At 51.8% G+C, this 57,671-nt stretch carries 45 protein-coding genes and 1 pseudogene (2 of these 46 running past the window's edge); 20 read left to right on the top strand and 26 right to left on the bottom strand.

All coding sequences use genetic code 11. The annotated features are described in order from the left end of the window. Positions 1-489: the 3' end of an aminobutyraldehyde dehydrogenase gene (gene patD / locus ABVN44_RS12405; RefSeq protein ID WP_024148515.1), read on the top strand. Its footprint begins 957 nt before the window's first position; the window shows 489 of its 1,446 coding nt (coding positions 958-1,446); its start codon lies beyond the left edge, outside the window; its stop codon occupies positions 487-489. 104 nt (positions 490-593) lie between these two features. Here patD and yncL read toward each other — a convergent pair whose 3' ends face one another. After that, positions 594-689, bottom strand: a complete 96-nt coding sequence (gene yncL, locus ABVN44_RS12400) for a stress response membrane protein YncL (protein WP_001103198.1) — start codon at positions 687-689, stop codon at positions 594-596. 198 nt (positions 690-887) lie between these two features. Between yncL and ABVN44_RS12395 the strand changes: the two genes are divergently transcribed. Then, positions 888-1,061, top strand: coding sequence for a GhoT/OrtT family toxin (locus tag ABVN44_RS12395; RefSeq protein ID WP_000171943.1), 174 nt, complete (start codon positions 888-890; stop codon positions 1,059-1,061). A gap of 44 nt (positions 1,062-1,105) precedes the next feature. Here ABVN44_RS12395 and srfC read toward each other — a convergent pair whose 3' ends face one another. From srfC to srfA, 3 genes are read right to left on the bottom strand one after another with little or no spacing between them, the layout of a single operon-like run. Then, entirely contained in the window at positions 1,106-3,250 is a 2,145-nt protein-coding gene (gene srfC, locus ABVN44_RS12390) for a virulence-associated effector SrfC (RefSeq protein ID WP_048348830.1), read from the bottom strand. After that, positions 3,247-6,228 (bottom strand): virulence factor SrfB, encoded by a 2,982-nt coding sequence (locus tag ABVN44_RS12385; protein ID WP_023232519.1) that lies wholly within the window; start codon positions 6,226-6,228, stop codon positions 3,247-3,249. Before ABVN44_RS12385 ends, srfC begins: the two co-directional genes overlap by 4 nt. Positions 6,229-6,232: 4 nt before the next feature. Next, positions 6,233-7,558, bottom strand: a complete 1,326-nt coding sequence (gene srfA, locus ABVN44_RS12380; protein ID WP_048348831.1) for a virulence-associated effector SrfA — start codon at positions 7,556-7,558, stop codon at positions 6,233-6,235. A gap of 223 nt (positions 7,559-7,781) precedes the next feature. On the opposite strand from srfA, the gene ABVN44_RS12375 reads away from it, so the two are divergent. Beyond that, positions 7,782-8,015 carry a YdcY family protein gene (locus ABVN44_RS12375; protein ID WP_000018720.1) on the top strand — a complete coding sequence of 78 codons (234 nt, stop codon included), beginning with the start codon at positions 7,782-7,784 and terminating at the stop codon, positions 8,013-8,015. Between the two features lie 4 nt (positions 8,016-8,019). Here ABVN44_RS12375 and ABVN44_RS12370 read toward each other — a convergent pair whose 3' ends face one another. Both ABVN44_RS12370 and mddA read right to left on the bottom strand, forming a co-directional pair. After that, complete coding sequence (locus tag ABVN44_RS12370) at positions 8,020-8,469, bottom strand: DMT family transporter (protein WP_001076571.1); 450 nt, start codon at positions 8,467-8,469, stop codon at positions 8,020-8,022. Next, positions 8,469-8,984, bottom strand: a complete 516-nt coding sequence (mddA, locus tag ABVN44_RS12365; protein ID WP_000155373.1) for an L-methionine sulfoximine/L-methionine sulfone acetyltransferase — start codon at positions 8,982-8,984, stop codon at positions 8,469-8,471. The genes ABVN44_RS12370 and mddA overlap by 1 nt, the downstream gene beginning before the upstream one ends. Before the next feature lie 211 nt (positions 8,985-9,195). Between mddA and ABVN44_RS12360 the strand changes: the two genes are divergently transcribed. Together ABVN44_RS12360 and mcbR are read left to right on the top strand one after the other, a co-directional pair. Beyond that, complete coding sequence (locus ABVN44_RS12360; protein WP_001517827.1) at positions 9,196-10,233, top strand: NADP-dependent oxidoreductase; 1,038 nt, start codon at positions 9,196-9,198, stop codon at positions 10,231-10,233. 333 nt (positions 10,234-10,566) lie between these two features. After that, the gene (gene mcbR / locus ABVN44_RS12355; RefSeq protein ID WP_023232330.1) at positions 10,567-11,232 is read left to right on the top strand and encodes a colanic acid/biofilm transcriptional regulator McbR; all 666 of its coding nucleotides are present in this window, start codon (positions 10,567-10,569) and stop codon (positions 11,230-11,232) included. Positions 11,233-11,298: 66 nt separating this feature from the next. On the opposite strand, the gene pqqU is transcribed toward mcbR, so the two are convergent. Further along, positions 11,299-13,419 (bottom strand): TonB-dependent receptor PqqU, encoded by a 2,121-nt coding sequence (gene pqqU, locus ABVN44_RS12350; RefSeq protein WP_023232331.1) that lies wholly within the window; start codon positions 13,417-13,419, stop codon positions 11,299-11,301. A gap of 263 nt (positions 13,420-13,682) precedes the next feature. Here pqqU and ABVN44_RS12345 point away from each other — a divergent pair, with 263 nt between their 5' ends. Together ABVN44_RS12345 and ABVN44_RS12340 are read left to right on the top strand one after the other, a co-directional pair. Further along, entirely contained in the window at positions 13,683-14,744 is a 1,062-nt protein-coding gene (locus ABVN44_RS12345; protein WP_000550636.1) for a YncE family protein, read from the top strand. A gap of 144 nt (positions 14,745-14,888) precedes the next feature. After that, positions 14,889-15,110, top strand: a complete 222-nt coding sequence (locus tag ABVN44_RS12340) for a YgdI/YgdR family lipoprotein (RefSeq protein WP_000732362.1) — start codon at positions 14,889-14,891, stop codon at positions 15,108-15,110. A 76-nt stretch (positions 15,111-15,186) separates the two neighbouring features. On the opposite strand, the gene ansP is transcribed toward ABVN44_RS12340, so the two are convergent. Then, the gene (gene ansP, locus ABVN44_RS12335; protein WP_000857112.1) at positions 15,187-16,680 is read right to left on the bottom strand and encodes an L-asparagine permease; all 1,494 of its coding nucleotides are present in this window, start codon (positions 16,678-16,680) and stop codon (positions 15,187-15,189) included. A gap of 512 nt (positions 16,681-17,192) precedes the next feature. On the opposite strand from ansP, the gene steA reads away from it, so the two are divergent. Both steA and nhoA read left to right on the top strand, forming a co-directional pair. Then, positions 17,193-17,825: a type III secretion system effector SteA gene (gene steA / locus ABVN44_RS12330; protein ID WP_023232332.1), complete on the top strand. Its 633-nt coding sequence runs from the start codon at positions 17,193-17,195 to the stop codon at positions 17,823-17,825. A gap of 283 nt (positions 17,826-18,108) precedes the next feature. Further along, positions 18,109-18,954: an N-hydroxyarylamine O-acetyltransferase gene (gene nhoA / locus ABVN44_RS12325; protein ID WP_023232333.1), complete on the top strand. Its 846-nt coding sequence runs from the start codon at positions 18,109-18,111 to the stop codon at positions 18,952-18,954. A gap of 35 nt (positions 18,955-18,989) precedes the next feature. On the opposite strand, the gene ABVN44_RS12320 is transcribed toward nhoA, so the two are convergent. From ABVN44_RS12320 to ABVN44_RS12290, 7 genes and pseudogenes are all read right to left on the bottom strand, one after another. Beyond that, the gene (locus ABVN44_RS12320) at positions 18,990-19,883 is read right to left on the bottom strand and encodes a PhzF family isomerase (RefSeq protein WP_000804297.1); all 894 of its coding nucleotides are present in this window, start codon (positions 19,881-19,883) and stop codon (positions 18,990-18,992) included. A gap of 105 nt (positions 19,884-19,988) precedes the next feature. Beyond that, complete coding sequence (gene narI / locus ABVN44_RS12315) at positions 19,989-20,669, bottom strand: respiratory nitrate reductase subunit gamma (protein WP_000617106.1); 681 nt, start codon at positions 20,667-20,669, stop codon at positions 19,989-19,991. Beyond that, positions 20,666-21,361, bottom strand: a complete 696-nt coding sequence (narW, locus tag ABVN44_RS12310; RefSeq protein WP_001166287.1) for a nitrate reductase molybdenum cofactor assembly chaperone — start codon at positions 21,359-21,361, stop codon at positions 20,666-20,668. Before narW ends, narI begins: the two co-directional genes overlap by 4 nt. After that, positions 21,361-22,905 carry a nitrate reductase subunit beta gene (narH, locus tag ABVN44_RS12305; protein ID WP_000702595.1) on the bottom strand — a complete coding sequence of 515 codons (1,545 nt, stop codon included), beginning with the start codon at positions 22,903-22,905 and terminating at the stop codon, positions 21,361-21,363. Before narH ends, narW begins: the two co-directional genes overlap by 1 nt. Further along, positions 22,902-26,642: pseudogene (locus ABVN44_RS12300) on the bottom strand (nitrate reductase subunit alpha). The gene narH and the pseudogene ABVN44_RS12300 overlap by 4 nt, the downstream one beginning before the upstream one ends. A 91-nt stretch (positions 26,643-26,733) precedes the next feature. Further along, positions 26,734-28,122 (bottom strand): NarK family nitrate/nitrite MFS transporter, encoded by a 1,389-nt coding sequence (locus tag ABVN44_RS12295; RefSeq protein ID WP_048348834.1) that lies wholly within the window; start codon positions 28,120-28,122, stop codon positions 26,734-26,736. Between the two features lie 213 nt (positions 28,123-28,335). Beyond that, entirely contained in the window at positions 28,336-28,914 is a 579-nt protein-coding gene (locus ABVN44_RS12290; RefSeq protein ID WP_023231475.1) for a TetR family transcriptional regulator, read from the bottom strand. A gap of 117 nt (positions 28,915-29,031) precedes the next feature. On the opposite strand from ABVN44_RS12290, the gene smvA reads away from it, so the two are divergent. Then, positions 29,032-30,519: a methyl viologen efflux MFS transporter SmvA gene (smvA, locus tag ABVN44_RS12285; RefSeq protein WP_000489736.1), complete on the top strand. Its 1,488-nt coding sequence runs from the start codon at positions 29,032-29,034 to the stop codon at positions 30,517-30,519. Positions 30,520-30,543: 24 nt separating this feature from the next. On the opposite strand, the gene ABVN44_RS12280 is transcribed toward smvA, so the two are convergent. From ABVN44_RS12280 to yddG, 3 genes are all read right to left on the bottom strand, one after another. Beyond that, a complete protein-coding gene (locus ABVN44_RS12280; protein ID WP_014343841.1) occupies positions 30,544-30,924 on the bottom strand; it encodes a GFA family protein in 381 nt (126 codons plus the stop codon). A 143-nt stretch (positions 30,925-31,067) separates the two neighbouring features. Then, positions 31,068-32,150: a porin OmpD gene (gene ompD / locus ABVN44_RS12275; RefSeq protein ID WP_000769043.1), complete on the bottom strand. Its 1,083-nt coding sequence runs from the start codon at positions 32,148-32,150 to the stop codon at positions 31,068-31,070. 522 nt (positions 32,151-32,672) lie between these two features. After that, positions 32,673-33,554 (bottom strand): aromatic amino acid efflux DMT transporter YddG, encoded by an 882-nt coding sequence (yddG, locus tag ABVN44_RS12270; RefSeq protein WP_001527674.1) that lies wholly within the window; start codon positions 33,552-33,554, stop codon positions 32,673-32,675. Positions 33,555-33,831: 277 nt separating this feature from the next. On the opposite strand from yddG, the gene fdnG reads away from it, so the two are divergent. Genes fdnG through fdnI form a run of 3 tightly spaced genes read left to right on the top strand, consistent with a single transcriptional unit; the run spans position 33,832 to position 38,426 of the window. Next, positions 33,832-36,879 (top strand): formate dehydrogenase-N subunit alpha, encoded by a 3,048-nt coding sequence (gene fdnG, locus ABVN44_RS12265; protein WP_077684034.1) that lies wholly within the window; start codon positions 33,832-33,834, stop codon positions 36,877-36,879. A 13-nt stretch (positions 36,880-36,892) separates the two neighbouring features. Beyond that, entirely contained in the window at positions 36,893-37,777 is an 885-nt protein-coding gene (gene fdxH / locus ABVN44_RS12260) for a formate dehydrogenase subunit beta (protein ID WP_000061599.1), read from the top strand. Then, entirely contained in the window at positions 37,770-38,426 is a 657-nt protein-coding gene (gene fdnI, locus ABVN44_RS12255) for a formate dehydrogenase-N subunit gamma (protein ID WP_000045658.1), read from the top strand. The genes fdxH and fdnI overlap by 8 nt, the downstream gene beginning before the upstream one ends. Positions 38,427-38,516: 90 nt before the next feature. Here the strand turns inward: fdnI and adhP are convergent, their stop codons facing one another. From adhP to bdm, 4 genes are all read right to left on the bottom strand, one after another. Then, the gene (gene adhP, locus ABVN44_RS12250) at positions 38,517-39,527 is read right to left on the bottom strand and encodes an alcohol dehydrogenase AdhP (RefSeq protein WP_000642447.1); all 1,011 of its coding nucleotides are present in this window, start codon (positions 39,525-39,527) and stop codon (positions 38,517-38,519) included. Positions 39,528-39,808: 281 nt separating this feature from the next. Further along, a complete protein-coding gene (locus tag ABVN44_RS12245; RefSeq protein WP_000450511.1) occupies positions 39,809-41,506 on the bottom strand; it encodes an NAD-dependent malic enzyme in 1,698 nt (565 codons plus the stop codon). A 176-nt stretch (positions 41,507-41,682) separates the two neighbouring features. Continuing rightward, positions 41,683-41,826 (bottom strand): stationary-phase-induced ribosome-associated protein, encoded by a 144-nt coding sequence (sra, locus tag ABVN44_RS12240; RefSeq protein ID WP_000841559.1) that lies wholly within the window; start codon positions 41,824-41,826, stop codon positions 41,683-41,685. 94 nt (positions 41,827-41,920) lie between these two features. Next, positions 41,921-42,136, bottom strand: coding sequence for a biofilm-dependent modulation protein (gene bdm, locus ABVN44_RS12235; protein WP_000495700.1), 216 nt, complete (start codon positions 42,134-42,136; stop codon positions 41,921-41,923). Between the two features lie 511 nt (positions 42,137-42,647). Between bdm and ABVN44_RS12230 the strand changes: the two genes are divergently transcribed. The 6 genes from ABVN44_RS12230 (at position 42,648) to glgX (ending at position 51,256) form a co-directional block, all read left to right on the top strand. Further along, on the top strand, positions 42,648-43,079 hold the full coding sequence (locus tag ABVN44_RS12230; protein ID WP_000152297.1) for an OsmC family protein: 432 nt from the start codon (positions 42,648-42,650) through the stop codon (positions 43,077-43,079). A 349-nt stretch (positions 43,080-43,428) separates the two neighbouring features. Further along, a complete protein-coding gene (gene hdeB, locus ABVN44_RS12225) occupies positions 43,429-43,758 on the top strand; it encodes an acid-activated periplasmic chaperone HdeB (RefSeq protein WP_001032161.1) in 330 nt (109 codons plus the stop codon). A gap of 142 nt (positions 43,759-43,900) precedes the next feature. Continuing rightward, positions 43,901-44,686, top strand: a complete 786-nt coding sequence (locus tag ABVN44_RS12220; RefSeq protein WP_000698598.1) for an OBAP family protein — start codon at positions 43,901-43,903, stop codon at positions 44,684-44,686. Positions 44,687-44,814: 128 nt separating this feature from the next. Then, positions 44,815-46,599: a malto-oligosyltrehalose trehalohydrolase gene (treZ, locus tag ABVN44_RS12215; RefSeq protein ID WP_048348835.1), complete on the top strand. Its 1,785-nt coding sequence runs from the start codon at positions 44,815-44,817 to the stop codon at positions 46,597-46,599. Beyond that, a complete protein-coding gene (gene treY, locus ABVN44_RS12210; RefSeq protein WP_129339455.1) occupies positions 46,596-49,124 on the top strand; it encodes a malto-oligosyltrehalose synthase in 2,529 nt (842 codons plus the stop codon). The genes treZ and treY overlap by 4 nt, the downstream gene beginning before the upstream one ends. Before the next feature lie 56 nt (positions 49,125-49,180). After that, positions 49,181-51,256 (top strand): glycogen debranching protein GlgX, encoded by a 2,076-nt coding sequence (gene glgX / locus ABVN44_RS12205; RefSeq protein WP_048348837.1) that lies wholly within the window; start codon positions 49,181-49,183, stop codon positions 51,254-51,256. Between the two features lie 113 nt (positions 51,257-51,369). Here glgX and ABVN44_RS12200 read toward each other — a convergent pair whose 3' ends face one another. The 3 genes from ABVN44_RS12200 to ABVN44_RS12190 form a co-directional block, all read right to left on the bottom strand. Continuing rightward, a complete protein-coding gene (locus tag ABVN44_RS12200; protein WP_048348838.1) occupies positions 51,370-52,572 on the bottom strand; it encodes a MalY/PatB family protein in 1,203 nt (400 codons plus the stop codon). 12 nt (positions 52,573-52,584) lie between these two features. Beyond that, positions 52,585-54,036, bottom strand: coding sequence for a Na+/H+ antiporter NhaC (nhaC, locus tag ABVN44_RS12195; protein ID WP_001276631.1), 1,452 nt, complete (start codon positions 54,034-54,036; stop codon positions 52,585-52,587). 143 nt (positions 54,037-54,179) lie between these two features. Beyond that, positions 54,180-55,187, bottom strand: coding sequence for a LacI family DNA-binding transcriptional regulator (locus ABVN44_RS12190; protein WP_000201071.1), 1,008 nt, complete (start codon positions 55,185-55,187; stop codon positions 54,180-54,182). 257 nt (positions 55,188-55,444) lie between these two features. Here ABVN44_RS12190 and ABVN44_RS12185 point away from each other — a divergent pair, with 257 nt between their 5' ends. After that, entirely contained in the window at positions 55,445-56,911 is a 1,467-nt protein-coding gene (locus ABVN44_RS12185; RefSeq protein WP_000987827.1) for a hypothetical protein, read from the top strand. A gap of 254 nt (positions 56,912-57,165) precedes the next feature. Here the strand turns inward: ABVN44_RS12185 and ABVN44_RS12180 are convergent, their stop codons facing one another. Next, positions 57,166-57,671, bottom strand: the 3' portion of a protein-coding gene (locus ABVN44_RS12180) for a nitronate monooxygenase family protein (protein ID WP_023138151.1). 475 nt of this gene lie beyond the right edge of the window; 506 of the gene's 981 nt are visible here — the last part of the coding sequence; the start codon falls outside the window, past its right edge — the gene reads right to left on this strand; it ends in the stop codon at positions 57,166-57,168.

Below are 57,671 nucleotides of genomic sequence, written 5' to 3'. Positions count from 1 at the left end.
GAGGATGAGTCGACAGAGCTGGGGCCGTTAAGTTCGCTGGCGCACCTGAAGCGCGTCACAGCGGCTGTAGAGGAGGCGAAGGCCCTCAGCCATATCCGTGTGATTACTGGTGGAAGTCAAACGGAAGGTAAAGGTTACTATTTCGCTCCGACGTTGTTGGCAGACGCAAAACAGGAAGATGCCATCGTGCAACGCGAGGTCTTCGGCCCGGTGGTCAGTATAACCGTCTTTGATGATGAAGATCAGGTTCTGAGGTGGGCCAACGATTCTCGCTATGGTCTGGCATCCTCCGTCTGGACTCAGGACGTCGGGCGGGCGCACCGGCTTAGCGCCAGATTGCAGTATGGCTGTACCTGGATTAATACCCATTTCATGTTGGTTAGCGAGATGCCGCATGGAGGGCAAAAACAGTCGGGATACGGCAAAGATATGTCATTGTATGGTCTGGAAGACTACACCCTTGTCCGCCACATCATGGTTAAGCATTAAGGATCATTTACTGTTCAGAAAAATCGTGAAAAAATAGGCGGGTGTCGGCGGAGAGGGGGACCTCCCCGCCAACATGCGCAGCAAGTACTCAAAGGTTGAACACCTCAAGCAAACCAGCCGAATCTCAACGAGATCAGACCCAAAAGTCCTGCAGCAGCAAAGACATTAATCAGCACGACGGTTTTACTGGAAACATTCATTTTCGCCACCTTTCATCATAACCCCTATGGGTATAGTACGGGTTGGCGAGATCCGCAATAATACGTAAACAGGATATTCTGTGAGCGGAGCCGTGCATTGAGAACGTTTTGCTGTCAAGGCTGATAAACCTTGATGTGTGTCAAATAAAAAGAGCATATTGCGCGCGTTTTTTCCTCTGGTTGGCGCGGATGCCTGATATGACCCTCTTTCAAAAGATATTAATTTTTTACGCCGTCATGGCGGTGATATCATCCCTGATCACCTGGTTTTTGACTCATGACAAAAAACGAATTCGTTTCCTGAGCGCCTTTTTGGTTGGCGCGACATGGCCGATAAGTTTCCCCGTCGCATTGCTGTTTTCGCTTTTCTGACCTCAAGCCCGATACAGGTTACCGGGCATGGTTTTTCCGCAAGGTCAGGCTATCAGGGCAATTAATTGCGCTCTGTCTACGTCGGTAACGTCCTGCGGATGCCGATATCCTGCGTTCTCATTGGCCAGGGTATACAGCGCAACAAGCCAGTCATAGACATAGCGGCTGGCGGCGTGAACGGGCTGTTCGTCAAGCTTTGTTAGACGCAACATTGTCGAACGCGGCGTTGCGGCGAAAATGGCTGCGCCTTTCTGAACGCGGCTGGCCGGGCGTTGGGCCTCCTCGATATTGGCGTAGCCGAGCCAGGCGATGAAGTTACCAATGATGGCATGAAGCTGCGCGCCGCTCACCTCCTCGCGCTGCATGGTTTTCTGTAACTGCTGAGGTAAACCGAGGCGATAGCTGGCGGTAATTAAAATCTCCGCCACGGCGTTGAGCATCTGCGGTTCCAGTCCCAGACGCTGCGCATTATCCCGGCAATGGGCCCACTGGCGCAGATGATTGATCCACATTTTGTGCGCCTGGTAGCCTGTTTCATGACCTTCTGACGCTGAAGCGCGCGTTGGTTCGTCGGCAAAGAGATCGATCGCGTCATTAAATAAACCGCTGACCTGTTCTTCTCGCGACTGTCGGGTGCGCAGCAACGCTTCGAAGTTCTGTACCGGCGGTAACAGCCCGGCCAGCAGGTCGCCATGTCTGGCTGCCTGGGCCTGAAGACGCCGGATCACGGTTTCAACCGGTAGCCGCGCGTCATCAAACATCGGTAACAGATCGCGCACGCGGCCTCGCAGTTGTTCGCGTAACGCCTGTAAGCGCGCCTGTCGCTGTGGTGCCGATGTCGCCTGCGATAACCACTCCACCAAACGCTGCATACTGTGTTTATCCAGCGCCTGCAACGTTCCCCAGTGCACGCCAGGTTTACCCATCAACTGCTGGACGGCTTCATCCAGATTTTGCTGGGTGGCAAAACGGGCATCCTGTGGAGTAATAGCCCAGACGACGCCGGGTAACGCTGATTCATGCTGCGGCTGCGTGGCGTTAACCCACTCCAGTAAGTGACGGGCGGCAGTGGACGTTTGCGAGCGAGATGCCAGAGCATTGCAAATCACCAGAACATCGGGCTGTACCTGCTGACGGTAATGGGCCAGCATCCAGCCTAATTTCGCCCGCCATAACGGATGAGGATGACTGTCTGGCGCGACCGGAATATCCAGTAAATCAACGTTATCCAGTACGCTATTTTCAACGGTTAGCACCAGTTCGCGGGTAAGCAGCGCCAGAGAATCAAGCGAAAGGCTGACCGCATTGAGCAGTCGGCCTTCCTTAACCGGATGCACCACCACATCGCTTTGCGTATCGCTGGCGGTTAGCGCCATTTGCGTCAGGAAGTTTTCCGCCGGTAAGCCAAAATGATCGACCAGCAGGCTGAGCGGCGCCGCCAGTTCCCCGGCATGGCCGGTTTGTTGCAACATATGCGCCAGCGCCAGCCATTGCTGGGTGATCTCCGGTTGCTCTCCCCACAGTAATGCCCAGGCGTGCGCCCGTGTCGTGAGATCCAGCGCAGGCAAGAGCGAGGCAAAGTGTTGCCATGTCGCATCATCAATATGTTGTCTGGCGGACGGCAGGCAAGAGCGCCAGAAACTCGCGATGGTCGCTACCTCTTCAGCGGTAACGCCGGGGACGGGCTGCGGTTGGCGAAGCGATTGCCATTTCTCCAGGCGTGATGTGATAATGGATTTTTCGACCTGGCGACAAACGGGGGACGAGCTGGTCCAGGCAATAAAGATCTGCACCAGTTCGGCTTCACTGATCAAGCGCAGGCGCAACGGCCAGCCGCTCTCGTTTGAAAAAATGTCGCGCGTAAAGCGAATAGCCATATTCGCTGGCGCATGACCCGGATTGATGTGGCTGAAATAATCATAGTCACGGTCCGGCGTGATAATTTCCAGCTTGCCATTCTCGTTACCGCATAGCGTCGTTAACAGATGCGCTTTTGCGGATTGCGCATACCCGTACAGACCAACGCAGCCATGTGATGCGCAGGCGGCGTTGAGCGCTGACTCATCCGCCGCGGCAAGCGTAAGTTGCGCCAGCAGAGCGTCGGCTTCGTCATCCAGCCGCGTTGCGTAACGGCGCGTGTTGTTAACCCACTCGATAACAGCCTGGGTGGCGTTTAACGGTTTTGTCATTTCAGGTATACACTCCCACTATCTATCCAGTAGTGGCTGCCGCTGTGGCGACGGTCAGCCAGCGTATTCAATTTTAATGTCAGCGCATCGGCGGCGACCGGCGTCCCGTCCTGGAGCCAGGCATCACTTAATATGAATGATTCCGGGGCGCTATCTTTGCTACTGCCGCGTAATTTCAGTCGCACATTCAGTACGCCGTCGCCAGCGATGGTTTTCGCCAGTTCGGCGGAATTAATGCTCAGGCAATAGAGTGGGGTTGCCGGCCAGCGACTGTTCGCCAGTTGACGGAAACCCAACGTCACGTTGCCGCGTAGCGGAAAATGCAGGCGTGCGTCCAGCGTTGCGCCGGGTTTATCCAAATCGATCTCGTGATACCAGATGTTTTCATCGCGAAGCGTATTAACGGTATTATCCAGTACGCCGAGATAACGCACAGTCGAATACGCGCCGATATCAGCCGCTTTAAAATTGAAACGCGGCAGACGTAAGTCCAGCGCCAGGCTGCATAACATCGCGCCCACCGCGGCAGTGGATTTTGGATTGCCGATACGCCCTTGTTGACTGAAGGGATACCATTCATGTACCTGATACTTATCCATCCACACAATGCGATTAACCGGCACCGGTTGTAAGTGCCGGATGAGCGCCTGTACGCCGGGTAAACAGGTCGGTCTCCCCGTCACCAGCAAGATATCGCAGTGATAGTGGGATATCGCTTCGCAGACCGCATGAAGCGGCGTTGTCAGCGTAAACTGACCGGCCAGCAGAGCCTCCTGAAGCTGGCTAAACTGGATTTGCAACGGCACATTGAATATATCAAATGTCGGCGAACCAGACGGTAAGGCATGATCGATCGCCTGCTGGATATAGTTCATCACGTTGCTCGTTGGGCGGCGGATCAGCAGATCGCCAAATGTCGCGTGTAAACCGGCAAACGGATCGTTAATGTCGCTTTGCTCCCAGGCGGAAAGTACCGCGTGGCCCAGCGGCATAAATAATTGCAGCGCCGTTTGCTGGCGCAAAATGGCCTGAGTATCAATTCGTCCCGAATCGCCAAATAAGGTCGCCAGCAGGGCGGCGGCATCCGTAACGCCTGCCCGTTGCAACGCCGTTTGCAGGGAAGGGAGTACGCAACGCTGAATGATATCCAATAGCAGATCGTCCCCGGCGACTTTAAAACCTTCGCGAAACAGGAGATGAGGCGTAATTTTTACATTGGCCCCCACGCCGTCATCTAACTGATAGTGAACGATCGCCATATCCGTCGTGCCGCCACCGATATCAATCGATGCCACGCGCAACGCGCGTCCGGGGACGACGCCGGGTTCAGGCTGGCGATCCGGTCTGGCCAGCGCATTAAAAAAGGATTCGGTACGCCCGGCGTAATGCGAAATGGCTTCGTTATAAAGCCATACCAGTTGGCCGCAACTTGCTTCGTCCCATTCCATCTGTATTTCAGGTACCGGCACCACGCTTTTTTCACGCTGCTTAGGCGTGGTGAAATCCTCATCCTGCGGATGCCAGCCCATGGCTTTCCAGACCAGCGCCAGCGCTTCAAACATTCGCTGGCGGAAAATTTCTCGCTCCTGTTTCGGCATGGCGGAAGGCAGCGTTAAAATCAGGGTACGTAGCTGGCGCGGCGAGGCGGGAAAGCCGAGCCGCAGCCGGGTGGCGACGCTGTTAATTTGCCCCAGCGCCTGAGCCAGAATTTCGCACAACATATGCGTCATCAAGGTGCTACGACTGTATTGCGGCGAAAAAACCGGTAGCCTTTCTTCATGCGGCAGGCGGAATAACGGCTGTCCGTCGTCGTTCATCAGATTCATCAGCGGAAACGCGGTGGCAAGCGGTTCGCGCTGCGTTTTACCGTGGATCTGGCTAAAGCGCCAGTCCTGCAAGGCGGGGGTTTCATCCCACAGGTAGCGGCGCGGGCTGGAGATACCGCTGCTGCCTTCGGTGCCCACACGCTGCATAGCAAGGGCGCGAGCTTCGTCGCCCACACGCACAATGGAAGGCCAGACAAAGGCGTCGTCTCGTCCGCTTTCGACAGAAAAGTGTTGCTTGCCAAAGCGCGCTTCTGAGAATTCCACCCGGCTGGTAAATAAAGGATCGTTCAGAAACTGCGGCTCGCTTAAAGAACGCACCTGAAGCTCTGCCGTCTGGCGTAACCCGTCATTCGCATCGCCATGATCCTCGATCAAGACGCCGCAGGTATGCGTATTGCCGACATCCAGAATCAGATCGACCGGGATTGCGGGCGTGCTTAACGTATGTGTCACAAACTTTACTTCCGGTACCGTAAGCTGTTCGCCTAACAGCGTCAGTAAATTCAACCAGTGCGCCTGATACTCAAAGCTACGCAGCGCTTGTTGTATGGCCTGTTCCGGACGGTTTTCCACTTGTGAGGCATACTGAAGAAACGACTCGCGCAGCCAGCCGTCAATCCATGTCTGGTCAAGAAAATCGGCAACTTCTTCATCGCGCCAGGCGAGCGCAAAACGTGTGCCATTGAGCAGATCGTTTTCGCAAGGCGCCAACGCCGCAGGCATATTTTTTGCCAGTTGACTGTCGAAGGCGAGGGTGATGCGGTGTGTGTTTCCGGCGCTATCTGGCTCGCTGAGTTTACGTACCTGAATGCGCGCCCAGTTATCCGGCCCATCAATAAAGGTACGCGGCGGATTAAAACGCAGGAACGGCAGGGGAAGCCAGATTCCGTCGAGTACATCCAGAGAATAGTGCAGCGTCTGAGTGCTTTCCGGTTTCACGACTTCGGGTTGGCCGCCAGCACGTCCTGGCAACGTGTAGCGCCCGCTGGTCAGATCAAAATCGAGGCGCAGTAGCGGGCCGTTTGCCGTTTTGCGCACAAAACGTCCGTAGTGGGCCGACTCTTGCGGCGTTAAGCCAAAATCAAGAAACTGGACGCCGCTGTTTGCAATGAGCGTGACGCTCTGTTTGTAATCACACAGATTGACCAACATAAAATCAGGCACCTATCTTTTTAAACGTCAACGGAATTGCCGCGTGGTCGCCATAACGGGCGGTACAGGTTGCGACGTCATTGACGCCAGCTTTACAGGTAATTTCCGGCATCGGATAACGTGAGCCGTCGGTGCAGCGCGCATTGCCGCGACTTTTAATCATCAGCTCGCCCGTTTGATGCAGACCAGAGAAAATTTCCGCCCGACAAACCACGTTATCGCCATGTACTACGCGCGCGATGCCTTTGTTATTTTGGATCTGATAACGCAGAGAGGGCGGCTTGCCGGAAATCGGATCTTTGACATCCACGCTGACGCGCCAGCTACCGTTTAAAAAGCGCGTGGTTCCAAGCTTCATCTGCGTATTGTCCATCACCAGCGCGTCTTTGGGGATAGCGGCAATGATAACAGGCGCTTCCGGCAACGGCGCCGCTTTGGGGGCGGGCGTCACCTCAGCGCGATGCAGCGGCAAATGCGCGGTGAGTTCAGGCAAGGGGGTAACGTCAGTTTTCGCGGTAGCGACAGGCGCGGCGCGAACAGGAGAGGCCCCGTCAACGGATGAAGATGGCCAGAAAAAAGGCGTGGCGACGGCGGCGATAACCACGGCAGCGACAGGTAAGCTCCACAGCGGTAGACGGCGAGCTCTTTTCGCCTCAGCGACCGGGATGGGAGTGGCCGACTTCGGCTCGCTAACGATAACGGGCGGCGCAACAGGTTCCTCCGGCATTTTCGGCGGCTCAATGACAGACGTTAACAAAGGTTCATCCGCCTGACTAAACGCCGCCTCTACCAGCGGCTTTTCTTCGGGCTCCGGCTCCGGCTCGACCAGAGGGATGTCGGGGATTGCCTCGGTTACCCGCAGGCAGTCCAGCACATCATCGCGTGTATTTTCGTTGAGATTAACGAATCCCCAGAAGGTGATAACCGGTTTGCCGTTAACCAGGAAAACATGATTTTCGCCGGGAAATTGCGTCGCTTTCTCAAGTAGCGAACCAAATAGCTGGAGCGCTGTTTTACCGGATTGCAGACTTTTGCGACTGAGTGCAGCCGCGCTTTCAAAAGTGCTGGCTAAATAACGTAAAGCCCGAGAACGTGTCTCTTCGTCAGCCGCTTTCCACGCTATCGCCTGACCTTCAATCGGCGAATACCAGTCAACCCGATCGCCATTATCGTTAAGTTGCGGAATCGCCAGACAGTCAACCATCGCCTGCTGTTTACGCAGACGAAGCGTTTCGCGAATTTGCAATGCTGATTCAAATACGGCCTGACCGCCGCCGCCCACGGCCTGATAATCATCCAGATTGCCGCTGCGCAAGAGAGATTTTGCCACGTTGTTATCCCTTAGACTTCTTCACGCGTCTACTTTACGGGGTCTATACGCAAGCAAACGGCGGAAGAAAGGCAAAAAGGCGCGAATTCTCGGTCTATTAAGCCCCGTGTTTTCACTTGACGTAAGTTAAATCAGGATGGCGGCGGCGAATGACCGCATCGGGCGACAATAACGCGTATAATAGGCGAATCATGCTATTACAGAATAAAGAGTTGGAGAGCTTATGTCGCACCTGGAGGAAGTGAGCGCCCGCGTGGATGCCGCCATCGCGGAGAGCGTAATTGCCCATATGAATGAATTGCTGATTGCCTTGAGCGATGACGCTGAATTACGTCGTGAAGATCGTTATGTGCAGCAGCAGCGTTTGCGCACGGCTATCGCGCATCACGGCAGACAATATCAAGAAGATCGGGACGCGCGCCGCGAGCAGCTCACCAAAGGCGGCACGATCCTGTAACCCATTAAAACTGGCGCTTCGCAATCAGCCATGCGCCAATGACCAGCAACAGCGCGCCAAACGCCGGCCCGACCATTGCGCGTAACGTGACGCCGTGGCTACGCGCAATATCCAGCGCCAGTCCGCCGATTAACTGGCTGGCGACCAGTACCGCGATAGTCGTCGCGGCGCCAACGTTCTGATACCCGCTAATGCTGGCAAATACAAAAAATGACCCCAGCAGACCGGGGATCAATGTCCACCAGCGCACGCTGGCGACCAGCTCGCCGAAGCCCGTGGCGCCTTGCTTAAACCACAATATCGTCACAAATAAAACGATCCCTACCAGCGAGTTCAACAGCATAGCGATCAGAATCGTCGATGATGTCTGCGTAATACGCACCATAATACTGTTTTGTACCACCAGCCCGACGCCGGCGGCGATCAAAAAGATAAGCGTCAGCGACTGGTTCATCAGCAGGCGTCCGGCGCGGCGTGTTCATCAAGCTGGAGCTGCATAAACGTAAGATCTAACCAACGGCCAAATTTTACGCCGACCTGCGGCATTTGCGCGGTGACGGTAAACCCCAGCGAATGATGCAGGCGTATCGAGGCGGCATTCTGTGACTCAATACCGGCCACCATCACATGCTTGCCGCAGCGTCGGGCTTCGTCGATCAGTCTGCTGAGCAGTTTTCGCCCCAGTCCTTTCCCCTGGTGCGCCGGATGAACATAAACCGAGTGCTCGACGGTATAGCGAAAACCGTCGAAACTGCGCCAGTCGCCAAATGATGCATAGCCAGTCACCACGCCATTTTCTTCGCTTACCAGCACCGGATAGCCCAGTAATTGACGGGCCTCATACCAGGCAAGGCGATTATCCGTATCGACCGTCCGATCGTTCCAGATGGCCGCAGTATGTAATACCGCATGGTTATAGATTTCGGTAATCGCGGCGCAGTCTGCTTTATCGGCAAAGCGAATCGTCATAGGGAACCCCAGGGAATGTTTACGATAGTGTTAGAAATACTATTGAAGGCGGCATAAATCAACGAATTAGCGCAAGAATTCATATTTAGCGAGAGGGGGGAGAAAGTCGTTCATAAAAGCGCACAGCCTGATATCTGAGAGTGTTTAACTCCCTCAGAAAGCTAATGTTCGACTATTATTGATGGATTATGCCAGGCATGAGGAGAATAGAATGAAGCAACAGACCAACCGAAATCGTCGTTGGGTTTTGGCCTCGCGTCCCCACGGCGCGCCGCAGATGGATAACTTCCGCCTCGAAGAAGATGACGTCGCGACGCCCGGTGAAGGGCAGGTGCTATTGCGTACCGTTTTTTTATCACTCGACCCTTATATGCGTGGCCGCATGAGCGATGAACCCTCTTATGCGCCGCCTGTTGAACCTGGCTGCGTTATGGTTGGCGGTACGGTCAGTCGCGTTGTCGCGTCAAACCATCCTGATTACCGACCAGACGAATGGGTGTTGAGTTACAATGGTTGGCAGGATTATGACATTTCAGATGGCGAAGGGTTGGTAAAGCTGGGTGATAATCCGCAACATCCTTCCTGGTCGCTGGGGATTTTAGGAATGCCGGGGTTTACCGCCTATATGGGGTTACTGGATATCGGCCAGCCGAAAGAGGGCGAAACGCTGGTTGTCGCCGCCGCCACCGGCCCCGTAGGCGCAACGGTTGGGCAAATTGGCAAGCTGAAGGGCTGCCGGGTCGTGGGTATTGCTGGCGGCGCGGAAAAATGCCGTCATGCGACAGACGTTTTGGGATTTGATCTGTGCCTTGATCATCACGCTGATAATTTCCCACAACAGCTTGCGCAGGCCTGCCCGCAGGGTATCGATATCTATTATGAGAATGTCGGTGGTAAAGTCTTTGACGCCGTCTTACCGCTACTGAATACGTCGGCGCGGATTCCGCTCTGCGGTCTGGTCAGCGGCTACAATGCGACAGCGTTGCCGGACGGTCCAGACAGACTGCCTCTGCTGATGGCAACATTACTTAAAAAGCGTATTCGCCTGCAAGGTTTTATCATCAACCAGGACTATGGTCACCGGATACATGAGTTTCAGCAAGAAATGGGGCGTTGGATCAAAGAAGGGAAAATACATTACCGGGAGCAGATTACTGATGGGCTGGAAAATGCGCCAGAAGCGTTTATGGGGCTGCTGGCGGGGAAGAACTTTGGCAAAGTCGTGATACGTTTGGCGGACGATGCGTAAAGAAAAAATGGCGGCATTATGTCGCCATAAAAATGTGCAAATTTTAAAATTCCGGCTTTACTTATATTCATCATTCAGATCGCGGTGGGGCAGCTTATCTCCCTCAGCGGCCTGAACCGGTCAAAAATCTCGATACATGAAGGAATGACGGAGATAAAACGGTTGCCATAAAGAAACCTGTATTGTTGTAAAAGATGAGAATATCACGCAAGTAAATTATCACTTTTATTTATTTGGCCGTTCAGGCCTGGATTATCTTTTTTACAATTAAGTTCCGAAACTTCTTCGGGACTCGATTGCGATGTTGTTCTGCCAAGAGGTGAAGGAAGGAAAATGCCGGGTACGGAAAAAACACAACATATAAGCCTGACCACACAGGTTGAAAATCGGTTAAAGCATCAATTGTCTATTGGCGCATTAAAACCAGGCGCAAGGCTTATCACTAAAAATATCGCTCAAGAGTTAGGCGTCAGTATTACGCCAGTGCGTGAGGCCCTGTTAAGGCTGGTCTCTTCCAGTGCTTTGGCGGTGGCGCCAGCACAGGCGTTTATGGTGCCGGAGATCTCGCTGGAAAGTTTGCTGGAAATTAATACGATTCGTACTGCCCTGGAGGAGATGGCGGTGGTCGCCGCTGCGGGTAAGATTACCCCGGATCGTGAGCAGACGCTGAATGCGCTATTAGATGAATTTCAACAGGCGCTGGAAAGTGGCGTTATGGAGAAAATTCTTTTGGCCAACCGCGCATTCCGCTTTGAGATCTACCACTACGCGGATATGCCAACCCTGTATGCCATGATCGAGCAATTATGGGTACGCCTGGGGCCAAGCCTGCATTTTTTATATGATAATTTTAAACTTGATGATTATCAAAACGGCGTTAATCTGTACAGAAAATTGCTTAATGCGTTAGTGACTGATGATAAAGAAGCCAGTCGCCACTGCCTACAGAATGTTTTGCAACAAAACGTAGCGACGATTAAAAATCAGTACTTCATGTAACCTTCATGTAACTATGGCTTATCAATAGCGGGGATTCCCCGCTATTGCCGGATATTTGCCGGATATTTATTCAAATTGCCATGCCAGATTAATCCCCACGCCATAGTTACGCCCTGGCGCTGGCTCATAATATCGGCCATTAGATTCATTAACGATCACCGAACCGATATATTCTTTATCAAATAGATTATCTACCCGCCCAAAAATATCGACGGTAAGCTGACTGTAATTAAATTTATACCCTGTATTTAGTCCAACAACGGTATACGAAGGCGCTTTGGCGGTATTTTCATCATTGGCCATGATATCGCCCATATACCGAACGTCTGTTCCGGCGTACCACCCCTCATCCGGGATAAAACCTAATGAGGCGAATCCCATATTACGGGCGATGCCGGGCATCCGGTTTCCATCACAGTTTTGCCCCTGACAAACGTTACTGCGATAGGTCGCATCCAGCCAGGTCCATGATGCTTTCACCCGCCAGTCGCCAGCGAAGCGCTGGTCCAACGCGAGCTCTGCGCCCTGGCGGCGCGTTTTGCCCGCGTTTTTGTAGGTAGTGCGTCCTCCCATACTACTGGCGACGACAATTTCATCATCGGTATCGGTTTGAAATAACGCGGCGGTCAACAAGCCATTGCCAATCCGCGTTTTACTGCCGACTTCCACCGTATCATTGGTCGACGGTTTGAGGTCAAAGTTGAACCCGCTTTGGCCGTCAGCGCGATAAGAAAGCTCATTGATAGTGGGAGTTTCAAATCCGCGACCGGCAGCAAGATAGAGATTCCAGGCGTCAGTTAACGCATATTTTAGCGATCCGGCGGGTAGCCAGTGGTGATAGCTGGCGTCGCCGCTGTCATCGCCATTGCCGGGCGCGATATAGTGATCGTTAGAATCGAACCACACGGAACTGTAGCGCACGCCAGCATCCAGCGAGAGTTTTTGCGTAAGCTGCCACTGGGTTTGCAGATAAGGATCGACATTCCACATCAGGTTACGCTCATCCCGCCGTAAATCGCCTTTATGCCCAAACTCAGGGGTGCCGTTGTTGAGACGGAAATTATTGTAACCCTTGCGGTTTTCGCTCATATTTTCATAGTTTACTCCGCCAGTGAAGGTGACCGGCACACCTAATTCTCCCCGGTGAGTCCAGCGGGAATCAATGCCCTGATAGTGGCGTTGCAGTGTAATTACGCCGCCAGCCTGAGCAGGTTTTAGCTGTGCCACCAGGGGAATAGACTGGTATTGCGTGGTTTCCCGCTCTCCGGCGTAGGCCATCACGCTGATATCATCCTGCGCGCTGAGCTGACGTTCATAACGCAATCCTGCCTGAGTTTGTTTGATGGTTTTACGCGTATTGTACTGTTCAGCGCGGGGCGCCTGTTGCGGATCGGCTTTCCATTCAGATTCGGTAAGTCCGCCGGGATCGTCCGCCTTAATGTCCACACTATTAAAAATCAGCGAGAGTTTACTGACATCGTCAAGGCGCACGCCCAGTTTGGCATTAGCCAGATTTTTTCGCGCGCCGCTGTGATCGCGGTAGCCGTGGGTGGTGAAACGGGTAGTCGATACCGTGTAATCCACGTCGCCTGGCTGTGTGCCGTCACCCATCGCGCCCGTGGCTTTTAGCCCATAGCGCCAGCTTCCATAACTGCCGTAGTAGCTGCTGGCCTCAAGGGTGGGCGGCTGTCTCCCGGTTTCGGTGGTGACATTTATTACGCCGCCGGAAGCATTGCCGTATAGCGCTGAGAAGGGGCCGCGTAACACTTCAACGTCTTGTATGCTGTTAATATCAATATTCGAAATCTGGCCTTGTCCATCCGGCATGGTGGCGGGAATGCCATCAACATACAGACGAATGCCGCGCACGCCAAAGGCGGAACGCGAGCCAAATCCACGGATAGAGATTTGCAGATCCTGCGCGTAGTTCTGCCGGTTCTGCACCTGCAATCCCGGGACGCTGGTTAAAGTCTCAGATAAATTAACGCGCGGCGTCGCCAGACGCATGTCTTCTCCCTCAATGACGCTAACGGCGGCAGGTGTATCCAGTTCGGATACGGTTTGCGGCGTTGCGGTGACTATCATGGTTTGTTCATTGGACGCGCTGGCGGCCTGAAGGACCGGGGAGAAGGTCAGAGGCAATAAGAGGGCGGGATAAAGTCGCTGTCTAACGGAAATAATTTTCATGAAAATGCCGGATAATTGTAAGCGTATCAACGGAAAACGTGACATTAAGGGTAGTCAATATGTAAAGTTTTGAAATTTTAATCGCACATTAAGTTAAGAAAATGTGCGTTATTTAAGAGCCATGACATTCGCAGGCGAGGAAAAGCTCCACTTTCTGATAAATAATGATTATTATTCTCAACTTATAATAAGTGCGGAACGAAGATCCCGCGCAGTGAAGTAGTGTGAAGCAGCTATACACGTTTTTATCAAAGGGAGTCGTCATGCACTTACGTCATCTTTTTTCGCCGCGCCTGCGTGGTTCTTTATTGTTAGGTTCGCTCCTCGTCGCATCCTCATTTAGCACGCTGGCGGCGGAAGACATGCTGCGTAAAGCGGTAGGCAAAGGCGCTTATGAGATGGCCTGGAGTCAGCAAGAAAACGCGCTCTGGCTGGCTACATCGCAAAGCCGTAAACTGGATAAAGGCGGCGTAGTTTATCGTCTCGACCCGGTGACGCTGGAAATCACGCAAGCGATTCATAACGATCTCAAGCCGTTCGGCGCCACCATCAATGCCGCGACCCAAACGCTGTGGTTTGGCAATACCATTAACAGCGCAGTTACCGCGATTGATGCCAAAACGGGTGATGTAAAAGGTCGTCTGGTACTTGATGCGCGCAAACGTACTGAAGAGGTTCGTCCGTTACAGCCCCGTGAGCTGGTTGCCGATGCGGCGACCAACACGATCTACATTAGCGGTGTTGGTAAAGAGAGTGCTATTTGGGTAGTGGATGGCGAAACCATCAAACTGAAAACGACGATCGAAAATACCGGCAAAATGAGTACGGGTCTGGCGCTCGACAGTAAAGCGCAACGCCTGTACACCACCAATGCGGATGGCGAATTTATCACCATCGATACCGCCAGCAATAAAATTCTCAGTCGTAAGAAGTTGCTGGATGACGGTAAAGAACACTTCTTTATTAACCTGAGTCTCGATACCGCAGGTCATCGCGCGTTTATCACCGACTCGAAGGCGACTGAAGTCCTGGTTGTCGATACCCGTAATGGCAATATTCTTGCCAAAATCGCGGCGCCTGCTTCTTTGGCCGTCCTGTTTAACCCGACACGTAACGAGGCGTATGTGACACATCGTCAGGCAGGTCAGGTCAGCGTGATCGATGCGAAGACCTATAACGTTGTTAAAACGTTCGATACGCCGACGTACCCGAATAGCCTGGCGCTATCGGCAGACGGTAAAACGCTCTACGTCAGCGTGAAGCAGAAATCGACACGTGAACAGGAAGCGACGCAGCCGGATGATGTTATTCGCATTGCTCTGTAAATAGGGTATGGAGGGGGAAACCCCTCCAGTCATCTCTTTAAACGCACCGATACGCCTCGTTACACCCCGCCGATAGCCTGATGATTCTGTGAGAATTACACTGCCTTTTTGCTGTAGTTAACTCATTATATTCACGAGGAAAATATGAAAAAGTTATTTATATGCTCAGGTTTGGGCATGATGTTTTTTATGCTTGCGGGTTGCACAACCAACTATGTGATGACGACGAAGAATGGGCAAACGATCGTAACTCAGGGTAAGCCGCAGTTAGATAAAGAGACGGGGATGACCAGTTATACCGATCAGGAAGGCAACCAGCGGGAAATTAACAGCAATGATGTGGCGCAGTTGATTAAGGCTGACTAAGCATTGGGCGCGATGCGGTGTTGGCGGCAATGCGCATTAAACCCGGCAGGCCTGGGGCTGCCGGGGAAGGGGAATGTTATGTCGCTGCTTCTTCTTTCAATACGACACTCTCTGTCGAATCCGCCGTCACTGGCGCAGTGCGATGGATCTCCGCCACGCGACGTCGCACGCCAAACCAGCCGGCGACCAGCAGAATGGCGATCAGCGGCAACGAGGCGATAGTGTAAGTTCCATTCGGGTAGTCAAACGCCATAAGTACCAGCACGCTTAGTAAAAACAGCAGCGTTAGCCAGGAGGTAAAAGGCGCGCCGGGCAGTTTAAAACTGACGTCTGCAGCTTTGCCTTCTTTTATCGCCTGGCGTAAACGCATCTGGCACACCATGATAAACGCCCACGATGCGATAATGCCGAGCGAGGCAAAATTAAGAACGATCTCAAACACGCGGGAGGGGACCAGGTAATTCAGGAATACGCCGACCACGTAAACCACCAGAGTCGCCAGAATACCCGCATAGGGCACATGCTGACGGCTCATTTTCGCCATGAATTTCGGCGCGGAACCCCCCATCGACATTGAACGTAAAATTCTCCCCGTACAGTAAAGCCCGGAGTTCAGGCTGGAAAGCGCGGCGGTTAACACCACGATATTCATAATACTGCCGATATAAGGCACGCCAAGTTTAGAAAAGAAGGTGACAAACGGACTTTGCCCCGCCTGGTAGGCGTTCCACGGCAGCAGTAAAACCAGCAATACGACCGATCCTACATAGAAAAGACCAATACGCCAGATCACGCTATTGATGGCTTTTGGCACCATCGTCTGTGGATCTTTGCACTCCCCAGCGGCGGTACCGACCAGTTCAATCGACGCAAAAGCGAACACCACGCCCTGAATCAGTACCAGCGCGGGCAACAGGCCGTGCGGGAAAAAGCCGCCATTATCTGTAATCAGGTGAAAACCGGTGGCATTACCCTCAAGCGGTTGACCGGTACCGAGAAAAATCGTGCCTACCACCAGGAAGATAACAATGGCGAGTACTTTTATCAGCGCGAACCAGAACTCCATTTCGGCAAACCATTTTACGCCGATCATGTTCATGGTACCGACAATGGTTAACGCGCCGAGCGCAAACACCCATTGCGGAACGTCGCCAAATGCGCCCCAGTAGTGCATGTATAACGCCACTGCGGTGATATCGACGATCCCGGTCATCGCCCAGTTAATAAAGTACATCCAGCCTGCGACGTAGGCCGCTTTTTCACCCAAAAATTCACGGGCGTAGGAGACGAAGCTCCCGCTGGAAGGGCGATGCAATACCAGTTCGCCCAGCGCGCGTAAAATGAAAAAAGAAAAAATGCCGCATATCAGATAGACCAGCGCCAGTGCCGGTCCGGCCATTTGCAATCGGGCGCCTGCACCTAAAAATAAACCGGTGCCAATCGCGCCGCCGATAGCAATCATCTGAACCTGACGATTCCCCATCGCTTTGTGATACCCCTCTTCATGGGCGTTCAGCCAGCGTCGTTTCGCCGCATGTTGTTCTGCGGCGTGCGTAGTCTGTGTTTTCATTACGTTACCTGTTATAGCCTGTCCTGACAGAAAAATTCCTTATGCCGCGACGGGCGCTCACCAATCGATTGCCTGCAATGGCGAATGCCGCTTTTCCCTGATTCTGTGACAGGGATAAAACCGCCGGCGGAGCATCCTACCTGCAATTGTTAAATGACGCAAAACATACGGAAAGAACAAAATGAGGATGTCGTGTTTATTTGTGCGGTCAGATGTGGTGCGGTGTGGTCACGATTCAGCCAGATAAGCTTTCAGCACAAATCCGCAGTGATTGCGCTGCGCAATAATTAATCAGGGTTAATCCCTGCAGGGATTTATGGTCATAGATATGACCTCGAACGATAAACCACCTGACGATATTGAAGCAGCATAAGATAAGGCCGTTGCGTCTGTTATTCTCATTTTCTCCTGAAAATGTATGCCTTTGAGCAATTTTGTTGATTAACATATCGTCATAATGAGAGAGGAGTAGGACATATAAAGCTATTGAGCAAAATTTGAAGGAGTAGGATATGCCACATACATCAGTTTCTACCTATGGCAGAGCTTTATCAGGAAATAAGCTACCTCATGTTGCTGCAGGAGATTATGAAAATAAATTATCAACAAAAATCATGAAAGGCATCTTGTATGTGCTTACCGCAGGACTGGCCTACGGATTTACGCGAGTAATTGAACATTATTGCAATGTTACGCCTAAAGTTGAGGAGTTCTGTGCCAATGCAGGGAATATCCATGATCACCTTGCTGATGCTGTATGTGATGGACTGTATGCTATAGATGTCGAGCTTTCTGATGGTCGGAGGTTAATATTCGAACAACTCTCGCTGATAGCTGGAGGTAAGCCAATCGTCAGGATATCGGATGGCGAACATTCCGTTGAGGTTGAGGGAACCTTTGAAGATATTTGTATGAGACTGGAAGAGGGCTTTTTAGAAGCGCCAGCGTACTATCATTATGATATTGATAAAGACCATAAAACCGTCAGAGAACGAATAGCAGCATATAATGCCTTACCTCAGGCATTAGGCGCCATTCCGAGTTTAGAACATTATATCGCTCGGGCCAACAGCATGGGCGAGGCGAAAGCGCAACGGGCGGCCGACATAAAAGATCGTTACCATAACTATTTGGACAATTATTAAAAGGCGTTTATGTTTAGCCAGTTTTGTTAGAAATCAGACTCGCTGAGCTGGCGTTAAAAATTTTAACACGCCGCTATTTTGGCGGCGTGTCGCAAAGAGATTCTCAGAACCCGATTTCCGTTTGTACGCCAAAATCCCACGTACCTCCGGCGCTGTAGCCGGCCTGTCTTATTTTTTTCAAAAGTATCCAACGCTATTCCACGGATAGGGTATCCTGTTGCGCAGCGATATCCGCCTCAGCCTGTGTGCCGAACGCAAGCATTAATGTTAATGGAAGCCTCAGATGACCCCTTTTTTACATGCTTATTTTACGCGATTACATTGTCAGCCGTTGGGGGTTCCTACGGTTGAAGCGCTCAGAACGCTTCACTTAGCGCACAACTGCGCGATTCCTTTTGAAAATCTGGATGTGCTACTGCCTCGTGAAATACAGCTCGATGAGACGGCATTAGAGGAGAAACTGCTTTATGCCCGACGCGGTGGATACTGTTTTGAACTGAATGGCCTGTTTGAACGTGCGTTACGCGACATCGGTTTTAACGTCCGAAGCTTATTGGGGCGGGTCATTCTGTCTCATCCCGCCAGTTTACCGCCGCGCACGCACCGTTTGCTGCTGGTTGATGTTGAGGATGAACAGTGGATCGCGGACGTGGGGTTTGGCGGCCAAACGCTAACCGCGCCGCTTCGTCTGCAGACCGAAATTGCCCAGCAAACGCCGCATGGCGAATACCGCCTGATGCAAGAGGGAAGCACATGGATTTTACAATTCCGCCACCATGAGCACTGGCAGTCGATGTACTGTTTTGATCTGGGGGTGCAGCAGCAGAGCGATCATGTGATGGGCAATTTCTGGTCGGCTCACTGGCCGCAATCCCATTTTCGTCATCATTTGTTGATGTGCCGCCATTTGCCTGATGGCGGCAAGCTGACATTAACGAATTTCCACTTCACGCGTTACCACCAGGGACATGCCGTTGAACAGGTCAATGTACCGGATGTACCGTCGTTGTATCAGTTACTTCAGCAGCAGTTTGGTCTCGGCGTAAATGATGTAAAGCACGGTTTTACCGAGGCGGAGCTGGCCGCGGTAATGGCTGCATTTGATACCCATCCGGAGGCGGGAAAATAATTTTTTGCCGCGAGGATTTGCGGGCCTGACAAAGATTAAAAAGTAATGGCCCATTCGGCATGAAACAGAATGACCGCCTGGCCGGAGATGGTGACGTTGTCCGGCTGGTTATCGCGAATGGTGACGGTAACATCAACAGTACCCTCTTTGCCTAAAGCGCGCCCCTGATGGCCTTGAATCTGCAGCGTTTTACCGTCATGCGCCATCAGGCCATGATGGACGAGCCATGCACCCATCGGGCCATTGGCGTTTCCCGTTACCGGATCTTCCACAATTCCTATCGCCGGGGAAAACATTCGCCCATCGGTTTCGTTTTTTCCCGGACGAATCTGGAAAGGAAAAAAGCCGTTACAGCCAATTTGCTGGCTGATTGCCGTCAGGGCTGCCAGATTCGGAGAAAGGGCATCAATATCAACGTCTGGTTTGAGCAGGATCATCACTTTTGCATGTCCTGTTGAAGCCACCTGAATTGGCGCTCCCGGCACGATATCATCTTCAGTCAGGTTCAGTGCGGTGATGATGGCAGCCCGAATCTCTCCGACTAGCGGTGGTTCAAAAGAGGGCTGACCTTGTTCCAGCGTGATGCGATAGTCGTTGTGTTCGGCATGAATTTCAACGCGATGACGGCCCGCTAACGAGGTTTGCCAGACGGTGGTGTTTCCCAACCCCAGTACCGTTGCCCGAACATAATGCGCGGCCACGGTGGCATGACCACAGATGGGGACTTCTACTGTCGGTGTAAAATAGCGTATGCGCACATCACTCTCTTCGCTTTTTAGCAAAAAGGCGGTTTCCGAGTGACGAAGTTCACGGGCAATCAGCTGCATCTGCGCGTCGCTTAGCGTATCCGCATGTAAGACAACGCCAGCAGAGTTGCCGCGAAAGGGTTCGCTGGTGAAGGCGTCAACATGGTAAATCTGCGGTTTCATTGATGTTCTCCTTTGACTGAAGAATCATCATAGCCTGTGCGTTGCCGAATGACGACGCCCAGGCGTTTTTCTTTGCCCGGTAAGCGTACCCCCGGGCAAAGAGAATTAGCGGCGGGTACGAACAATCTGGTAGCGACGGGTGAAATACTCAAACGGCGCGCTCCAGACATGAACCAGACGGGTGAACGGGAAGAGCAGGAAAATAGTCATTCCCAGCACCAGATGAACGCGGAAAACAAACGCCACACCGCTCAGCATTTCCGAAGACCCGCCGCGGAAGGTGACAATACTTTGCGCCCAGCCCACCAACTTCATCATTTCGCTGCCATCCGGATATTGCGCCGAAAACGGAATGGTGCTCAGGCCAAGCAGGCACTGAATCAGCAAAATGCTCATGATGATAATATCAGGTGTAGTGGATGTCGCCCGCACACGCTGATTGGTCAGACGACGCCACAGTAATCCCGCGCCGCCGATCAACGTTAATACGCCGCACACGCCGCCGAGGATCATCGCCATCTGCTGTTTTACCGCAATCGGCAGGAACCAGGCATACATCCAGTGTGGCGTCAGCATTCCAAACAGATGGCCAAAAAAGATCCCCAGAATGCCAATATGGAACAGATTCGACCATATCACCATCCCGCGCTTATCCAGCATCTGGCTGGACGACGCGCGCCAGGTATATTGTCCATAGTCATAGCGCAGCCAACTGCCAAGGAAGAATACCGTGGCGCAAATATAGGGGTAGATGTCGTAAAAAAAGACGTTCAGGTACTGTATCATTTCGGGCCTCCCGCGCTGACGTCGACGTACTGCGGCGCCGCGTCCTGGCTAAAGCGTCGTTGATAATGGTGTAACGGTGAACTGTCACAGGTCGTGGCGTTATCTTCGATAAACTTCACCTGCTCTTCTTCCCAGACGGCGTCCAGTGCCTGACGGGTATCATCCCGCGATTCCTGAACAATCTGTTTGGTGACACTGTCACTTGTAAGCGTACTGCCCGCCAGCGTCAGCAGGGCGTCAAACAGTTGATACCACGGCGCTCCTCGCTGTTTCAGACGACCGCCCAGTAGCGCCAGAATAGGGGCAATATTCTGTAATCCCTCGCGCGCTTCCGCTTCCGGCAACACGCTTAAGTACTCCAGATAGAGCGGTAGGTGATCCGGCAGTTCGCGGCAGTTGAGCTGCAGGCCCACGGTTTCATACTGGCTTAACAAATCGACCATCGCCTGGCCGCGATCGCGGGACTCCGCATGAACATGCTCGAATAACAGCAATGAAGTGGCGCGCCCGCGGTCAAACACTTCGCACCATTCTGCTTGTTTATCCAGTAACGGCGCATAAAGCAGCTCGCGAGTGAAGTCGGCCAGCATTGGCGCATCGTGTTGGATAAGGGCAAGTGCTTCATCCCGACATTCCCACAACTCGTCGTCCGGATACTCCATCAACAGGCCAATCGCTTTGAGGATTTGCATTATTCCCCCTCCGCTTTATCACGTACTTCGGTGATATTGATGGCATCAATACGGCTACTGTTGAACAGGTTGAATTTGGTATCCGAGCCGTGACAACCGTCGCCAAAAGTAAAGCCGCAGCCGTTGCGCTCCGGAAAGGCGTCGCGCGCCATTTCCCGGTGGCTGGTGGGAATGACAAAACGATCTTCATAATTGGCAATCGCCAGGTAGCGATACATCTCTTCAACCTGTTGTACGCTCAGACCCACTTCGTCAATCGCGCGGGTATCCGTCACGCCTTCAACCGTCTGCGAGCGCATGTAGTGGCGCATCGCCATCATCCGCTTTAGAGCCCGAATGACCGGGCCGGTATCGCCCGCGCTGAGCATATTGGCCAGGTACTGGACCGGAATACGCAGCGTCTCCACCGCCGGCAGAATATTGCCATTGTGCGGCAACCCGCCCGCGTCAGCGTATGACTGGATGGGCGATAGCGGCGGTACGTACCAGACCATCGGCAGGGTACGGTATTCCGGGTGCAGCGGAAGCGCCAGCTTCCAGTCCATCGCCATTTTGTACACCGGCGACCGTTGGGCAGCGTCGATGACGTTTTGCGGGATGCCCTGTTTAAGCGCCTCTTCGATGACCGCCGGATCGTGCGGATTGAGAAACACATCGCACTGACGTTCATACAAATCTGTCTCGTGTTCGGTACTGGCCGCTTCTTCAATCCTGTCGGCGTCGTAGAGCAGAACGCCAAGATAACGGATGCGCCCGACGCAGGTTTCCGAACAAACGGTCGGCTGGCCGGATTCAATACGCGGATAGCAAAATATGCACTTCTCAGACTTGCCGCTCTTCCAGTTAAAGTAGATTTTTTTGTACGGGCAGCCGCTGATACACAAACGCCAGCCCCGGCATTTATCCTGGTCGATTAGCACGATGCCGTCTTCTTCACGCTTATAAATAGCGCCACTTGGGCAGGTGGCGACACAACTGGGGTTCAGGCAGTGTTCGCACAGGCGCGGCAGGTACATCATGAAGGTGTTTTCGAACTGACCGTACATCTCTTTTTGTATGTTGTCGAAGTTGCGGTCGCGGGCGCGTTTTTCAAACTCGCCGCCGAGCAGCTCTTCCCAGTTTGGCCCCCAGATCACCTTGTCCATCCGTTTTCCGTCAATCAGTGAACGAGGACGGGCAGTGGGCTGATGCTTACTCTCCGGCGCATTATGTAAATGCTGATAATCGAAGGTAAAGGGTTCATAGTAATCATCGATTTGCGGAATCACCGGGTTGGCGAAAATTTTGCTAATTACCCCCATTTTGCCGCCCAGACGGGGCCTTATCTTGCCATTAACATCACGAACCCAACCGCCTTGCCACTCCTGCTGGTCTTCCCAGTTTTTGGGATAGCCGATACCCGGTTTAGTTTCGACGTTATTGAACCATGCGTATTCCATCCCTTCACGTCCGGTCCAGACGTTTTTACAGGTGACGGAGCAGGTGTGACAGCCAATACATTTATCGAGATTCAGTACCATCCCAACCTGTGAGCGTATTTTCATTTTTTCGCCTCCTGTACCTGATCCCGGCCCTCATCATCCAGCCAGTTAATGTTTTTCATCTTCCTGATCATGATGAATTCATCGCGATTCGAACCCACGGTTCCGTAATAGTTGAAGCCGTAAGCCAGTTGCGCATAGCCGCCGATCATATGCGTCGGTTTTGGACAGACCCGGGTCACGGAGTTATGGATCCCGCCGCGCATCCCGGTCACTTCCGAGCCCGGAATATTCATAATTCGCTCCTGGGCGTGGTACATCATGGTCATACCCGGCGGAACGCGCTGGCTGACCACCGCACGAGCGGTAAGGGCGCCATTAGCGTTGAAGGCTTCAATCCAGTCGTTATCTTCAATACCCAATTCACGGGCATCGGCTTCGCTGATCCAGACAATCGGCCCGCCGCGCGACAAGGTCAGCATCAGCAGGTTTTCGCTGTAGGTGGAGTGAATTCCCCATTTCTGGTGCGGCGTCAGGAAGTTAAGCGCTTTTTCCGGGAAACCGTTGGGCGGAATTTCTCGCATTTCGCTGACGCTGCGGGTATCAATCGGCGGACGATATGCCACCAGGCTTTCGCCAAAAGCGCGCATCCACGCATGATCCTGATAGAGTTGTTGCCGCCCCGACAACGTGCGCCACGGGATCAGTTCATGTACGTTGGTATAGCCGGCGTTATAAGAGACATGCTCGCTTTCCAGTCCTGACCAGGTCGGGCTGGAGATAATTTTGCGCGGTTGCGCCTGGATATCACGAAAGCGAATTTTCTCATCTTCTTTATTGATGGCCAGATGGGTGTGCTCGCGCCCGGTCATCTCGCCCAACGCCTGCCAGGCTTTCACCGCCACCTGGCCGTTAGTTTCCGGCGCTAAGGCAAGAATCACTTCCGAGGCATCCAGCGCAGTGTCGATGCGCGGACGTCCTTTCGCCGGGCCATCGTGTTTGGTGTAATTGAGCTTACCGAGGAAATCGACTTCATCTTGCGTATTCCAGGCAATACCCTTACCGCCGTTGCCTAATTTATCCAGCAGGGGACCCAGCGAGGTAAAACGTTCATAGGTGGCCGGATAATCGCGTTCAACCACGACGATATTGGGGGCGGTTTTGCCCGGAATAAGTTCGCACTCGCCTTTACGCCATTCGAGAATATCAAATGGCTGCGCCAGTTCCGCCGGGGAATCATGCTGGAGCGGGTGTAACACCACATCGGTTTCCTGTCCGAGATGTCCGACACACACCTCAGAAAAGGCGCTAGCGATGCCTTTGTAGATCTCCCAGTCGCTTTTGGATTCCCAGGCAGGATCGACCGCGGCGGAAAGGGGGTGGATAAACGGATGCATATCCGAGGTATTCATATCGTCTTTTTCATACCAGGTGGCGGTCGGCAAGACGATATCGGAAAACAGACAGGTACTGGACATACGGAAATCAAGCGTGACCAACAGATCGAGCTTGCCCTCAATCGCGGCGGACTGCCATTCCACCTCTTCAGGCTTAATTCCTTCGCTGGAACCCAGCGCTTCGCCCTAGATACCGCTGTCGGTGCCCAGCAGATATTTGAGCATGTACTCATGACCTTTCCCGGAGGAGCCGAGCAGGTTAGAGCGCCAGACAAATAAATTTCGCGGGTGATTATGACCACTGTCAGGCTGTTCGCAGGCAAAACGGATAGCGCCTGATTTCAACGCCTGCACGGTATAATCCGCCGCAGACAGCCCGGCTTTATCGGCGCTCGCTTTCACGCTGAGCGGGTTAAGATTAAGCTGCGGCGCCGAGGGTAGCCAGCCCATACGTTCCGCGCGCACGTTGAAATCGATCAGGTGTCCGGAAAATTTAGCCGGATCGGCCAGCGGCGACAGCAACTCTTGCGCAGTCAGTTTTTCATAGCGCCACTGGCTGGCATGGTTGTAGAAAAACGAGGTACTGTTCATCTGACGCGGCGGGCGATTCCAGTCCAGCGCGAAGGCCAGCGGCAGCCAGCCGGTTTGCGGCCGCAGCTTCTCCTGGCCGACATAGTGCGCCCAGCCGCCGCCGGTTTGTCCAACACAGCCGCAGAACACCAGCATGTTAATCATCCCACGGTAATTCATATCCATGTGATACCAGTGATTCACTCCCGCGCCGAGGATGATCATCGAGCGACCGTGAGTTTTATGGGCGGTCTCGGCAAATTCACGCGCAATAGTTTCGATATGTCGACGCGGCACGCCGGTAATCTGTTCGCCCCAGGCCGGCGTGTAGGCTTTTACGTCGTTATAATTATTGGCGCTATGGCAGTCATCCAGACCACGATCCAGCCCATAATTCGCCAGCACCAGATCGTAAACGCTGACGACCATCCGCTCGCTACCGTCCGCCAGAGTCAGGCGTTTCACCGGTAACTGACGTACCAGCACCGGTTCCTGCCGCACGCTGCGGAAATGTGGGTTTTCGTTGCCGCCAAAATAGGGGAAAGCGACACCCGCCACGTCATCATGCTGACCGAGTAAAGAGAGCGACAGTTCAGTTTCGACGCCCGCCGCCACCGGTTCCAGGTTCCATTTTCCCTTTTCGCCCCAGCGAAAACCGATAGAACCATTGGGCGCGACCAGTTCGCCCGTACTGTTGAGCGCGACGGTTTTCCATTCCGGATTATTGGCTTCTCCCAGTCCATCCACCAGATCCGACGCGCGCATCATACGCCCCGGTACATAACTGCCGTCTGCGCGCTCATCCAACAGGACCAGCATTGGCATATCGGTATAACGGCGGCAATAGTTAAGAAAATAGTCGCTGGGATTATCGAGATGAAACTCTTTTAAAATAACGTGACCCATGGCCATCGCCAGCGCGCTGTCGGTACCTTGCTTTGGCGCCAGCCACTGATCGCACAGTTTAGCGACTTCGGAATAGTCCGGGGTGATGGCGATCGTCTTAGTGCCTTTGTAGCGCACTTCGGTAAAGAAGTGGGCGTCCGGGGTACGCGTCTGCGGCACGTTAGAGCCCCAGGCAATAATGTAGGCTGAGTTATACCAGTCGGCGGACTCCGGCACGTCAGTCTGCTCGCCCCAGGTCATTGGCGACGCGGGCGGAAGATCGCAATACCAGTCATAGAAGCTCAGGCATGTACCGCCAAGCAATGACAGATAACGTGTTCCGGCGGCGTAAGAAACCATCGACATCGCCGGAATAGGTGAAAACCCCGCCACACGATCCGGACCATAGGTTTTGATTGTCCAGACGTTAGCGGCGGCAATGAGCTGATTCAGCTCTTTCCAGTTCGAACGAATAAAGCCGCCATGTCCGCGCACCTGTTTGTAACTTTGGCATTTTTGCGGGTCGTTCATTATAGATTCCCATGCCAGTACCGGATCGCTGTGCCGGGAAAGAGCCTCGCGCCACAGTTCTATCAGCCGCTTACGCACCAGAGGGTATTTCAGACGATTGGCGCTATAGAGATACCAGGAGTAGCTGGCGCCGCGCGGGCAGCCGCGCGGTTCATGGTTCGGTAAATCGGGACGCGTGCGCGGGTAGTCGGTTTGCTGGGTTTCCCACGTCACCAGACCGTTTTTGACATAAATTTTCCAGCTACAGGAGCCCGTGCAGTTGACGCCGTGGGTTGAGCGCACGATCTTATCAAACTGCCAGCGCTGGCGATAACTGTCTTCCCAGTCGCGGTTGGTATGCATCACCTGACCATGGCCGTCGGCAAAGGTATCGCCTTTTTGTTTAAAGTAACGAAAGCGATCCAACAGTTTACTCATGACATTTCTCCTGCTTCGATAAATTTTCCGCCACCCTGTCGATTTGGCGTTAAACCATTGCCGGATGGCCGTCCTACAGGTGCGTATGTTGTTATTGTTGTTTAGGCTTACGACGCCCGTAGACCAGCCAGGTCAGCAGGACGCAAGCGAGGTAAAACAGCAAAAAGATTTTCATGGCGCCCACCGGCGAGCCGGTCAAGGCCAAAGAGGTGCCAAACGCTTTTGGAATAAAGAAGCCGCCCACAGCGCCAATAGCGGAGATAAAACCGAGCGCGGCGGCGGTATCCGTCACCGCTTCGCGCTGCGCCTGCTCATCGCTCCCGCCGCGCAGTTTGACGTTGTAGAGCGTGATCTGACGGAAGATCACCGCAATCATCTGGAAGGTAGAACCGCTGCCGAGACCCGCTGTCAAAAACAGGCCCATAAAAACAAGATAGAACGCGCTAAAGCTGCCTGCGCCGGAGCCTGGCAGCGTGAGGAATAGCAGGGCGGTAAACAGCGCCATAAAGATAAAATTAATGAGCGTGACGCGAACGCCGCCGAATTTATCGGAGATCACGCCGCCTGCCGATCGCGCCAGCGCGCCGATAAAGGGGCCAAAGAACGCCAGTTGCAGAATGTTTACGTCGGGAAATTGCGTTTTGGCGAGCATGGCGAAACCTGCGGAAAAGCCGATGAATGACCCGAATGTCGCCAGGTACAACAGGCTAAGCAGCCACAGGTGCAGACGTTTTAGCACCGGCAATTGCGAGACGACAGACGCTTTTGAACTGCCGATATCGTTCATACCAAACCAGGCGGCAAGCGTCGCGACAGCCAGTAACGGCACCCAGATCCAGGCGGCGTTAGTGAGAGCGAGCAGGGAGCCATCAGGTTGCGGCACGCCCCGGACGCCTAAAAAAGTAAATATCGGCAGAAAAATAACCAGCGGCGCAATCAACTGCATCACACTGACGCCAAGATTTCCCAGTCCGCCGTTAATACCCAACGCGCTACCTTGTCTGGCTTTTGGAAAGAAAAAACTGATGTTGCCCATACTGGACGCGAAGTTTGCCCCCGCAAAACCGCACAACAGAGCGATGAGCATAAATACCCCGAAAGGGGTGGCAGGATTTTGCACGGCGAATCCCAGCCAGGCGCAGGGAATAATCAATATTACGGTACTTAATACGGTCCATTTACGGCCACCAAACAGTGGTACCATAAAGGAGTAGGGAACGCGTAATATTGCGCCGGAAAGAGAAGGTAATGCGGTTAATAAAAAGAGTTGGTCGGTGGTAAAATTAAATCCAATTTTATTGAGGTTGACGGCAACAGCGCTAAACAACATCCAGACGCAAAATGCCAGGAGCAAACAACTTACTGAAATCCATAAGTTTCTTCTGGCGATGCCTTTCCCTTTATTCTCCCAGAAGGCTGGATTTTCGGGTCGCCAGTCACTCAAGAGATAACGGTTATAATTCTCGTTTTGTCGTGTCATTTTACCCCTCACATGCGCATATCATTTGAAAAAAACACAAAAAAGAGACAGAGCGTCACGCGCTCTTTTGAGAACTTATTGAAGTTTTTTTAGAATATTGAGTGAAAGAATAGATAAAAAACCAGGCCAGCGCGGCGCGAAGAGGAGATATGATGTTTCTTAATTGTTACTATTTGTAAACTAAAAGTGATTTTTATTAAATTATTTGTAACTTTACGCAAAGAGTTCAAGCGTAATCATCCGATCCAGATGGTATTTAAACGCGGGATCGGCCATTTCCGGAATACCCAGCACATACATACCGTCCAGCCCGCACACCAGTGCGATAAGCCGCCAGGCGATATCCGTGGCGTTAGCAGCAAACGTAAATTCTCCTGCCTGTTTGCCCTGCTCGATAATTGTGACCGTTTCCTCATGCCACATCTGCATCGTGAGGAGATAAGCATCTCTGATGTGCGGATCCCGATCGGCCAGAATTTGCGCCTCTCGCCACAATTTTATGTAAGGCTCAAAGCCGCCGTCTTCGCTACCCAACATAGCGTGAAGCCGTGCACGCCAGGTGGCAGGCGGCGGAACTTGCCCGGCATCAAGCAGGGTACGGATCAAATGGACAAAGGCCAGCGCTTTGAGCTCGCCCGCCGAGCTGAAGTGGTGATGCACCTGGCCGGCGGCGACATCGGCTTCTGATGCGATTCGTCGCACCGTCATGGCGGCAAACCCCTCTGCCAGCGCCACGCGCATCGCCGCTTGCAGGATCACTTCGCGGCGTTCATCCCGGTTAAGGTAACTCATATTTTCCCCACATTAGCCAATACGCGCAGTGTAACAAAAAGCTGGACATTCGTTCAACTTACCGTAGGATCCTGAAACTGGACAGGCGTCCAAATTTGAGTTTTTGAAGGGAGAGTTATGTTTCGTCAGTGGTTAACGTTAGTCATTATTGTGCTGGTCTATATTCCTGTCGCCATTGATGCCACGGTCTTGCATGTCGCCGCGCCGACACTGAGTATGACACTGGGGGCCAGCGGCAACGAGCTGCTGTGGATCATTGATATTTATTCTTTGGTCATGGCTGGCATGGTGTTGCCGATGGGCGCGCTTGGCGATCGTATCGGTTTTAAACGCCTGCTGATGCTGGGCGGGACGCTCTTTGGCCTGGCATCATTGGCGGCGGCGTTTTCGCATACCGCCAGTTGGCTTATCGCCACCAGGGTATTACTGGCTATTGGCGCGGCGATGATTGTACCGGCGACGCTGGCCGGGATACGCGCCACCTTTTGTGAAGAGAAGCATCGCAACATGGCGCTGGGCGTCTGGGCAGCGGTAGGTTCGGGCGGAGCGGCGTTTGGGCCGCTCATCGGCGGCATATTATTAGAGCATTTTTACTGGGGATCGGTTTTCCTGATCAACGTGCCGATTGTGCTGGTCGTCATGGGCTTAACCGCCCGCTATGTTCCTCGCCAGGCGGGCCGTCGCGATCAACCGCTCAATCTTGGCCATGCGGTGATGCTGATTATTGCCATTTTGCTGTTGGTCTATAGCGCTAAAACCGCGCTGAAAGGGCATCTGTCGCTGTGGGTCATCTCGCTTACCCTGCTTACCGGCGCGCTGCTCCTGGGACTCTTTATCCGCACACAGCTTGCGACATCGCGTCCGATGATTGATATGCGACTATTTACCCATCGCATTATCCTGAGCGGCGTCGTGATGGCGATGACCGCGATGATCACTCTGGTGGGTTTTGAGCTGCTGATGGCGCAAGAGCTACAGTTTGTTCACGGGCTATCGCCTTATGAGGCCGGGGTATTTATGCTGCCGGTGATGGTCGCCAGTGGATTCAGCGGGCCGATTGCGGGCGTGCTGGTCTCGCGTCTGGGACTACGGCTGGTCGCGACGGGCGGCATGGCGTTAAGCGCGCTGAGTTTTTATGGCCTGGCGATGACGGATTTCAGCACCCAACAATGGCAGGCCTGGGGGCTGATGGCGCTGCTGGGATTTAGCGCCGCCAGCGCATTGCTGGCTTCCACGTCGGCAATTATGGCCGCTGCGCCGGCAGAAAAAGCGGCGGCGGCCGGCGCGATAGAAACGATGGCTTATGAACTGGGCGCGGGACTGGGCATTGCCATTTTCGGTCTGTTGTTAAGCCGTAGCTTCTCCGCGTCTATCCGTCTGCCTGCCGGGCTTGAGGCGCAAGAGATTGCCAGAGCGTCATCTTCAATGGGAGAAGCCGTGCAGTTGGCGAATAGCCTACCGCCCACGCAGGGGCAGGCAATACTGGACGCCGCCAGACATGCCTTTATCTGGTCGCATAGCGTGGCGTTAAGCAGCGCCGGGAGTATGCTTCTTTTGCTGGCGGTAGGGATGTGGTTCAGCCTGGCAAAAGCCCAACGCCGATAACATAACGCCTGATGAGATAAGCGCTTAATGCGCTAGCTGGCAGGGGGAGTCCATTTCCTCAACCTCTTTACCGCTGAGGCGTGCGTATTGCCCCGTCAGTCGCCAGAAGGCAGGCTGGGTTTCGGTATAGATTTCCGCAGCCAGAATCAGCCGACGGCGATCAACTTCGTTCAGTTCCAGTAAGGTCCAGGGAATAAAATAGCGATCGGTATCGGTAAGCCGAAACCACAGCGGACACCCGCAGCCGGAACAGAAGTAGCGTTCGCCGCGCGAAGAGGATGAAAAGTATGGCGGTTCCGGGGAAAGGGGGGCTAGCTGTGGTTGCCCGCAGGCTTCCAGATACATGGCTATTCCACCCGACCATTTTTGACACAGCGTACAATGGCAGGCATAGACATCCAGCATTTCGACGTCAACGGTAAAATGGCTCTGTCCGCAAAGACAACGACCAGTGAACGTCTGCACGGCATACTCCTTATGACCGAGTCTACATCAAGAGAAAAAGCCAGCCCTGAAAGGACTGGCTTTGTATTCAGACTACAACAAAATTAGAACTGGTAGTTCAGACCAACAGCAACGATGTTGTCAGTGCTGATCTGCGCAACATTTTTAGTGAAGTTGGTGTCATCCAGCAGGTTGATTTTGTAATCAACGAAGGTGGACATGTTTTTGTTGAAGTAGTAGGTAGCACCGACATCGATGTACTCAACCAGATCCTGGTCGCCGTAAGCACCCAGATCTTTACCTTTGGATTTCAGGTAAGCAATGGACGGACGCAGACCGAAGTCGAACTGGTACTGAGCAACAGCTTCAAAGTTCTGAGTTTTGTTAGCAATACCGTCGATTTTACCGAATGTGGTCATATTCAGCGTTTCGGAGTAGGTGGTCGCCAGATAGATATTGTTCGCATCATATTTCAGACCAGCAGCCCACACTTCCGCATTCTGGCCAGAAGCATACAGGCCATTGGTGCCGTTGCGCACCTGACGGTCAGTACGGTCAGACTTCGCATAGGCCGCACCCACGCCAAAACCTTCGTACTCATACGTTGCGGACAGACCGAAACCGTCGCCGTTTGCTTCTACTTCATTGTCACGATCGTTTTTGCCCTGATACTGCGCGGCAAAGTTCAGACCTTCAACCAGACCGAAGAAATCGGTGTTACGGTAGGTGGCAACGCCGGTAGCACGCTGGGTCATGAATACGTCAGTCTGGGTCCAGGTATCGCCACCGAACTCTGGCAGAACGTCGGTCCATGCGCCGATGTCGTAAGCAACGCCGTAGTTACGACCGTAGTCGAAAGAACCGTATTCAGCGAATTTCAGACCAGCGAATGCCAGACGGGTTTTGTCTTTGTCGGAACCTTCAGATTCAGTACGGTTGCCTTTGAATTCATATTCCCACTGGCCAAAACCAACCAGTTGGTCATTGATCTGCGTTTCGCCTTTAAAGCCCAGACGCGCGTAAGTTTTGTCACCATCACTTCCGTTATCATCAGAGAAATAATGCTGAGCGTGAACTTTACCGTACAGATCCAGTTTATTGCCGTCTTTGTTATATACCTCGGCTGCATTTACAACGCCTGCTGCCAACAGGGAAGTCACTGCCACTGCCACTAACTTAAGTTTCATTTTAATAATCCTTATAATTTTCTTAGCGTGTTTCCTCAACCATTGTTAAACGAGGCGTTTGTCAATGGCAGACTATTTTTAAATGACGGAGTGGCATAAGTTCAATAATAAGTTTCATAAGATTACAAATTATTTTAATTTGTGTGATCGAGATCTCCTTAATACATTTGAGAGTATTAATTCAAATAGGGACTGTCTAATAAGATATATTTTCGGAGGGGACTATTGGGCTGTTTATGGTTTTATTTTTGGTAGTAACTACTGATTATTATATGCACTAATAACAGTTGCGAGCTAACGTTAATTATATATTTGTTAATATAATTATATCATCACATTAACATATTTAACGATTTTATAAAATTCATTTTTACCAGCGCAATCCTGGTATGGCGCAGGAGGAGCACGTGAAAATGGAAAATCGTCAAATACACACAGGCGATAGATAAAAGCGTAGTTGTGTTATGAAGAGTGTCAAGGTGCAGCGGGTCGATTTAATATCAACATCGGCCCGCCCGTCGCTTAGCGCCGCCGCGTTGCCAGCCAACAAAGTAGTGAACCTACGCAAACCATGACTGCGCCTTGCCAGAAGGAGAATGACAGTGGTGAGCTGAGTAACAGCGCTGCCAGAGCAGAGGACATGACGGGGGTAAAATAAGACCCTACGGCCATGATAGTCACATTGCCATGAAGTATGCCCACATTCCATGCTGCGTAGGCAAACCCCAACGTTAATGCCGCGGTAAAAAGTTTAGCAATCACCGGTAGGCTAAATATCATGGCAGGTTGCGGCGTAAGAAAATAGTGGAACCACAGCGCCACGGCGGTGAGTAACACAAAGACGGTGATACCGTTAAAACCACGCGCATATTTATTTGTGACAGTGCAGTACGTCGCCCATATAAACGCCCCAAGAAATGCCAGGAAATAACTTAGCGGACTGGTGGCGACATTGTTGATAATTTCTCCGGCATTAAGACCATTCTCGCCCCCCAGAACCCAGCAAACGCCAGTAAGTGCAATAAGCAATCCAGGAACAATAAGCCAGTTAGTTTTTTGCCCGTTAAAAAGAATGGCGAACAGAATGGTCAGGCTGGGCCATAAATAGTTAACCATGCCGACTTCGATAGCCTGATGGCGAGTGGCGGCATAACCGAGAGAAAGCGCCAGGCATATTTCATAACTGACAAACAGTACGCTGCCTGCGATGAGGTATCGCCCCGGGAAACGGCGGATATCAGGTAATCCGACGGTAAAAATCAGCAGCAGGCCGCTTAATGAATAGATCATGGCTGCGCCGCCTACCGGTCCGAGACCTTCGCTGACGCCGCGAATTAACCCAACCATCGTGCTCCACAGAACGATGGCAACAAGCCCTATTAGCGTTGCTTTTTGTGATGTCATGCTTTGTGACTGTCCTGAATACCGCGCAAAATAAACTGCCACTTATAGCACTTTTTCCGAGGGCGATGCCATGCAGTGTCATTTTTTAGTACCTCCCTGGAGTTATTGCGGTTTAAAAATAGGGCTATTTAATAGCGGAACCGTTTCAATATTGATTTGACGCAAAAAAGTTATCGATTTTGCTGTTAGTTTCCTCGCGAAGTTATACACGCATCCTGGGCTGAGGTTTTGCTGCAGTTCGAAGGAGGCGTGCATCCGTGGAAAAAAGAGGAAAGCAATGGACGTCAGCCGCAGACAATTTTTTAAAATCTGCGCGGGCGGTATGGCGGGAACAACGGTGGCCGCACTGGGTTTTACCCCTAAAATGGCCCTGGCTCAGGCGCGAAACTATAAGCTGTTGCGCGCAAAAGAGATCCGTAACTCCTGCACATACTGTTCCGTAGGTTGCGGGCTATTAATGTATAGCCTGGGAGATGGGGCAAAAAACGCGAAAGAAGCGATTTACCATATTGAAGGCGACCCGGATCATCCGGTAAGCCGTGGCGCGCTGTGCCCGAAAGGGGCCGGTTTGCTGGACTATGTTCACAGTGAAGATCGCCTACGCTATCCGGAATACCGCGCGCCGGGTTCCGACAAGTGGCAGCGCATTAGCTGGGATGACGCTTTCACTCGTATTGCTAAATTAATGAAAGCCGACCGCGACGCCAACTTTATTGAAAAGAATGAGCAGGGCGTCACGGTTAACCGCTGGCTCTCTACCGGAATGCTGTGCGCCTCGGCGGCCAGCAATGAAACGGGTATGCTGACGCAGAAGTTTGCGCGTTCTCTCGGTATGCTGGCGGTAGATAACCAGGCGCGCGTTTGACACGGACCAACGGTAGCAAGTCTTGCTCCAACATTTGGTCGCGGTGCGATGACCAACCACTGGGTGGATATTAAAAACGCCAACGTCGTGATGGTGATGGGCGGCAATGCCGCAGAAGCGCATCCGGTGGGTTTCCGCTGGGCGATGGAAGCGAAAAACAATAACGATGCGACGCTGATTGTCGTTGATCCACGCTTTACGCGTACGGCGTCGGTGGCGGATATCTATGCGCCAATACGTTCCGGTACAGACATTACCTTTCTGTCCGGCGTTTTGCTGTACCTGATCGAAAATAACAAAATCAACGCTGAATACGTTAAGCATTACACCAACGCCAGCCTGCTGGTGCGGGATGATTTTGCCTTTGATGACGGTCTTTTCAGCGGCTATGACGCCCAAAAGCGTCAGTACGATAAATCCTCCTGGAACTACCAGTTCGATGAAAACGGCTATGCCAAACGTGATGAAACGTTGACGCACCCACGCTGTGTGTGGAATCTGCTGAAGCAGCACGTTTCGCGCTATACGCCGGACGTCGTGGAAAACATTTGCGGTACGCCGAAAGCAGACTTCCTGAAGGTGTGTGAGGTGTTGGCCTCTACCAGCGTTCCGGATCGCACTACCACCTTCCTGTATGCGCTGGGCTGGACGCAACATACCGTCGGGGCGCAGAACATCCGTACCATGGCGATGATCCAGTTGCTGCTCGGCAATATGGGGATGGCTGGCGGCGGTGTGAACGCTTTGCGCGGCCACTCTAATATTCAGGGTTTAACGGATTTAGGACTGCTCTCCACCAGCCTGCCGGGTTACCTGACGCTACCGTCAGAAAAACAGGCCGATCTGCAAACTTATCTGGCAGCGAATACCCCCAAAGCGACGCTGGCCGATCAGGTCAACTACTGGGGTAATTATCCTAAGTTCTTCGTCAGCCTGATGAAATCTTTCTATGGCGATGCGGCGCAGAAAGAGAATGACTGGGGCTTTGCCTGGCTGCCTAAGTGGGATCAGTCCTATGACGTGATCAAATATTTCAACATGATGGATAGCGGGAAAGTCACCGGCTATTTCTGTCAGGGCTTTAACCCGGTGGCGTCCTTCCCGGACAAAAACAAAGTGGTGCAAAGCTTAAGCAAACTGAAGTATCTGGTCGTTATCGATCCACTGGTGACTGAAACGTCAACGTTCTGGCAGAACCACGGCGAATCTAATGATGTTGATCCGACAACGATTCAGACCGAAGTCTTCCGTCTGCCGTCTACCTGTTTTGCGGAAGAGGATGGCTCTATCGCTAACTCCGGTCGCTGGTTACAGTGGCACTGGAAAGGTCAGGACGCGCCGGGCGAAGCGCGTAACGACGGCGAGATTCTGGCCGGTATTTACCATCGTCTGCGTGAAATGTATCGCGCAGAAGGCGGTAAAGGCGCCGAACCACTATTGAAGATGAGCTGGAACTACAAGCAGCCGGATGAACCGCATTCGGAAGAAGTGGCGAAAGAGAACAACGGCTATGCGCTGGAAGATCTCTATGACGCTAACGGTACACTGCTTGCCAGGAAAGGCCAGTTGTTGAGCAGTTTTGCATTACTGCGCGATGACGGTACGACATCCTCCTCCTGCTGGATTTATACCGGTAGCTGGACGGAGCAGGGCAACCAGATGTCCAGACGTGATAACGCCGACCCGTCAGGGCTTGGCAATACACTGGGTTGGGCGTGGGCGTGGCCGCTAAACCGTCGCGTATTGTATAACCGCGCTTCGGCGGACCCGCAGGGTAAACCGTGGGATCCAAAACGGATGCTGATCCAGTGGAACGGCGCGAAGTGGACAGGGAACGATATTCCGGACTTTAACAACGCGGCGCCGGGGAGCGGGACCAATCCGTTTATCATGCAGCCGGAAGGGCTGGGACGTCTGTTTGCTATTGATAAGATGGCGGAAGGACCGTTCCCTGAGCACTACGAGCCGATGGAAACGCCGCTGGGCACTAACCCGCTGCACCCGAATGTGGTCTCGAACCCGGCGGCGCGTCTGTATGAAGAAGATGCGCTGCGCATGGGTAAGAAGGAGCAGTTTCCGTACGTGGGCACGACTTACCGCCTCACAGAGCATTTCCATACCTGGACCAAACATGCGCTACTTAACGCTATCGCTCAGCCGGAACAGTTTGTGGAGATCAGTGAGACGCTGGCGGCAGCGAAAGGTATCGCTAACGGCGACTATGTGAAGGTGAGCAGTAAACGCGGGTTTATTCGCGCGGTCGCGGTGGTAACTCGTCGTCTTCGCACCCTGCATGTCAACGGTCAGCAGGTTGAAACGGTGGGGATCCCGATTCACTGGGGCTTTGAGGGTGTCGCGCGCAAAGGCTATATCGCCAATACTCTGACGCCAAATGTCGGTGATGCCAACTCGCAAACGCCGGAATACAAAGCGTTTTTAGTTAACATCGAGAAGGCGTAAGGGAGGCGAACATATGTCTATGGAAACGCAGGACATTATTAAACGGTCCGCAACAAACGCCATCACTCCGCCTCCGCAGGCGCGTGATTACAAAGCCGAAGTCGCGAAACTGATCGACGTCTCCTCCTGTGTCGGCTGTAAAGCCTGCCAGGTAGCCTGTTCTGAATGGAACGATATTCGCGATAACGTTGGTCATTGTGTCGGGGTGTACGATAACCCTGCCGATCTCAGCGCCAAGTCCTGGACGGTGATGCGCTTTACCGAAACCGAGCAGAACGGCAAGCTGGAGTGGCTGATTCGTAAAGATGGTTGTATGCACTGTGAAGATCCAGGCTGTCTTAAAGCCTGTCCATCTGCCGGGGCTATCATCCAGTACGCGAACGGGATTGTTGATTTTCAATCTGAACACTGTATCGGCTGTGGTTACTGTATCGCCGGGTGTCCGTTTAATATTCCGCGCCTCAACAAAGAGGACAACCGCGTTTATAAATGTACGCTTTGCGTCGATCGCGTCAGCGTGGGCCAGGAACCGGCCTGCGTCAAAACTTGTCCGACCGGGGCTATTCATTTCGGCACCAAAAAAGAGATGCTGGAACTGGGTGAGCAACGCGTGGAGAAGTTAAAAGCGCGCGGCTTTGAACATGCCGGTATCTACAACCCGCAGGGCGTTGGCGGTACGCACGTCATGTATGTGCTGCACCATGCCAATCAGCCGGAGTTGTACCACGGCTTGCCGAAAGATCCGCAGATCGATACCTCAATCAATCTGTGGAAAGGGGCGCTAAAACCGCTGGCCGCAGCGGGCTTTATCGCCACTTTCGCCGGTCTGATTTACCACTACATCGGTATTGGCCCGAATAAAGAAACGGACGACGATGAGGAGGATCATCATGAGTAAGTCGAAAATGATTGTGCGCACGAAATTTGTCGACCGCGCCTGTCACTGGACGGTGGTGATCTGCTTCTTCCTGGTAGCGCTGTCGGGGATTTCGTTTTTCTTCCCGACGCTACAATGGTTGACGCAAACCTTCGGCACGCCGCAGATGGGACGTATTTTGCACCCGTTCTTCGGTATTGCCATCTTCATCGCGCTGATGTTTATGTTCGTGCGTTTCGTCCACCACAACATCCCGGATAAAAAAGACATTCCGTGGCTGAAAAATATTGTCGAAGTATTGAAAGGCAATGAGCATAAGGTGGCGGATGTCGGCAAATACAATGCCGGACAGAAGATGATGTTCTGGTCCATTATGAGCATGATTTTTGTGCTGCTGGTGACTGGCGTGATTATCTGGCGTCCGTATTTCGCGCAGTATTTCCCCATGCAGGTGGTGCGTTATAGCCTGTTAATTCATGCGGCGGCGGGCATTATTTTAATGCACGCGATCCTCATCCATATGTATATGGCGTTTTGGGTGAAAGGCTCGATTAAAGGCATGATCGAAGGGAAGGTCAGCCGTCGCTGGGCGAAGAAACATCATCCACGCTGGTATCGTGAAATCGAGAAGGCGGAAGCAAAAAAAGAGAGCGAAAAAGGTATTCAGTAATTCTTTCGCGATCTGATAAACAAGGCGCTATCCTCGTAGCGCCTTGTTTTCATCTGCTGTCTGTATACTCAGACGACCACAGCAAATCGTTTAACGACGGAAATCGATGACCATACGGCCACGAATTTGTCCCTGTTCCATCTCTTTAAAAATAACGTTGATATCTTCAAGCGGACGTAAAGCGACTTTTGGCACGACTTTTCCTTCCGCCGCGAACTGGAAGGCTTCGGTCAGATCCTGGCGTGTCCCCACCAACGAACCGACAACCTGAATGCCATCCAGCACCAGGCGAGGGATATCAAGGTTCATGGCTTCTGGCGGCAGCCCGACTGCCACCACGCGGCCTCCGGCGCGAACGGCATCTACTGCGGAATTAAACGCCGCCTTAGCGACCGCGGTAACCACCGCTGCGTGCGCGCCACCGGTTTTTTCCTGCACAATTTTAGCCGCATCTTCCGTACGTGAATTAATGGTCAGATCTGCGCCCATTTCCTCGGCCAGTTTCAGTTGTCCATCATTGACATCAATGGCGATCACTTTCGCATTGAAAACGTTTTTCGCGTACTGCAAGGCCAGATTACCCAGACCGCCCAGACCGTAGATGGCAATCCACTGGCCAGGTTTAATATGAGAAATCTTCACCGCTTTATACGTGGTAACGCCCGCGCAGGTAATACTACTTGCCGCCGCAGAGTCCAGACCTTCCGGTACTTTCACCGCATAATCCGCGACGACAATACACTCTTCGGCCATGCCGCCATCTACCGTGTAACCGGCATTTTTCACGTTGCGGCATAAGGTTTCATTGCCCGTATTGCAATACTCACAGTGTCCGCATCCTTCATAAAACCACGCGACACTCGCGCGATCGCCGGGTTTCAGCGAGGTGACACCGGGACCGACTTCCGCCACGACGCCAATGCCTTCGTGTCCCAGAATGACGCCGGTTTTGTCACCGAAATCGCCGTTTTTCACGTGTAGATCGGTATGGCATACGCCGCAGCACTCCATTTTTAGCAAAGCTTCACCGTGGCGAAGGGGACGCAGCGTTTTCTCAGTAACATCAACCTGATGATCTTGTGTGACAACAGCAGCTTTCATAACCTTCTCCTTTTATTAATAGTGAACTGCATAGCAGGTAATAGCAGGTAAGGTGCTATTACCTCTTTAGGATTAATATTTCTGATGAGTTATGCAAGGCGGCAGAAATACAATGTAATAGTTTAGCCAGGATTATCCTGATAAATCCCCGTTCAATACATAAAGGTGGCTAATATTAGTAGCTTGACAAATAAGCAGGGAAAGGAATTCAGGTGTGTTGACAGACTCACCAAAACTAAAGAAGAAAGTGATATCCGGCGGCATTCACCGCCGGGTACGTATTAAATGGAAGTCCGACGGTAGTCGCGGTATTCCGGTTTCCAGAAGTTATCGTCAATCGCCTGTTGCAGCGCTTCCGCAGAGGTTTTCACCGCTACGCCTTGTTGCTGCGCCATTTTACCTACGGCAAAAGCGATAGCGCGCGACACGACCTGGATGTCTTTAAGCGCTGGTAACACTAATCCTTCGCCGTTATTGACCAGCGGAGAATGTTTCGCCAGCGTCTCACTGGCTGACATCAGCATTTCATCAGTAATGCGCGATGCGCCGGAAGCGATAACCCCCAGACCGATGCCGGGGAAAATATAGGCGTTATTACATTGTGCGATCGGATAAACCTTATCTTTCCAGATGACCGGCGAGAATGGGCTGCCGGTTGCCACCAGCGCGTTGCCTTCCGTCCAGGCGATAATGTCCTGTGGCGTGGCCTCCACGCGAGAGGTGGGATTAGAGAGCGGCATGACGATCGGGCGAGGGCAATGCTTATGCATCTCGCGGATGATCTCTTCAGTAAAGAGCCCGGTCTGGCCGGAAACCCCGATCAGAATATCCGGTTTCACGTTACGCACCACATCCAGCAGCGACAGCACGTCATTTTCGGTATCCCAGTGCTGGAGATTGTCGCATTTCTGCACCAGTTTTGCCTGGAACGGCAATAAATTTGGCATCCGGTCCGTCAACAGGCCGAAGCGATCGACCATAAAAACGTTCTGTCGGGCGGCATCTTCGCTTAAACCTTCACGCTGAGTCTGCGCGATGATTTGTTCAGCAATCCCACATCCGGCGGAACCCGCGCCGAGAAAAACGATTTTCTGCTCGCTAAGCTGACTGCCGGCAGCGCGGCTGGCGGCGATCAACGTACCGACGGTCACGGCTGCGGTGCCCTGAATATCATCGTTAAAGGAGCAAATCTCATCACGATAGCGCGTCAACAGCGGCATTGCGTTTTTCTGCGCGAAATCTTCAAACTGTAGCAGGATATCTGGCCAGCGCTGCTTAACGGCCTGAATAAACTCATCGACAAACGCATAATACTCATCGTCGGTAATGCGCGGATGACGCCAGCCCATGTAAAGCGGATCGTTGAGTAACTGTTGATTGTTGGTGCCGACATCCAGCACAACGGGAAGGGTATAGGCCGGACTAATGCCGCCGCAGGCGGTGTATAATGACAGCTTACCGATAGGGATCCCCATCCCGCCGATGCCCTGATCGCCAAGCCCCAGAATCCGTTCGCCATCCGTCACCACAATAACTTTAATGTTGTGGTTAGGCACATTCTGCAAAATGTCGTCCATATTGTGACGGTTCGGATAAGAGATAAATACGCCGCGCGCCCGGCGATAAATCTCAGAGAAACGCTCACAGGCCGCGCCCACGGTCGGGGTATAGATAACCGGCATCATCTCTTCAAGATGGTTTTGCACCAGTCGATAAAAGAGCGTTTCGTTGGTATCCTGGATGTTACGCAGGTAAATATGCTTATCGATTTCTGTTTTAAACCCCTGATACTGGAGCCAGGCGCGTTCGGCCTGTTCTTCAATCGACTCGACGACCTCCGGCAGCAGTCCTGACAAATTGAAGTTGCGGCGCTCTTCTACGCTAAAAGCGCTGCCTTTGTTTAACAGGGGGAATTCCAGCAATACAGGGCCAGCGTAAGGGATATAAAGGGAACGTGCTTTCTTGGTTGTAGTTTCCATGTTACTCACTCTTTTTCGAATAACTGTCCCTGGCACCGTCGTTTATCATCATATATTGCCTTCCACCAGGGAACCGACCCTGAGTATAAAGCATTGTGAGACGTTAAGGTCATTCCTATAAACAAAAACACCATTGCAGATGCAATGGTGTTTAACGTCATTTCAGGACTGTACGATTACTTTTGGCTGTCGGCGCGGCGCTTTCTGCCGGTTGGGTTATTCACCACGCTGCTGGTGTCGCCTTCAGTAACAACCTTACGCTGGTTGGAAATTCTGTAATCCAGTCCAAGTATATGACGAGCCTGACGGTTCGATTTCATGTTAACTCCTCAATCCTGTTGCTAGTTTTAAGGACAAATTCGCTTACGCGAAAGAAACGTAACCCCTAAGGTTGCCGATACAGCATAGCAGGTTTTACAGAGTCGGGTGCTGCCCGCTTACCACATAGTTGATGGTCTGCTGGTAGATGTCACTGAGGATGTCATTGTCGGAAGCCTCAACCCATTTGGTCAGCTCCATTAAAATATCATCTTCAGTGACAACGCCTAACTCCGCGCGTAATCCTTGTTCAATCGCGTTGACCAGGGCCGGTTGTGCTGCTGAGGTATTTGCTGAGTGATAAGTAAACATATAATGCCTCCGTGAACATGTATTTATTTAGTACGGCTCGCAGAAAATTAATTCGTATTCAGCATGGCAAATATTTTTGCGGCTGTGGTTAAGATTAGTCCTGGAGTTATTTTAACGCAAGGCGGAACTCTAATTGTTTACCCCAGAAGAAAATATATTACGTTTGCCAATTACATATCCTCATACTAGTGGTGGTCAACTAATATACATTTAAAAGGCTACTTATTGCGATTTTTATCCTTTATTACAACGAGATAAGATAAATCTTAATTTTAATGAAAATATACATAATGGAATGCGCCTCCGGAAGAAAAAGTAAGGACAAAAGGAGGGATATATTCTTTAAAGAAAGGGAGGCCTGTTGGTTTAATATTCATCACTGAAAAAGCATACAACTATTTTCTATATCTGAAGTGCGGGTAATCGACAACATGCTACCTCCATCGGCATGGACAACGCAGATTTGCAGCATGGTCTATACTTTATTTTTTGAGCCAACAGGAGAGCAAAAATGACAATCCATAAGAAAGGTCAGGCACACTGGGAAGGCGACATCAAACGAGGTAAAGGCACTGTATCAACAGAAAGCGGCGTGCTTAATCAACAACCGTATGGATTCAATACCCGGTTCGAAGGCGCGCAGGGAACCAACCCGGAAGAGTTAATCGGCGCCGCACATGCGGCCTGTTTCTCCATGGCGCTATCACTCATGCTGGGAGAGGCTGGATTTACGCCGACATCCATTGACACCACCGCTGACGTATCGCTTGATAAGGTGGAGGCGGGCTTCGCCATTACCAAAATTGCGCTACAAAGCAAAGTCGCGGTAGCAGATATTGATGCTTCAACTTTCGATCAAATCATCCAGAAAGCAAAAGCCGGGTGTCCGGTTTCGCAGGTTCTGAATGCGGAAATCACCCTCGACTACCAGCTTAACGCCTGATAACCTCGCCAGCCCGGTAACGATGGGTTGATCGGGCTGATGAATATACATTCAGACGGAGGGCTCGCTCCCGGTCTATCTGAATGCCTGCCACATTTCTATCACCTCAACGCGCCGTAGACCACGTCAGTGGCTATTGTCGTGGCCTACTTTTTCGCCCTAAAATCTGCTCGCCATGTTGCTTTATTCATCAAACATCAAAATCAGTCAACATAAATATCAATAATAGCCATATCACGGAGGGTGATCTTTATTCCTGAGAGAGGAGGGGTATTATTTTCTGTGTTCTACATTAACGGGTTAACGCGCAGATGTAGAGGTTATTTATATAATTATTGGAGCAACAACAATGAATAAATTCTCCCTTGCTACAGCAGGTATTATCGTGGCAGCGCTGGTAACCAGTGTTAGCGTGAATGCGGCAACAGATACTACTAAAACAAACGTTACGCCTAAAGGTATGAGCTGCCAGGAGTTTGTTGACCTCAATCCGCAGACGATGGCGCCAGTCGCTTTCTGGGTGCTGAATGAAGATGAAGATTTTAAAGGCGGGGACTACGTAGATTTCCAGGAAACTGAGACGACAGCAGTGCCGCTAGCCGTTGAGCTTTGTAAGAAAAACCCGCAGAGTGAATTAAGCAAAATAAAAGACGAAATCAAGAAAGAACTCTCAAAATAAGAGTAAACTGATATCAAAACCCGGCCTGTGTGTCGGGTTTTACTATTTGTGACACCGTCACAAATAACATCTTCCATTTCTTCTACCAATCACGTGGTATTGCACTATTTTCATTAGAGCCCTTTCACTATATGGAGACCTAATGAAAATTTTACCGCTGGCACTCTTTATCATTCCTTTTCTGGCCGGATGCGGCGCCAATAATACGCCGCCGCAAACACCTATTCCCGGGGAAAAAACATCTGCCAAATTACGTACCCTGGAAACAGGCGCGGCGGCTATTCAATCCAGACCACCTGTCGATGCCATCAGTACCTACCTTGACGGGTTCCATTTTTATAGCGGTGATAAAAACGGACAGATGGAAGCGCACCATTACGTTACCGTCCTGAACGAAGATGTCATGCAGGCGGTGATTTACGACGGCAATACGAAAAACGCGCGCCTGATGGGGGTGGAGTACATTATCAGCGAACGTTTATTTAAAACGCTTCCTCCCGAGGAGAAAAAACTGTGGCACAGCCACCAGTACGAGGTGAAATCCGGTAGCCTGGTGGCGCCTGGCTTACCGCAGGTCGCTGATAAGGCCTTGATGAGTAAGATTGTTAATACTTATGGCAAGACCTGGCACACCTGGCATACCGACCGGGATAAAACCCTGCCAATGGGTATCCCTGCGCTGATGATGGGCTTTACTGGCGACGGGCAGCTTGACCCCGCGCTGCTGGCCGATCGGGATCGCCGTCTGGGAATTGATACCCAGGCCATTAAACGCGAGCGGCAGGATCTGCCTGAGCATCCCGTTGTTAAGGGGGCTAACGCCTGGGAGCAGGGGGAGGTTATCCAGCTACAGCGTGTTCAGGGCTCTGGCGAACACGGGCGAGGCGATACCGCGCACTTCGGTACATCTGAGCAATCCCGACAATAATTCCACGGTTTTACACGCAGATACGAAAAAGAATGCCTGTTAAGTGACAGTGTCACGTAAAGATTAGCCCCATAGTCTATGCTTGTTCTTCGGATGTTGTAGAGGTTATGGGTTAAACGGAGCGACAAATGAGTTCAAAAATTTTTTGCAAAAGCTGGGGGGCTGAATATATCGCCGCTGATGTTGTCCGCTTTCGTCTTTGGGCCACCGGTCAGCAAAAGGTTATGCTCAGGCTTGCGGGTAAAGACCAGGAAATGCAGGCGAGCGGTGACGGCTGGTTTACGCTGGACGTCTCCGGGGTGACACCAGGTACGGAATATAACTTTGTACTCAGCGATGGCATGGTGGTCCCCGATCCGGCTTCCCGCGCCCAAAAAACTGACGTCAACGGTCCGTCATATGTGGTTGATCCAGGCAGCTACGCGTGGCACAACACCGGGTGGAAAGGTAGCCGTTGGGAGCAGGCCGTGGTGTACGAGATGCATACAGGCACGTTCACTCCGGAAGGCACCTTCCGCGCCGCAATAGCGAAGCTGCCTTATCTCGCTGAACTCGGCGTTACCGTTATTGAAGTGATGCCCGTTGCGCAATTTGGCGGCGAACGCGGCTGGGGCTATGACGGCGTACTGCTTTACGCGCCGCATTCAGCCTATGGGACGCCGGATGATTTCAAGGCGTTTATTGACGCCGCGCATGGGTATGGTCTTTCCGTCGTCCTGGATATTGTGCTGAACCATTTCGGCCCGGAGGGAAATTATTTACCGCTATTGGCGCCGGCGTTTTTCCACAAAGAGCGCATGACGCCGTGGGGAAATGGTATCGCCTATGATGTCGACGCCGTGCGGCGCTATATCATCGAGGCGCCGTTATACTGGCTGACAGAATACCATCTCGACGGCTTACGCTTTGACGCTATCGATCAGATTGAGGACAGTAGCGCCAGGCATGTGCTGGTTGAAATCGCACAACGTATTCGGGAAGACATTACCGACAGACCCATTCATCTGACCACCGAAGATAGCCGCAATATTATTTCTCTGCATCCCCGTGATCAGGATGGCAATGCGCCGCTGTTTACCGCCGAATGGAATGACGATTTTCATAATGCCGTCCACGTTTTTGCGACCGGAGAGACCCAGGCCTACTACAACGATTTTGCTGATGCCCCGGAAAAACACCTCGCAAGAGCGCTGGCCGAAGGATTCGCTTATCAGGGAGAAATTTCATCACAAACCGGCGAACCTCGCGGCGTAAAAAGTACCGGACAACCCCCGGTCGCTTTTGTGGATTTTATTCAGAATCACGATCAGGTCGGTAACCGCGCCCAGGGCGACAGACTGATAACCCTGGCGGGTGCTGAACGAACAAAAGTATTGCTCGCCACGTTGCTGCTTTCACCGCATATTCCGCTGCTTTTTATGGGCGAAGAGTATGGCGAAAGCCGTCCTTTTCTTTTTTTTACCGATTTCCATGGGGATTTAGCCCGCGCCGTTCGTGAAGGTCGCGCAAAAGAGTTTGCCGATCATGCAGGGGAAAATGTTCCGGACCCGAATGCGCCAGAGACCTTTCAACGCTCAAAACTTAACTGGAAGCAACAGCACAGTGAAGAGGGTAAAGCGTGGCTGGCATTTACCCGCGAACTACTGCTTTTGCGCCAGAAGCATATTGTGCCGCTGTTGTCCGCTGCCCGTGAGAGCTCAGGAACGGTATTGCAAACCGCGCCCGGGTTTATTGCCGTTAGCTGGCGTTTTCCGGGAGGAACACTGTCACTGGCGCTGAATATTAGCGCCACGACGGTATTACTGCCCGATTTACCGGGTAAGACTCTCTTCGCCTGGCCGAATGAATCCACCGGGTCGCTTTTCCAACATTCTCTTATTGTCCGCTTAGCCCAGGGAGAGTCTGCATCATGATCCCAACTGCAACGTATCGTCTTCAGTTTCGCAATGGCATGACCTTCGACCGCGCTGCGGCGCTGGTGCCTTACCTTAAAAATCTGGGTATCAGCCATCTTTATGCCTCACCCATCTTTACCGCCACCAAAGCGTCAACGCATGGTTATGATGTCACCGATGCGAATGAGATTGAGCCTTCTATTGGCGGGCGCGAAGGATTTGAAAGACTGGTGGCTGAACTTAAAGCACAAGGTCTGGGATTGATCATCGATATTGTGCCTAATCACATGGCCAGCTCGCTGGAAAACGCCTGGTGGCGCGACGTGCTTGAATATGGCAAGGAGAGCCGTTACGCGCGCCATTTCGATATTGACTGGTCGCGCCGACTGACGCTGCCTTTTTTAGGCGACACGTTTGACGCCGTGCTGGAAAACGGAGAAATTGCGATCAAGCCCGATCCCGCTACGGGTAAACCCACGTTCGCCTATTATGATAACTATTATCCGCTTGCGCCGGCGACGTGGCAGGGGCGCGAGGCTGAAATACTGGCGCTTACCGATAAAGCCGCTATTGCTGATTTGCATGAGCGCCAGCCGTGGAAATTAATGTCCTGGCGCGATGCCGCTCGCTCGCTCTCATATCGGCGTTTCTTTGAGGTCACAGGGCTGGTAGGAATGCGGGTGGAAGATAAAACCGTCTTCGACGATACACATCGGCTGATTCTGGAGCTGGTCAGAACGGGGGCGGTTGACGGTTTACGTATCGATCATATCGACGGCCTTGCCGATCCGAAAGCCTATCTTGCGCGTTTACGTCAGGAAGTGGGGCCGGCGTGCTATATCACCGTGGAAAAAATTCTCGCTAAAGGCGAGCAACTTCCTGATGACTGGCCGGTTTCCGGCACCACAGGCTATGAATTTATCGCCTCGCTGGCGGAGGTGCTGGTTGACGATGAGCAGATAGACAATCTGCGCCAGGCTTACGAGACCGTTAAAGGCGCGCCAGTGGATATGCGGGCGGAATTACGGGCGGCTAAATTGCTGATGGTCGATCGCAATTTCGAGGGGGAATTTACCCGGCTGCTCGCGCTTGCGCTGTCGATTGCCAGCGAGCTACAGATCGCACAGGAAGAGAGCGTCGTTCGGCAGGCGTTACGCGAGTTATTAATTGCCTTTCCCGTATATCGCACTTACGGCACGGCAGAAGGGCTACCGCCGACCGATATTTGCCTGTTACACCGTATTGTGGAACGGGTAAAGACGCTTGAAAATCCTCCGCAGCCAGAAGCGCTTACATTTCTGAGCCGCCTTCTTACCGGCGATGTTCCCGCCTCCAGCCAGGAGGAGGCGACACAGTTTCGCGTTCGATTCCAACAACTCACCGGTCCGCTGATGGCGAAATCGGTAGAGGATACGCTTTTCTTTCGTCAAAACATGGGACTGGCGTTAAATGAAGTCGGCGCCGAGCCCGTCACGCATCACTTCTCCATTGAACGCTTTCACCATGAGATGAAAACCCGACAGGCGCGACAGCCTGATGCGTTATCCGGTACGTCGACCCACGATACCAAGCGAGGCGAGGATGCGCGAGCACGCCTGTATACGCTTACCGAAGCGCCGGAACAGTGGAGCGAATGCCTTGCCCGCTGGCGGCAGATGAACCAGACCCATGTCAAATTTTTAAATGATGGCACTGCGCCAAAATCGGCGGATACGTGGATGTTATATCAGGCGCTGACCGGCGTCTGGCCCCCGATGCTACAACCACAGGACGAAACAGGTTTAAACACGCTGAAAACACGCTTTGAAGCTTTTGTGGAGAAAGCGCTACGCGAAGCGAAGCTACGTACCGATTGGGTGGACAGTAATGAGGCTTACGAAACGGCAATGCTTGATTACGCCCGTTATTTACTGACGCCGGATAATCAGACATTTTTGCAGGATTTTTATTGTTCCTTGCAACCCTTCATCCGCGCAGGGCTGGTTAACAGCCTGACGCAGACCGTTATCAAATTAACCGCGCCGGGGGTACCTGATATCTATCAGGGGAGCGAGGCGTTAAATTTTAGTCTTGTCGATCCCGACAACCGCCGCGAACCGGATTTCGCCACGCTGGCGCAGCAGTTAGACCAACTGACGCCGGGAGTTTTCTCGCGCGAAGAGAGTTGGCTGAACGGGCAGGTGAATCAGTATGTCACCGCTGCATTACTGCGTCTGCGTCAGCAGAATCAGGAGCTCTTCCGTTTTGGCGACTATATACCGCTGCGGGCTGTTGGTCAGCGTGCCGACAAGGTCATCGCTTACGCCAGAGTTAATCATGATGATGCGCTGATTGTTGTTGCGCCCCGACTGGTGTTGGCCGAATGTGACGGCTTATTGTCGCAATCGCATAGCGGTTTCTGGGCAGGAACCGACATTATTATACCCGGACAGCTTAATCAGCATCGTTATCGCAATGTGCTTACCCAGGAGAGGTTAATGCCTGGTGAACACCTGTCGTTGGCCTCACATCAGGGCGGCGTACTGGTTTTAATGAGCGACTGAGTTTATGTGTTGATGTGCCGTGACAGGACAACGTTTACCGTGGGTGGAGAAAGAGAATGACAACAAACAGGGCTTTTGAAATCAGATCAGGATACAGCCATACGCTTGGCGCAAATTATGACGGCGAAGGCGTGAATTTCGCTATTTTTTCCGCCCATGCGGAACGCGTCGAGCTGTGTCTTTACGATCCGAGCGGGGAGCATGAAATCGCTCGTCTGGAGTTACCGGAATATACCGACGAAATATGGCACGGCTATGTCCCGAATTTGCAGCCCGGCGCGCTGTATGGGTACCGCGTTTACGGTCCTTATGACCCGGAAAATGGTCATCGTTTTAACCCCAATAAGCTGCTTATTGACCCTTATGCCCGTGAGCTGGTGGGCGATATTCAGTGGAACGATGCGCATTTCGCGTATCAATTACTTCATGACGATAAAGATTTGACCTTTGATGACCAGGATAGCGCGCCATTTACGCCTAAATGCCGGGTGATTGATCCGGCTGAGGCGAATTGGGAGGATAGACAACGGCCTTCCATACCGTGGTCGAACGCCATTATTTATGAAACGCATGTAAAAGGCTTTACCCAGCTTAATTCCGCGATCCCTGAGCCTCTACGCGGTACGTTTGAGGGCATGGGGCATAAAGCCAGCGTGGATTACATTAAAAGTCTGGGGATTACCTCCGTCGAGCTTTTACCCGTTCACTGGTTCCCGGACGATCAGCATCTGCTCGATAAAGGACTGAAAAATTTCTGGGGATACAACTCGCTGGGCTTTTTTGCGCCGGCGACGCGCTACTATGGTCCAAAAGGTATTCAGGGATTCCGCGATATGGTACGCGCTTTCCATGATGCCGGCGTCGAAGTGATACTGGACGTGGTCTATAACCATACGGCAGAAGGGAATGAACTTGGCCCCACGCTGTCATTTAAAGGTATCGATAACTTCTCTTACTATCGCACGATGCCCGATCAGCATCGCTATTACATTAACGATACAGGGACAGGTAATACCGTCAATACCTCTCATCCACGGGTACTGCAAATGGTGATGGATTCCCTTCGCTATTGGGCGGAGTCAATGCATGTCGACGGCTTTCGTTTTGATTTGGGCACCATTCTTGGTCGTGAGCCGGAAGGCTTTGATCAGAGAGGCGGCTTTTTTGATGCGGTAACGCAAGACCCGGTGCTGGCAAAACTGAAACTGATTGGCGAACCCTGGGATATCGGACCGGGCGGCTATCAGGTTGGCGGCTTTCCACCAGGGTGGGGCGAATGGAATGATAAATACCGAGATACGGTACGCGAATACTGGAAAGGTGACAACGTCACAAATGATTTCGCCGCACGCCTGCTGGGTTCCGGCGATCTCTATGATTTGCGCGGCCGTCGCCCCTGGTCAAGCGTTAACTTTATTACTGCCCATGACGGCTTCACGCTGAACGATCTGGTGTCTTATAACGACAAACATAATGAAGCCAATGGCGAAGATAATAATGACGGGCATAATGATAACCGCTCCTGTAACTATGGCGCAGAAGGGCCAACCGACGACGAAGGCATCAATGCGATACGCGAGCAACAGAAACGCAATTTCCTGACCACCTTGCTTTTCTCGCACGGCACGCCGATGTTATTAGCGGGCGATGAGTTTGGCCGCAGTCAGATGGGCAATAATAACGGCTACTGTCAGGACAGTGAAATATCGTGGGTCCACTGGGATAATTTGCCGGAAACCGCCAATGCGCTACGAGAGTTTACCCGTCATCTGATTCAACTGCGCGCCACGCAACCGTTGCTGCGCCGGGAGAGCTGGCGTGACGGTCTGGAGATCCGCTGGTTTAACGCCGGCGGAGGGGCGCAGCAATCCGAACAATGGGATGAGGGATCGACCATAGGCGTATGCATTAGTCGTCCCGATCTCCAGCCGGAAGCGGGGATCTGGCATGACGCCTTACTGCTTTTCAATCCGTTTGAAGGCAGCGTACCGTTCCGTATTCCGATGTGGGGAGAAGGCGGCTGGGTACTTGAACTGACGACTGCCGATAACGCGCAGCAGGGAATGCGGATTGCCGAAGAAATGGATTTCGATCTGGCCGGGCGCAGCATCGTATTATTCAGACGCCCCTGATAGTAAAACTGCGCTCCGGACCCAACCGGCCTTGATGGCCGGTTTTTTTACTGGCGCTCAGGCGATATCATGTCGCAGAAATAACACCGTTGTCAGTTTACCGCCCGAAAAATTCATCCGCCTGTTGGTATTCCTTTGATTGTCTTCACCGATATTCGCTTCAGGCCGTCTATTGCCATTTCAAGGTAGGTACGTGGACATCCCAGATTTAAACGGATAAATCCGCTGCCCGCCGGGCCAAAGCCGCTGCCCATTGAAGGAGCAATACCCGCGACATCCGCCATTACCCATTTTAGCTGTTCGTCATCCAGTCCCAGTTTTTTACAATCCATCCATAATAAATAGGTTCCCTGCGCCGGGACAATTCTTGCCCAGGGAAGGTGATCTGTCGCCTGTTCAACAAACCAGCGGCGGTTTTCCGCCAGGTAATCCAGTAGCGAATCCAGCCACTGTCTGCTTTCATTCCATGCGGTAGTCGCCGCCTGAACGGAGAGGGCGTTAAAGACGTCCAGCCCATGAGCGTCCAGACGAGACAGGAATCGCTGGCGAAGCGTAGGATCGGGAATGAGAAAATTAGAAATTCGCAACGACGATAAGCCAAACGTTTTGCTGGCCGCAGTGGCGGAGATGACCCGTTTATGCCAGCGCTCCCCTAAATGCAGTACCGAGGTAAAGGTTTCGCCGGGCAGCAATAGATCGGCCCATATTTCATCCGAGATGAGAGTGACATCATAAGCTTCACATAATAAAAGCAGTTGCTCCAGCTCGTTGGCCGACCAGCAACGCCCGGTTGGATTATGTGGATTACACAAAATCATCAGCGGAGGGCGCTCATGGCGAAACAGCCTTTCCAGTTGGCAAAAATCCATCTGATAGCCATCGTCCGGCGACTCGCTAAGGGGATTCTCCAGCAGTTTTCTACCATTAAGCGTGATTATTTTGGCGAAGGAGCCATAGTATGGTCCCTGTACCACTACGCCGTCGCCTGGATGCGTCAACATTTGCACTAAGAGCGCCAACCCTGGTACGACGCCTTCCACGCTGCATACCCATTCCTGTTTTAACGTAAGCTGGTGGCGTGACGAAAACCAGTGAAGCAGGGCGTTAAAATAGGCCTCATCACGTTCGCTATAGCCAAATACGCCGTGCTCGATTCGCTGATGCAATGCCGCCTGAACCTCAGGCGGGCAGGCAAAATCGAAATCAGAAACCCACATTGGCAGCAGTTTCCCAGCGCCGTCGCCAAAGTGACGCTCAATAAAATCCCACTTTACCGAACCAGTATTGTTGCGATTGATAATCTGGTTAAAATCCATCTTGTTTCCTTATTATTCCGTCACTGACGATTGCGGCGACTTTTCTGAGGCGGAGGCAGTTCTGGCAATACCAATTCCGCTAAAACCATAAATTAATGCGAAGAAGATTGCCGCATAGCATTGGATAGCCCAGGGCAGAAGATCAAGCGTGCTAACGCCCAGCGTGGTTGCCATGTAGACGCCAGCCGAGGTCCACGGCAGGAGAGGTTCGATAACGGTACCGGCATCTTCTATCGTCCGTGAAAGGTTTTTAGTATCCAGCCCCATACGACGATAGGCATCTTTAAACAGTTCGGCGGGAACTAACAATGCCAGTTTACCGTCGCTGGTCGCTCCTGTGACCAAAATTGTGGTGCCGATAGTGGCGGCAATGAGTTGACCAACGCTATGAATAATGGTCAGCAGTCGGTTAATGATGATCGTTAACGCGCCGGTTAACGTTAGCGCTCCGGCAAATGAAAAAGCGCAGAAAACTAACAGTATTGTTCCCATCATCGAGAACATTCCGCCCCGGTTTAGCAGGCGTGGAACATCGGCCACGACACCTTCTGCGCCTTGTGGGAACATGGCGATATCAAATCCATCAATGAAAGCGTCCAGTCCCTGTTTGATGCTCAGTCCCTGCATGATGACGCCAAGGAATAAGGCAAGTACGCAGGCGCTTAACATTAATGGGATGACAGGCTTCTTGCGAATTGCGCCCCACAGTACGATCACCGGCGGCAAAATAAGAACAATATTAAAATGGTATAGCGACTCCAGTGAGTGGATGATGTCCGTAACGCGCTGCGGCGTGGCCACCTCGCCCAGCATATTACTGTGTCCGGCGATAAGATAAACCACGGCGGCAAGCAGGAAACTTGGCAGGGTCGTCCAAAGTAAATGCTGAATATGCTCAAACAGAGTAGTGTCTGCGACAATCGCGGCAAAGTTAGTCGAGTCGGACAACGGTGAGATTTTGTCGCCGAAATAAGCGCCAGAAACGACGGCGCCAGCTGCTGCTGCAAGAGACACGTCCAGCCCGGCGGCAACCCCCATTAACGCAACGCCAACCGTCCCAGCGGACCCCCACGATGTACCGGTACAGACGGAGACCACGCTGGTTAAAAAGAAGGCTGCAATCAAAATATATTCCGGGCTTATGAGTTTTAGCCCCCAGTACACCATGTAGGGAATGGTGCCGCTAAACATCCAGGTGCCAATCAAACCGCCCACGCAGATCAGGATCATGATAACCGGCATTGCTTTAGCCAGCTTATCCACCACTGAGTTGATGATGTCTTCCCAACAGTATCCTTGCCACCATGCAATGCCTGCCGCTACCGCCGCAGAGCACAGAAGGAGCGGTTCGATACGTAGCCCCATGATGCCGTAACCGATAATCAACAATAACAACATGGAGATGACTGGGATTAGCGCTAAACCCAATGACAGCGTTTTCTTCTTGTTTTGTGATGCACTCATAATGGAGCTCCGGTCAGTAAGGTAGCTCAAGGGTAGGGGGATACGCTTCCCACTACTGTGATCCATTACTTTCGTCCATGTAACCGATTACATGAGAGGGGTTAATTTGATAGCCATCACAGTTTTTACTGTTGACGACGCATTCACCGTGAAAAATAGGGCGCGACAGAATCGCGGATCACCAGTTCGGCATTGAAATGATTGCTGCTGGGCGGCGGCGTAATGCCCTGGTATAACTGTATCGCCAGTTGCGCGGCACAACGCGCCATTTGTTCGACCGGATAATGCATTGTTGTTAACGCCGGATAAAGATACCGGGCCAGCACCACATCATCAAAGCCGACAATAGAGAGCTGTTGCGGAAGCTGAACGCCGCGTTGATGAAGAATACGCATAATGCCAGCGGCCATCACATCGTTAAACGTGACCGCTGCCGTAAGGGGAAGCCCGCTATTAATAAGTTGATGCGCGGCCCGCTCGCCGCCTTCTTCGTTAAACGGAACGCTAATCACCCAGCGAGGGTCTGGAGAAATACCATATTCTTCCAGCGCCTCACGGTAACCATCAAGGCGTTCCTGACGATCGATAATTGGCAAGTCAGATGTCACACAGGCAATGCGCCGATGCCCGTTCGCCAGGAGATATCGGGTCGCTTCCCTGGCGGCGCTGCGATTTTCCAGCCAGATACACCGGTTGGCCATACCGGCGATATAACGATTCACAACAACCAGCGCTGGAAAGTGGGCTGCGTAGCGCAGCAGCTCTTTATCCGGTAATCGGCTGGCGTGTACAACAATAGCCTCACAACCTTGATTAACCAGAAAATCCAGTCCCGCTTTTTCCATTTCTTCGTCGTGGCCGCCGCTACATACCATCAAGCGATACTGCTGCTTACGAGAAACATCTTCTACGCCGCGAGCAAGGTGGGCAAAAAAAGGATCAGCCAGATTGCCGGTTAACAATCCGAGCATATCGCCGCTACGTTTCGCCAGCGCGATAGCGGCGGCATTCCGGCGATAATTGAGATCGCGCATGGCTTTCTCTACACGTTCGCGCGTGACGGGTTCAACCCACGCGGTCTGGTTAATGACACGTGATACAGTCGCGGTTGATACACCGGCCAAAGATGCAACATCCTTTATTGTCGCCATGTTAAGCTCATATTTGTTCGTTTAAAGGGTATCAAAGCCATTGATTATCATGTTACGTGGAAATCAGTGCAATCACTGCGGCGCAGCCTGAATTTATAAACATTTTTAAAATCATCCTAAATCCTGGTAACTGCAAATTTTAGTAGCTACCTCAATGAGTTATTGACCACTGAATTTTCTACGATAACATGACTAACAATATACACATGATAAGAACCACTACACTGGGAAATCGTTGCGTGGTGGTTCGGAGATAGATGATGAGTAGTATTACAAAAAGCATACAGAATGAATATGTTTTATTGATGGAAAACGCTTTTTCTGAAAAATATAAATATGCGTTTAGAAATTTAGAACTGAAAGAATTACGTAGATTCATCCTGAAGGAGCTAATTAGCTCTCCCGAGTTAGATAATCAACTTACAAACCTAATCGTGTTGCTAAATAAATTTTGGGATACTCACGCCGCGGCGCTTATAACAGAAGTGCGGGCGTCTAAAAGTTATCGATTATTACTTCCGATTCAACGCTTTGGTTATAACATATCTAATCACCTTAGATCTTTGGGGATTTATTTTGATAGCATCATAATGGTTGATCCATTACATTTTCCTTCTCTTAGCTCACTGCATTCATTTTTGTCATTGCCACCAGATAATAGTTATGTCCGCATGCGCAGGTTGGTATTACTTGAACATGTTTCTAATCTATTTCGCGCCATCCCGTTTATGACTATTGATGATGATTATCCAATTTTTCTAATCGTTCCTGAATTACTGGATTTTGATAAAGAACGCAATCATGAACAATCTGCCGCTTTTCTAAGCCAGCTCTTTTTTAAAGATAGAAAAATGGATTACGCTACTTATTTAGCGTTTCTTGAGCACTTTGGGAGAAATGAAGAAACATTCCAGAAGATCCTAACAAATAAAGAATTATTAAAAACATTGCTTAATAATTTCAATAACATCGAAAAAGAAGTCTGGGTTTACGATACAGATTTAAAGAGTTTTACAACAAGAGAGGTAGATCTTCTGGATTACGATCTGCCGTCAGCTATAGCAACCTTACTGGGTAAGGTTGAAGGTGCAATTTATGCACAACGATCAACTCAATTATCGGCAACACTATTAGGCATTGATCCGGTTATTTATAGTAACCATATGTTTTTACATGAATGGACTACGGAGCAGTTGGTCAAGGATTATGGTAAATTAAATCCTCTTTCTTCTGAAGAGCAAGCGATTACAATGGGCCTTTCAGCCGCGGAAGTAAAATTCCTTACTGCGCTTTCCGATCTGGAATTAAAAAAGATTAGAGAAAGAGGTCAACTGGAATCCTTAAGGCATGAACTAAGAATCTCAAGGCATGACTTGCAAGGAAAAACACCAGATCAAATGCAAGATGCGGCAGATAATTTTTCAAAACATTTAATCAATGTGGTCGAAGAGTATGGAAAGTCGCATGAATCAGCCATTAAGAATTCAAAGAAAAAAAAGATCTCATCTGGATTAATTTTTGCAGGAACAGCCACGTTAGGTATAGCTTCACTTGCCATGCCGCAATTGACATTACTTTCAGCAGCAGCAACGGGAATTGGCCTGGCCTTTGGAGGTAAAAGTCTGGCAGATATTTTTAGTGAACATAAAGCACATAAAAATGAAATCCAGATATTAGAAAAAACACCCGTATCGCTTTTGTATGGGGCATATAAAAAGAAATAGTCATACTGTGTATACCGTCTGGTAGCGGAAGTCAGTTTTTGAAGCAATTGTCGTAAAGTTACTCAAACAATCATTTCGGCTTTGCTGATAAGCACAGCGGCTTGTCCGGTGGTGAGCCGGTAGTCACAGGGTAGGGGAGGAATACAGCCTATGGCGTTTCAATGTCTGAAAACACTACCACATCTTGTGTCAGAGGGCCGCTGCGCGCCAGGCCGTTTCGCAAAGTTCGATTGCTTTTGCAGTCAGTACTGCCCTTAACAAATAGCCAGCTCGTTCACGACCTCAGCTACGCTCTTGATGCTGCGGATATTTCCAATGCCCGTGCCCAGCGCAATGTATCCTTCATCTGTATTACCTTCCAGCATGCCGATACGCAACCCGCGTAAACCTCCCATCGTCTGGGCCAGTTCTTCATTGCTTGCACCAGCTTTATCCATCGACACGAGCTTGTCAGCCAGCTTGCCAGGAAGTGAGCGGTAGTAATCTGGCAGGGTACGGAAAAGCAGCAAATCCAGGCCGTTAGCATTAATGATTTTATCCTTTACTGACTGCGGCACACGGCTTTCTTCTGTCCCAATAAACACCGAACCAGCAAAGACACCCTCTGCTCCCAGCGCATGGGCAGCACGGGCGGTACGGCTATCGGTAATCCCGCCTGCAGCCATGACGGGAACACTCTTCACCGAGTCCGCAATCAGCGGCACGATCGAAAAGGTGCCAAGCGCGGTGCCAGGCAATGTGCCACCTTCATCAAAACCTG

Origin of the sequence: Salmonella sp. SJTUF15570 (genome assembly GCF_043357055.1) — a bacterium.
Lineage (GTDB): Bacteria > Pseudomonadota > Gammaproteobacteria > Enterobacterales > Enterobacteriaceae > Salmonella > Salmonella enterica.
Note: the sequence above shows the minus strand (reverse complement) of the source record. Positions and strands in the feature narration are given on the sequence as shown.

Excerpts from the sequence above, each read along its gene's own strand:
- mddA (WP_000155373.1), bottom strand. The coding sequence starts at position 8,984 with ATGACGATTCGCTTTGCCGATAAAGCAGACTGCGCCGCGATTACCGAA.
- srfC (WP_048348830.1), bottom strand. The coding sequence starts at position 3,250 with ATGACAAAACCGTTAAACGCCACCCAGGCTGTTATCGAGTGGGTTAAC.
- fdnI (WP_000045658.1), top strand. The coding sequence starts at position 37,770 with ATGAGTAAGTCGAAAATGATTGTGCGCACGAAATTTGTCGACCGCGCC.
- nhoA (WP_023232333.1), top strand. The coding sequence starts at position 18,109 with ATGACCCCTTTTTTACATGCTTATTTTACGCGATTACATTGTCAGCCG.
- mcbR (WP_023232330.1), top strand. The coding sequence starts at position 10,567 with ATGCCGGGTACGGAAAAAACACAACATATAAGCCTGACCACACAGGTT.
- narI (WP_000617106.1), bottom strand. The coding sequence starts at position 20,669 with ATGATACAGTACCTGAACGTCTTTTTTTACGACATCTACCCCTATATT.
- yddG (WP_001527674.1), bottom strand. The coding sequence starts at position 33,554 with ATGACATCACAAAAAGCAACGCTAATAGGGCTTGTTGCCATCGTTCTG.
- treY (WP_129339455.1), top strand. The coding sequence starts at position 46,596 with ATGATCCCAACTGCAACGTATCGTCTTCAGTTTCGCAATGGCATGACC.
- ABVN44_RS12295 (WP_048348834.1), bottom strand. The coding sequence starts at position 28,122 with ATGACACGACAAAACGAGAATTATAACCGTTATCTCTTGAGTGACTGG.
- hdeB (WP_001032161.1), top strand. The coding sequence starts at position 43,429 with ATGAATAAATTCTCCCTTGCTACAGCAGGTATTATCGTGGCAGCGCTG.
- ABVN44_RS12245 (WP_000450511.1), bottom strand. The coding sequence starts at position 41,506 with ATGGAAACTACAACCAAGAAAGCACGTTCCCTTTATATCCCTTACGCT.
- adhP (WP_000642447.1), bottom strand. The coding sequence starts at position 39,527 with ATGAAAGCTGCTGTTGTCACACAAGATCATCAGGTTGATGTTACTGAG.
- ompD (WP_000769043.1), bottom strand. The coding sequence starts at position 32,150 with ATGAAACTTAAGTTAGTGGCAGTGGCAGTGACTTCCCTGTTGGCAGCA.
- bdm (WP_000495700.1), bottom strand. The coding sequence starts at position 42,136 with ATGTTTACTTATCACTCAGCAAATACCTCAGCAGCACAACCGGCCCTG.
- ABVN44_RS12290 (WP_023231475.1), bottom strand. The coding sequence starts at position 28,914 with ATGAGTTACCTTAACCGGGATGAACGCCGCGAAGTGATCCTGCAAGCG.
- sra (WP_000841559.1), bottom strand. The coding sequence starts at position 41,826 with ATGAAATCGAACCGTCAGGCTCGTCATATACTTGGACTGGATTACAGA.
- narH (WP_000702595.1), bottom strand. The coding sequence starts at position 22,905 with ATGAAAATACGCTCACAGGTTGGGATGGTACTGAATCTCGATAAATGT.
- smvA (WP_000489736.1), top strand. The coding sequence starts at position 29,032 with ATGTTTCGTCAGTGGTTAACGTTAGTCATTATTGTGCTGGTCTATATT.
- ABVN44_RS12185 (WP_000987827.1), top strand. The coding sequence starts at position 55,445 with ATGATGAGTAGTATTACAAAAAGCATACAGAATGAATATGTTTTATTG.
- ABVN44_RS12230 (WP_000152297.1), top strand. The coding sequence starts at position 42,648 with ATGACAATCCATAAGAAAGGTCAGGCACACTGGGAAGGCGACATCAAA.
- ABVN44_RS12345 (WP_000550636.1), top strand. The coding sequence starts at position 13,683 with ATGCACTTACGTCATCTTTTTTCGCCGCGCCTGCGTGGTTCTTTATTG.
- nhaC (WP_001276631.1), bottom strand. The coding sequence starts at position 54,036 with ATGAGTGCATCACAAAACAAGAAGAAAACGCTGTCATTGGGTTTAGCG.
- ABVN44_RS12395 (WP_000171943.1), top strand. The coding sequence starts at position 888 with ATGACCCTCTTTCAAAAGATATTAATTTTTTACGCCGTCATGGCGGTG.
- ABVN44_RS12385 (WP_023232519.1), bottom strand. The coding sequence starts at position 6,228 with ATGTTGGTCAATCTGTGTGATTACAAACAGAGCGTCACGCTCATTGCA.
- steA (WP_023232332.1), top strand. The coding sequence starts at position 17,193 with ATGCCACATACATCAGTTTCTACCTATGGCAGAGCTTTATCAGGAAAT.
- ansP (WP_000857112.1), bottom strand. The coding sequence starts at position 16,680 with ATGAAAACACAGACTACGCACGCCGCAGAACAACATGCGGCGAAACGA.
- ABVN44_RS12320 (WP_000804297.1), bottom strand. The coding sequence starts at position 19,883 with ATGAAACCGCAGATTTACCATGTTGACGCCTTCACCAGCGAACCCTTT.
- pqqU (WP_023232331.1), bottom strand. The coding sequence starts at position 13,419 with ATGAAAATTATTTCCGTTAGACAGCGACTTTATCCCGCCCTCTTATTG.
- ABVN44_RS12220 (WP_000698598.1), top strand. The coding sequence starts at position 43,901 with ATGAAAATTTTACCGCTGGCACTCTTTATCATTCCTTTTCTGGCCGGA.
- ABVN44_RS12200 (WP_048348838.1), bottom strand. The coding sequence starts at position 52,572 with ATGGATTTTAACCAGATTATCAATCGCAACAATACTGGTTCGGTAAAG.
- ABVN44_RS12375 (WP_000018720.1), top strand. The coding sequence starts at position 7,782 with ATGTCGCACCTGGAGGAAGTGAGCGCCCGCGTGGATGCCGCCATCGCG.
- ABVN44_RS12280 (WP_014343841.1), bottom strand. The coding sequence starts at position 30,924 with ATGCTGGATGTCTATGCCTGCCATTGTACGCTGTGTCAAAAATGGTCG.
- yncL (WP_001103198.1), bottom strand. The coding sequence starts at position 689 with ATGAATGTTTCCAGTAAAACCGTCGTGCTGATTAATGTCTTTGCTGCT.
- narW (WP_001166287.1), bottom strand. The coding sequence starts at position 21,361 with ATGCAAATCCTCAAAGCGATTGGCCTGTTGATGGAGTATCCGGACGAC.
- ABVN44_RS12190 (WP_000201071.1), bottom strand. The coding sequence starts at position 55,187 with ATGGCGACAATAAAGGATGTTGCATCTTTGGCCGGTGTATCAACCGCG.
- ABVN44_RS12370 (WP_001076571.1), bottom strand. The coding sequence starts at position 8,469 with ATGAACCAGTCGCTGACGCTTATCTTTTTGATCGCCGCCGGCGTCGGG.
- treZ (WP_048348835.1), top strand. The coding sequence starts at position 44,815 with ATGAGTTCAAAAATTTTTTGCAAAAGCTGGGGGGCTGAATATATCGCC.
- fdxH (WP_000061599.1), top strand. The coding sequence starts at position 36,893 with ATGTCTATGGAAACGCAGGACATTATTAAACGGTCCGCAACAAACGCC.
- ABVN44_RS12340 (WP_000732362.1), top strand. The coding sequence starts at position 14,889 with ATGAAAAAGTTATTTATATGCTCAGGTTTGGGCATGATGTTTTTTATG.
- ABVN44_RS12360 (WP_001517827.1), top strand. The coding sequence starts at position 9,196 with ATGAAGCAACAGACCAACCGAAATCGTCGTTGGGTTTTGGCCTCGCGT.
- glgX (WP_048348837.1), top strand. The coding sequence starts at position 49,181 with ATGACAACAAACAGGGCTTTTGAAATCAGATCAGGATACAGCCATACG.